The sequence below is a fragment of the Mesorhizobium sp. B2-3-12 genome (assembly GCF_006442205.1).
Taxonomy (GTDB): domain Bacteria; phylum Pseudomonadota; class Alphaproteobacteria; order Rhizobiales; family Rhizobiaceae; genus Mesorhizobium.
Map to the genome: position 1 here is coordinate 224,429 of NZ_VFVR01000002.1, position 55,298 is coordinate 279,726.

At 64.5% G+C, this 55,298-nt stretch carries 58 protein-coding genes and 1 tRNA gene (2 of these 59 running past the window's edge); 27 read left to right on the forward strand and 32 right to left on the reverse strand.

Translation table 11 applies throughout. From position 1 onward, the window contains the following. Together FJ948_RS06335 and FJ948_RS06340 are read right to left on the reverse strand one after the other, a co-directional pair. Positions 1-80, reverse strand: the 5' end (the start) of a protein-coding gene (locus FJ948_RS06335) for a YgcG family protein (protein WP_140702641.1). The gene continues 769 nt to the left of window position 1, outside the view; 80 of the gene's 849 nt are visible here — the first part of the coding sequence; the start codon lies at positions 78-80; the stop codon falls past the left edge of the window. 177 nt (positions 81-257) lie between these two features. Beyond that, entirely contained in the window at positions 258-896 is a 639-nt protein-coding gene (locus FJ948_RS06340) for a LemA family protein (RefSeq protein WP_140702643.1), read from the reverse strand. Between the two features lie 153 nt (positions 897-1,049). On the opposite strand from FJ948_RS06340, the gene FJ948_RS06345 reads away from it, so the two are divergent. From FJ948_RS06345 to FJ948_RS06370, 6 genes are all read left to right on the forward strand, one after another. Then, positions 1,050-1,301, forward strand: coding sequence for a hypothetical protein (locus FJ948_RS06345; RefSeq protein ID WP_140702644.1), 252 nt, complete (start codon positions 1,050-1,052; stop codon positions 1,299-1,301). A gap of 12 nt (positions 1,302-1,313) precedes the next feature. After that, entirely contained in the window at positions 1,314-2,198 is an 885-nt protein-coding gene (pdxY, locus tag FJ948_RS06350; RefSeq protein ID WP_140702646.1) for a pyridoxal kinase PdxY, read from the forward strand. Beyond that, the gene (locus FJ948_RS06355; protein ID WP_140702648.1) at positions 2,195-2,965 is read left to right on the forward strand and encodes a DUF429 domain-containing protein; all 771 of its coding nucleotides are present in this window, start codon (positions 2,195-2,197) and stop codon (positions 2,963-2,965) included. Before pdxY ends, FJ948_RS06355 begins: the two co-directional genes overlap by 4 nt. A 192-nt stretch (positions 2,966-3,157) precedes the next feature. Beyond that, positions 3,158-3,802 (forward strand): carbonic anhydrase, encoded by a 645-nt coding sequence (locus tag FJ948_RS06360; protein WP_140702650.1) that lies wholly within the window; start codon positions 3,158-3,160, stop codon positions 3,800-3,802. Next, on the forward strand, positions 3,799-4,233 hold the full coding sequence (locus tag FJ948_RS06365; RefSeq protein WP_140702652.1) for a nuclear transport factor 2 family protein: 435 nt from the start codon (positions 3,799-3,801) through the stop codon (positions 4,231-4,233). The genes FJ948_RS06360 and FJ948_RS06365 overlap by 4 nt, the downstream gene beginning before the upstream one ends. 90 nt (positions 4,234-4,323) lie before the next feature. Beyond that, entirely contained in the window at positions 4,324-6,378 is a 2,055-nt protein-coding gene (locus FJ948_RS06370) for a M3 family metallopeptidase (RefSeq protein WP_140702654.1), read from the forward strand. Positions 6,379-6,408: 30 nt separating this feature from the next. On the opposite strand, the gene FJ948_RS06375 is transcribed toward FJ948_RS06370, so the two are convergent. The 4 genes from FJ948_RS06375 to FJ948_RS06395 form a co-directional block, all read right to left on the reverse strand. Then, on the reverse strand, positions 6,409-7,890 hold the full coding sequence (locus tag FJ948_RS06375; RefSeq protein ID WP_140702656.1) for a M81 family metallopeptidase: 1,482 nt from the start codon (positions 7,888-7,890) through the stop codon (positions 6,409-6,411). A 72-nt stretch (positions 7,891-7,962) separates the two neighbouring features. After that, positions 7,963-8,787, reverse strand: a complete 825-nt coding sequence (locus FJ948_RS06380) for a carbohydrate ABC transporter permease (RefSeq protein WP_140702657.1) — start codon at positions 8,785-8,787, stop codon at positions 7,963-7,965. Continuing rightward, positions 8,784-9,653 carry a sugar ABC transporter permease gene (locus FJ948_RS06385; RefSeq protein ID WP_140702659.1) on the reverse strand — a complete coding sequence of 290 codons (870 nt, stop codon included), beginning with the start codon at positions 9,651-9,653 and terminating at the stop codon, positions 8,784-8,786. Before FJ948_RS06385 ends, FJ948_RS06380 begins: the two co-directional genes overlap by 4 nt. Positions 9,654-10,074: 421 nt before the next feature. Then, a complete protein-coding gene (locus FJ948_RS06395; RefSeq protein WP_140702660.1) occupies positions 10,075-11,301 on the reverse strand; it encodes a sugar ABC transporter substrate-binding protein in 1,227 nt (408 codons plus the stop codon). Between the two features lie 181 nt (positions 11,302-11,482). Between FJ948_RS06395 and FJ948_RS06400 the strand changes: the two genes are divergently transcribed. The 3 genes from FJ948_RS06400 to FJ948_RS06410 are packed head-to-tail and all read left to right on the forward strand — an operon-like array spanning position 11,483 to position 14,224. Beyond that, positions 11,483-12,253 carry an SDR family oxidoreductase gene (locus tag FJ948_RS06400; protein ID WP_140702662.1) on the forward strand — a complete coding sequence of 257 codons (771 nt, stop codon included), beginning with the start codon at positions 11,483-11,485 and terminating at the stop codon, positions 12,251-12,253. Between the two features lie 2 nt (positions 12,254-12,255). Then, entirely contained in the window at positions 12,256-13,326 is a 1,071-nt protein-coding gene (ugpC, locus tag FJ948_RS06405) for a sn-glycerol-3-phosphate ABC transporter ATP-binding protein UgpC (protein ID WP_140702664.1), read from the forward strand. 16 nt (positions 13,327-13,342) lie between these two features. Further along, the gene (locus FJ948_RS06410; protein WP_127277082.1) at positions 13,343-14,224 is read left to right on the forward strand and encodes a MurR/RpiR family transcriptional regulator; all 882 of its coding nucleotides are present in this window, start codon (positions 13,343-13,345) and stop codon (positions 14,222-14,224) included. Positions 14,225-14,333: 109 nt separating this feature from the next. On the opposite strand, the gene FJ948_RS06415 is transcribed toward FJ948_RS06410, so the two are convergent. After that, on the reverse strand, positions 14,334-14,657 hold the full coding sequence (locus tag FJ948_RS06415) for a DUF167 family protein (RefSeq protein ID WP_140702666.1): 324 nt from the start codon (positions 14,655-14,657) through the stop codon (positions 14,334-14,336). A gap of 7 nt (positions 14,658-14,664) precedes the next feature. Next, positions 14,665-14,958, reverse strand: a complete 294-nt coding sequence (locus tag FJ948_RS06420) for a YggT family protein (RefSeq protein WP_015315112.1) — start codon at positions 14,956-14,958, stop codon at positions 14,665-14,667. 148 nt (positions 14,959-15,106) lie between these two features. Between FJ948_RS06420 and FJ948_RS06425 the strand changes: the two genes are divergently transcribed. From FJ948_RS06425 to FJ948_RS06455, 6 genes are all read left to right on the forward strand, one after another. Beyond that, positions 15,107-15,182 (forward strand) — tRNA-Ala (locus tag FJ948_RS06425). 308 nt (positions 15,183-15,490) lie between these two features. Then, positions 15,491-16,240, forward strand: a complete 750-nt coding sequence (locus FJ948_RS06430; protein WP_140702668.1) for a helix-turn-helix transcriptional regulator — start codon at positions 15,491-15,493, stop codon at positions 16,238-16,240. Between the two features lie 407 nt (positions 16,241-16,647). Beyond that, positions 16,648-17,706, forward strand: coding sequence for a SagB/ThcOx family dehydrogenase (locus tag FJ948_RS06440; protein ID WP_246677463.1), 1,059 nt, complete (start codon positions 16,648-16,650; stop codon positions 17,704-17,706). A 67-nt stretch (positions 17,707-17,773) separates the two neighbouring features. After that, positions 17,774-18,025 carry a hypothetical protein gene (locus FJ948_RS06445; RefSeq protein WP_140702672.1) on the forward strand — a complete coding sequence of 84 codons (252 nt, stop codon included), beginning with the start codon at positions 17,774-17,776 and terminating at the stop codon, positions 18,023-18,025. Positions 18,026-18,104: 79 nt separating this feature from the next. Beyond that, positions 18,105-18,284 carry a hypothetical protein gene (locus FJ948_RS06450; protein WP_181173579.1) on the forward strand — a complete coding sequence of 60 codons (180 nt, stop codon included), beginning with the start codon at positions 18,105-18,107 and terminating at the stop codon, positions 18,282-18,284. A gap of 18 nt (positions 18,285-18,302) precedes the next feature. Next, on the forward strand, positions 18,303-18,614 hold the full coding sequence (locus FJ948_RS06455) for a hypothetical protein (protein WP_246677464.1): 312 nt from the start codon (positions 18,303-18,305) through the stop codon (positions 18,612-18,614). Position 18,615: 1 nt separating this feature from the next. On the opposite strand, the gene FJ948_RS06460 is transcribed toward FJ948_RS06455, so the two are convergent. Genes FJ948_RS06460 through FJ948_RS06475 form a run of 4 tightly spaced genes read right to left on the reverse strand, consistent with a single transcriptional unit; the run spans position 18,616 to position 21,768 of the window. Then, positions 18,616-19,560 (reverse strand): energy transducer TonB, encoded by a 945-nt coding sequence (locus FJ948_RS06460; protein WP_140702677.1) that lies wholly within the window; start codon positions 19,558-19,560, stop codon positions 18,616-18,618. Further along, entirely contained in the window at positions 19,557-20,024 is a 468-nt protein-coding gene (gene exbD, locus FJ948_RS06465; protein ID WP_140702678.1) for a TonB system transport protein ExbD, read from the reverse strand. The genes FJ948_RS06460 and exbD overlap by 4 nt, the downstream gene beginning before the upstream one ends. Positions 20,025-20,036: 12 nt before the next feature. Beyond that, on the reverse strand, positions 20,037-20,939 hold the full coding sequence (gene exbB / locus FJ948_RS06470) for a tonB-system energizer ExbB (protein WP_140702680.1): 903 nt from the start codon (positions 20,937-20,939) through the stop codon (positions 20,037-20,039). A 31-nt stretch (positions 20,940-20,970) separates the two neighbouring features. Next, on the reverse strand, positions 20,971-21,768 hold the full coding sequence (locus tag FJ948_RS06475) for an ATP-binding cassette domain-containing protein (RefSeq protein WP_140702681.1): 798 nt from the start codon (positions 21,766-21,768) through the stop codon (positions 20,971-20,973). A gap of 296 nt (positions 21,769-22,064) precedes the next feature. Between FJ948_RS06475 and FJ948_RS06480 the strand changes: the two genes are divergently transcribed. Further along, entirely contained in the window at positions 22,065-22,751 is a 687-nt protein-coding gene (locus FJ948_RS06480) for an isochorismatase family cysteine hydrolase (RefSeq protein ID WP_140702683.1), read from the forward strand. A 6-nt stretch (positions 22,752-22,757) separates the two neighbouring features. Here FJ948_RS06480 and FJ948_RS06485 read toward each other — a convergent pair whose 3' ends face one another. Then, positions 22,758-23,699 (reverse strand): LLM class flavin-dependent oxidoreductase, encoded by a 942-nt coding sequence (locus tag FJ948_RS06485; RefSeq protein WP_140702685.1) that lies wholly within the window; start codon positions 23,697-23,699, stop codon positions 22,758-22,760. Positions 23,700-23,837: 138 nt separating this feature from the next. Beyond that, positions 23,838-23,993, reverse strand: coding sequence for a hypothetical protein (locus FJ948_RS06490; protein WP_140702687.1), 156 nt, complete (start codon positions 23,991-23,993; stop codon positions 23,838-23,840). 297 nt (positions 23,994-24,290) lie between these two features. On the opposite strand from FJ948_RS06490, the gene FJ948_RS06495 reads away from it, so the two are divergent. Further along, complete coding sequence (locus FJ948_RS06495; protein ID WP_140702689.1) at positions 24,291-25,058, forward strand: SDR family oxidoreductase; 768 nt, start codon at positions 24,291-24,293, stop codon at positions 25,056-25,058. A gap of 227 nt (positions 25,059-25,285) precedes the next feature. On the opposite strand, the gene FJ948_RS06505 is transcribed toward FJ948_RS06495, so the two are convergent. The 8 genes from FJ948_RS06505 to FJ948_RS06545 form a co-directional block, all read right to left on the reverse strand. Further along, positions 25,286-26,230: an ABC transporter permease gene (locus FJ948_RS06505; protein WP_140702691.1), complete on the reverse strand. Its 945-nt coding sequence runs from the start codon at positions 26,228-26,230 to the stop codon at positions 25,286-25,288. Further along, entirely contained in the window at positions 26,227-27,282 is a 1,056-nt protein-coding gene (locus FJ948_RS06510; RefSeq protein WP_140702693.1) for an ABC transporter permease, read from the reverse strand. Before FJ948_RS06510 ends, FJ948_RS06505 begins: the two co-directional genes overlap by 4 nt. Then, positions 27,282-28,772, reverse strand: a complete 1,491-nt coding sequence (locus FJ948_RS06515; RefSeq protein WP_140703881.1) for an ABC transporter ATP-binding protein — start codon at positions 28,770-28,772, stop codon at positions 27,282-27,284. Before FJ948_RS06515 ends, FJ948_RS06510 begins: the two co-directional genes overlap by 1 nt. 262 nt (positions 28,773-29,034) lie before the next feature. After that, positions 29,035-30,066, reverse strand: coding sequence for a BMP family protein (locus tag FJ948_RS06525; RefSeq protein WP_140702694.1), 1,032 nt, complete (start codon positions 30,064-30,066; stop codon positions 29,035-29,037). A gap of 178 nt (positions 30,067-30,244) precedes the next feature. After that, complete coding sequence (locus tag FJ948_RS06530) at positions 30,245-31,543, reverse strand: FAD-binding oxidoreductase (protein ID WP_140702695.1); 1,299 nt, start codon at positions 31,541-31,543, stop codon at positions 30,245-30,247. 2 nt (positions 31,544-31,545) lie between these two features. Continuing rightward, positions 31,546-32,916 carry a glutamine synthetase family protein gene (locus FJ948_RS06535; RefSeq protein WP_140702697.1) on the reverse strand — a complete coding sequence of 457 codons (1,371 nt, stop codon included), beginning with the start codon at positions 32,914-32,916 and terminating at the stop codon, positions 31,546-31,548. A gap of 5 nt (positions 32,917-32,921) precedes the next feature. Beyond that, positions 32,922-34,205, reverse strand: coding sequence for a glycosyltransferase (locus tag FJ948_RS06540; protein WP_140702699.1), 1,284 nt, complete (start codon positions 34,203-34,205; stop codon positions 32,922-32,924). Positions 34,206-34,215: 10 nt separating this feature from the next. Continuing rightward, positions 34,216-35,154 carry a GntR family transcriptional regulator gene (locus tag FJ948_RS06545; protein ID WP_140702701.1) on the reverse strand — a complete coding sequence of 313 codons (939 nt, stop codon included), beginning with the start codon at positions 35,152-35,154 and terminating at the stop codon, positions 34,216-34,218. Positions 35,155-35,385: 231 nt separating this feature from the next. On the opposite strand from FJ948_RS06545, the gene FJ948_RS06550 reads away from it, so the two are divergent. The 9 genes from FJ948_RS06550 to FJ948_RS06595 all read left to right on the forward strand — a co-directional run bounded on the left by FJ948_RS06550 (position 35,386) and on the right by FJ948_RS06595 (position 43,613). After that, the gene (locus FJ948_RS06550; protein WP_140702703.1) at positions 35,386-36,450 is read left to right on the forward strand and encodes a spermidine/putrescine ABC transporter substrate-binding protein; all 1,065 of its coding nucleotides are present in this window, start codon (positions 35,386-35,388) and stop codon (positions 36,448-36,450) included. 329 nt (positions 36,451-36,779) lie between these two features. Further along, positions 36,780-37,622: an ABC transporter permease gene (locus FJ948_RS06555; protein WP_140703883.1), complete on the forward strand. Its 843-nt coding sequence runs from the start codon at positions 36,780-36,782 to the stop codon at positions 37,620-37,622. Next, on the forward strand, positions 37,615-38,409 hold the full coding sequence (locus FJ948_RS06560) for an ABC transporter permease (RefSeq protein WP_140702705.1): 795 nt from the start codon (positions 37,615-37,617) through the stop codon (positions 38,407-38,409). The genes FJ948_RS06555 and FJ948_RS06560 overlap by 8 nt, the downstream gene beginning before the upstream one ends. After that, entirely contained in the window at positions 38,406-39,479 is a 1,074-nt protein-coding gene (locus FJ948_RS06565) for an ABC transporter ATP-binding protein (protein ID WP_140702707.1), read from the forward strand. Before FJ948_RS06560 ends, FJ948_RS06565 begins: the two co-directional genes overlap by 4 nt. Before the next feature lie 12 nt (positions 39,480-39,491). Next, complete coding sequence (locus FJ948_RS06570) at positions 39,492-40,766, forward strand: glycosyltransferase (RefSeq protein WP_140702709.1); 1,275 nt, start codon at positions 39,492-39,494, stop codon at positions 40,764-40,766. Positions 40,767-40,995: 229 nt separating this feature from the next. Continuing rightward, complete coding sequence (locus FJ948_RS06580) at positions 40,996-41,346, forward strand: cupin domain-containing protein (protein WP_140702711.1); 351 nt, start codon at positions 40,996-40,998, stop codon at positions 41,344-41,346. 29 nt (positions 41,347-41,375) lie between these two features. Further along, a complete protein-coding gene (locus FJ948_RS06585) occupies positions 41,376-41,717 on the forward strand; it encodes a cupin domain-containing protein (protein ID WP_140702713.1) in 342 nt (113 codons plus the stop codon). 22 nt (positions 41,718-41,739) lie between these two features. Further along, a complete protein-coding gene (locus tag FJ948_RS06590) occupies positions 41,740-42,084 on the forward strand; it encodes a cupin domain-containing protein (protein WP_140702715.1) in 345 nt (114 codons plus the stop codon). A gap of 20 nt (positions 42,085-42,104) precedes the next feature. Continuing rightward, the gene (locus tag FJ948_RS06595) at positions 42,105-43,613 is read left to right on the forward strand and encodes an aldehyde dehydrogenase family protein (RefSeq protein WP_140702717.1); all 1,509 of its coding nucleotides are present in this window, start codon (positions 42,105-42,107) and stop codon (positions 43,611-43,613) included. Positions 43,614-43,663: 50 nt separating this feature from the next. On the opposite strand, the gene FJ948_RS06600 is transcribed toward FJ948_RS06595, so the two are convergent. From FJ948_RS06600 to FJ948_RS06625, 6 genes are all read right to left on the reverse strand, one after another. Continuing rightward, positions 43,664-44,404, reverse strand: a complete 741-nt coding sequence (locus tag FJ948_RS06600; RefSeq protein WP_140702719.1) for a hypothetical protein — start codon at positions 44,402-44,404, stop codon at positions 43,664-43,666. A 279-nt stretch (positions 44,405-44,683) separates the two neighbouring features. Continuing rightward, on the reverse strand, positions 44,684-45,445 hold the full coding sequence (locus FJ948_RS06605) for a glucose 1-dehydrogenase (protein WP_140702721.1): 762 nt from the start codon (positions 45,443-45,445) through the stop codon (positions 44,684-44,686). A 10-nt stretch (positions 45,446-45,455) separates the two neighbouring features. After that, positions 45,456-46,268 carry an ABC transporter permease gene (locus tag FJ948_RS06610; RefSeq protein ID WP_140702723.1) on the reverse strand — a complete coding sequence of 271 codons (813 nt, stop codon included), beginning with the start codon at positions 46,266-46,268 and terminating at the stop codon, positions 45,456-45,458. Then, the gene (locus FJ948_RS06615) at positions 46,268-47,131 is read right to left on the reverse strand and encodes an ABC transporter permease (protein ID WP_140702725.1); all 864 of its coding nucleotides are present in this window, start codon (positions 47,129-47,131) and stop codon (positions 46,268-46,270) included. Before FJ948_RS06615 ends, FJ948_RS06610 begins: the two co-directional genes overlap by 1 nt. Before the next feature lie 61 nt (positions 47,132-47,192). Beyond that, the gene (locus FJ948_RS06620; protein WP_140702727.1) at positions 47,193-48,356 is read right to left on the reverse strand and encodes a spermidine/putrescine ABC transporter substrate-binding protein; all 1,164 of its coding nucleotides are present in this window, start codon (positions 48,354-48,356) and stop codon (positions 47,193-47,195) included. Beyond that, positions 48,337-49,473, reverse strand: a complete 1,137-nt coding sequence (locus FJ948_RS06625) for an ABC transporter ATP-binding protein (protein WP_140702729.1) — start codon at positions 49,471-49,473, stop codon at positions 48,337-48,339. The genes FJ948_RS06620 and FJ948_RS06625 overlap by 20 nt, the downstream gene beginning before the upstream one ends. A 116-nt stretch (positions 49,474-49,589) precedes the next feature. Between FJ948_RS06625 and FJ948_RS06630 the strand changes: the two genes are divergently transcribed. Next, entirely contained in the window at positions 49,590-50,396 is an 807-nt protein-coding gene (locus tag FJ948_RS06630; RefSeq protein WP_140702730.1) for a LuxR C-terminal-related transcriptional regulator, read from the forward strand. Positions 50,397-50,424: 28 nt separating this feature from the next. Here the strand turns inward: FJ948_RS06630 and FJ948_RS06635 are convergent, their stop codons facing one another. The 4 genes from FJ948_RS06635 to FJ948_RS06650 form a co-directional block, all read right to left on the reverse strand. After that, the gene (locus FJ948_RS06635; protein ID WP_140702732.1) at positions 50,425-52,485 is read right to left on the reverse strand and encodes a 3-hydroxyacyl-CoA dehydrogenase NAD-binding domain-containing protein; all 2,061 of its coding nucleotides are present in this window, start codon (positions 52,483-52,485) and stop codon (positions 50,425-50,427) included. 127 nt (positions 52,486-52,612) lie between these two features. Further along, positions 52,613-53,560 (reverse strand): ABC transporter permease, encoded by a 948-nt coding sequence (locus tag FJ948_RS06640; RefSeq protein ID WP_140702734.1) that lies wholly within the window; start codon positions 53,558-53,560, stop codon positions 52,613-52,615. A gap of 3 nt (positions 53,561-53,563) precedes the next feature. Continuing rightward, positions 53,564-54,544 carry an ABC transporter permease gene (locus FJ948_RS06645; protein WP_140702736.1) on the reverse strand — a complete coding sequence of 327 codons (981 nt, stop codon included), beginning with the start codon at positions 54,542-54,544 and terminating at the stop codon, positions 53,564-53,566. A gap of 1 nt (position 54,545) precedes the next feature. Next, positions 54,546-55,298, reverse strand: the 3' end of a protein-coding gene (locus tag FJ948_RS06650; RefSeq protein ID WP_246677465.1) for a sugar ABC transporter ATP-binding protein. Its footprint extends 765 nt past the window's final position; 753 of the gene's 1,518 nt are visible here — the last part of the coding sequence; its start codon lies off the right edge, out of view — the gene reads right to left on this strand; it ends in the stop codon at positions 54,546-54,548.

Sequence of the window (55,298 nt, forward strand, 5' to 3'; positions counted from 1 at the left end):
AGGATGCCGGCAAGAAGGCCAAGAAAGGTAGCGTAGGCGCGAGGCCCCCCTCTCTGTCCTGCCGGACATCTCCCCCTCAAGGGGGGAGATTGGCGGCTTCGCTGCCGGCTCTCACTTTGAGAGGTTGAAAATTGGCCAAAGCCTGGACAACGGCTGATCTCCCCCCTTGAGGGGGAGATGTCCGGCAGGACAGAGGGGGGTGTTTGCACGCCAGCGGTCCGTCTTGTGGCAAAGAGACGCTCAGCCGATTTCGCGAATTACCCGCCCTGCTTCGTGCCGAAATCGACCTTCGGCGGCTGCATCTTGTCTTCGTCGACGGTGAAATTGGCGAAGGGCTCGTTGCTCCGGAACCAGAATGTCGCCCACAGCACCGACGGGAAGGTCTTCAGCGTCAGATTGTAGTCCTTGACCGCCTGGATGTAGTCGCGGCGGGCAACGGCGATCCGGTTTTCCGTGCCTTCGAGCTGTGCCTGCAGCGCCAGGAAGTTCTGGTTGGCCTTGAGGTCGGGATAGGCCTCCGACACCGCGATCAGCCGCGACAGCGCGCTGGTCAGCCCGGACTGGGCATCCTGGAACTTCTTCAGCGCTTCGGGATCCTTCAGCGTTTCCGGCGTCACCGTGATCTGCGTCGCCTTGGCGCGCGCCTCGACCACCGCGTCGAGCGTGTCCTTTTCATGCGAGGCATAGCCCTTCACCGTCTCGACCAGATTGGGGATGAGGTCGGCCCGGCGCTGATACTGGTTCAGCACCTCGCTCCATGCCGCCTTGGCGTTTTCCTCCGCCGTCGGGATGGTGTTGTAGCCACAGCCGGCAAGCAGCGGCAGCACGATTGCCATCATCAGGAAGGCGGGCAGCGTGCGGAATGTCGACGGTCGGGCAAGGCGCTGGGCAAGCATGATGGGATCCCTCGATAGAAGTTGCATGCGAAGCATTACCACAATCGGCGCGCAAGAAAACGGCAACGGCGCGCCAGGAATACACCGCGCCTCGCAGGGCCCTGTGATTGGCCGCGCGAACGCGATAAGCTCCTGTGAAAACAGGACATCATCATGGCGCAACGCCAGGACAGCGACAGCGAATCGCGCCGTATCCTCGAGCGCGTCGCGCAGGAGACCGATCCGGCCGGCAACTCTTTCGTGGCGCGGACGACGAAAGGCGTGCGCGACCATGTCTCCGCCGTCGATGCCGACCGAACGGATCCGATCGAGGTCTGGGGCACGCGTATTGGCCGGATACTCGGCCTGCTTCTGGCGCTGGGCCTGATGGTCTGGCTCGTGCTTTTCCTCACCCGGGGCAGCTAGGAATCAAAAACAATGAGCGCCGAAAAACCCGACGCGCCGCGCGCGGTCATCGTCATTTCCAGCCATGTCGCCCGTGGCTCCGTCGGCAACCGCGCCGCCGTCTTCGCGCTGGAAACGCTGGGGTTTCCGGTCTGGGCGGTGCCGACAATCATCCTGCCCTGGCATCCCGGCCATGGCCGCGCCACCCGCATCGTGCCGCCGCTCGACCAGTTCAAGGCGCTGATGGCCGATCTGGAGCGCGCGCCGTGGCTCGGTGAAGTGGGCGCGGTGCTCTCCGGTTACCTCGGCGAGGCCGGCCAGGCCGAGGCCGTCGCCTCGCTGGTCGCAGCGGTCAAGGCCAGGACGCCTGACGCCGTCTATATCTGCGATCCGGTGATGGGCGATTCCGGCGGCCTCTACGTGCCCGAGCCCACCGCCGCCGCCATGCGCGACCGGCTGATGCCGATCGCCGACATCGCCACCCCCAACCGCTATGAGCTGGAATGGATGGCGGGCGCGCCGCTGCCCGACCTCAAATCGGTGATCTCGGCCGCACTTCATGCCGGACCGTCGACCATGCTGGTCACCTCGGCACCGTCGATGATTTCAGGCGGCACCGGCAATTTGCTGCTCGACGGCACGCAGGCGCTGCTCGCCGAACACCGCCTGATCGACAAGCCGCCGAACGGCCTTGGCGACCTGACCGCGGCGGTCTACCTGGCGCGCATCCTCTCCGGCCAGCCGGCGATCAAGGCGCTGCAGTCCACCACGGCGGCGGTCTACGAGATCCTGGCGCGCACGGCCAAGCGCGGCGGCGACGAATTGCAGCTCGAAACCGATGCGCAAAGCCTGTCGCACCCGATGGCCATGGTCCAGCTTCGCCACCTGGCGCATCCGGGGCGGGACCGCCGGGCGTGACCCCGGCCAAGGTCGCGCTCGTCGGCGCCGATGGCTGCAAGGCCGGCTGGATTGCCGTGCGACGCAATCCGGGGATCGCTCCGTCGGTCGATGTCTTCCCCACATTCGCTGCCCTGCTGGCAACGATCCCCGATGACGCGATCGTCGCCGTCGACATGCCGATCGGCCTGCCGGAGTTGTCGCAAAAGGGCGGGCGCGGACCGGAAGCGCTGGTCCGGCCGCTGCTCGGCCCGCGCCAGTCCAGCGTCTTTTCGATCCCGTCCCGCGCCGCGCTCTATGCCGAGACCTGCGACTTCACCACGATCGAAGCCTGGTACGCCGCGCATCGCAGTGCAAGCGAGGTGGCCAGGACCACATCCGATCCACCGCGCGGCGTTTCCATCCAGGCCTTCGGCATCTTCTCGAAAATCCGCGAGATCGACACCTTGCTGATCGCGCGGCCCGATTTGCGGCGCCGCGTCTTCGAATCGCATCCGGAAGTCGCCTTCTGTCGCCTGAACGGCGATCAGGCTATGTCGCTGCCGAAGAAGATCAAAGGTGCGGTCAACCCGGCAGGCATGGCGGAGCGCAGGGCACTGCTTTGCCGGCACGGCTATGACATGGATTTCCTCGACCGACCGCCGCCCCGTGGTGCGGCCGCCGACGATTTCCTCGATGCGGCCGCGATGGCGCTGATCGCCGGCCGCATCGCCAGCGGCGAAGCAAAACCGTTTCCCGACCCGCCGCTCGCTGACGGTTTTGGCATACCGGTCGCCATCTGGGCGTGACAATGTCCGAAGGCAACCCGCTACGGCGCATGGCATTTGTGGCCAGCCCCTACAATTCCGCATTGCTCGAAGCGGGCTTTTACCGTTAGAGCCTTCCTCGACCGCAACGCATCGGCCCGAAAGCCGGAATCGGTTTTCGCGTAAGCAAAATAGCAGAGCTGCCGCCTCCAACCGGAAAGGCCTTAGCCGCCCATGCCTCATCTTCCCGAACACCTCCTCGTCGGCTACCGCAATTTCATGAACGGCCGCTACCTCACCGAGAGCGGCCGCTATCGCGAACTCGCCCGCGAAGGCCAGGCGCCCGAAACCATGATCGTCGCCTGTTGCGACTCGCGATCCGCGCCCGAGGCGATCTTCGACGCCGGCCCCGGCGAACTCTTCGTGCTGCGCAATGTCGGCAATCTGGTGCCGCCTTACGAGCCGGACGGCGAGTTCCATTCGACCTCGGCCGCGCTCGAATTCGCCGTGCAGAGCCTCAAGGTCAAGAACATCGTCGTCATGGGTCATGGCCGCTGCGGCGGCATCCGCGCCGCGCTCGATACCAATTCCGCGCCGCTTTCCCCCGGCGACTTCATCGGCAAGTGGATGAGCCTGATCGCGCCGGCCGCCGAAACAGTGTCGGCCAGCACCCTCATGACGGCGACGGAGCGCCAGACGGCACTCGAGCGCATCTCGATCCGCTATTCCATTGCCAATCTGAGAACCTTTCCCTGCGTCTCGATCCTCGAGGGCAAGGGGCGGCTGTCGCTGCACGGAGCCTGGTTCGACATTTCGACCGGCGAACTCTGGGTGATGAACAAGGAGACCGGCGATTTCGAGCGACCGGTGCTGGAATGAGCGGCACGGCGCGCCGGGTGATGAACGTCCGGCCGGTCGTTTTCACCGCCGTCGCACTGCTGATAGCGATCGTTGCCGCCCGCGCCGATGACCGCGCCCTCATCAGCCGCTGGTATTCGGCGCTGCTGGTCGCCGACCGCACAGAACTCGCCGACCTGCTCGCCGACGATGTCCGCATCAAGCTCGACGACCTTGGCGTCGTCCAGAGCAAGCAGGAATTCATCGCTTCGCTCGACGAATGGAAAGGCGCGGTTGCCGGTGCCGCTATCCGGCACCGCATCGAGAAGAGCGAAGGCGGGGTCACCACCGTGATCGCCTGCTACGATTTCCCCAACAATGACATGCTGATGCAGGAAACCTTCGCGGTGAGCGACAACCGCATCACCGCCAGCTCGCAGGCGGCAATCGCTGAAAACTGCGAGGGCTATTGAGGCGGATCGCCCAACTGGCATATTGCGGGCCCGCGGGCCGCGCCCTACATCGGTGACACCCTCCTTCCCGATGCCAGCGAAAGACCCTCCATGCCCTCTACGAAAGCCGTCGACCTCGCCGCCCATCCCTTGACCGCGTGGCAAGGACCGCTCGGCCTGCCCGATTTTGCCCAGATTGGCGACGGTGATTTCTCCCCGGTCTTCGACGCCGCGCTGAAGGCGCATGAAGCAGAGGTCGACGCGATATCAGGCAACGAGGACGCGCCGACCATCGAGAACACGCTTGCCGCGCTGGAACTGGGCGGCGAGGCGCTCGATCACGTCTCGTCGATCTTCTGGTGCCGCGCCGGCGCCTATACCAACGAAACGATCCAGGCGCTGGAGCGCGACATTTCGCCGAAGATGTCGAGGCACTTCTCCGCGATCTCGATGAACGAAAAACTGTTTGCCCGCATCGACGACCTCTACCAGCGCCGCGAGAGCCTGCAGCTCGATCCCGAGACGCTGCGTGTCCTGGAGAAGACCTGGAAGGGTTTCGTCCGTTCCGGCGCCAAGCTCGATGCCGACGGCAAGAAGCGGCTGGCCAAGATCAGTGAAGAGCTGTCGTCGCTCGGCACGACTTTCGGGCAAAACGTGCTGGCCGACGAGCGCGACTGGGCGCTGTTCCTCGACGAGGCGGACCTTGCCGGCCTGCCGGACTTCGTGAAAAGCTCGATGGCCGAGGCCGCCGAGATACGTGGCCAGAAGGGCCGCTACGCCGTCACCCTGTCGCGCTCGATCTACGAGCCGTTCACCACCTTCTCCGAGCGCCGCGACCTGCGTGAGATTGCCTATCGCGCCTTCACCATGCGCGGCCAGAATGGTGGTGCGTCCGACAACACGGCCGTGGTGCGCGATATGCTGAAGCTGCGCGCCGAAAAGGCGAAGCTGCTCGGCTATGCCTCCTTCGCCGCGCTCAAGCTCGACGACACAATGGCCAAGACACCGAAGGCGGTGCATGCGCTGCTCGACCCGGTCTGGGAAAAGGCGCTGGAAAAGGCCGCCGCCGACCAGAAGGAACTGGAGCGGCTTGCGGCGCAAGCCGGCAGCAACGAAAAATTCGCCGCCTGGGACTGGCGCTTCTACCAGGAAAAGCTGCGCGCGGAAAAGTTCGCTTTCGATGAGGCCGAACTGAAACCCTACCTGCAGCTCGACCGCGTCATCGACGCCTGTTTCGACGTGGCCACACGGCTGTTCGGCATCACTTTCGAGGAGAAGCAGGGGATCGCCGCCTGGCACCCGGACGCGCGCGTCTTCGTGGTGAAAAACGCCGATGGCAGCGAGCGTGGTCTGTTCCTGGCCGACTATTTCGCGCGGCCTTCAAAACGCTCCGGCGCCTGGATGAGCGCGCTGAAGTCCGGCTACCGTCTCGGCCATGGCTCCAGGCCGGTGATCTACAACATCATGAACTTCGCCAAGCCGCCGGCGGGCGAACCGGCGCTGCTGTCGGTCGACGAGGCGAAAACCTTGTTCCATGAGTTCGGCCATGCGCTGCACGGCATGCTGACCGACGTCACCTGGCCATCGGTTTCCGGAACCTCGGTCAGCCGCGACTTCGTCGAGTTGCCTTCCCAACTCTACGAGCACTGGCTGACAGTGCCGGCGGTGCTGGAAAAGCACGCGCTGCATGTCAAGACCGGCAAGCCGATGCCCAAGGCGCTGCTCGACAAGATGCTGGCCGCGCGCACTTTCGGCGCCGGCTTCGCGACCGTCGAATTCACCGCCTCGGCGCTGATCGACATGGCCTATCACGCGCGGCCCGATGCGCCGGAAGAGCCACTTCGTTTCGAGGCCGAAACATTGCAAAAGCTCGACATGCCCGATACGATCGCGATGCGCCATCGCACCCCGCATTTCGGTCATGTCTTTGCGGGCGACGGCTATTCGGCCGGCTATTATTCCTACATGTGGTCGGAAGTGCTCGACGCCGACGCTTTCGCCGCCTTCGAGGAAACGGGCGACCCCTTCAACCCGGCGCTGGCCGAACGGCTGCGCAAGAACATCTACGCCGCCGGGGGCTCGAAGGATCCCGAAGAGCTTTACACCGCGTTTCGCGGCAAGATGCCTTCGCCGGACGCGATGATGGTGAAGCGGGGCTTGGTGTGATTAGCCGATCTCCCCCCTCGAGGGGGGAGATTAGCTAGCTTCAACCCAAGGATCCTTCACCCGTGGCCACACCGGCCGCGTCAGCTTCTTGTAATTCGTCGCCGCCGGGTTGCTGGGATACGAACTCGGCGCCGCGACATAGATGATCTCGGCGGCGATCGGCTCGAAGCCGGCATAAAAGTGGTTGGTCGACTTGATCAGCAGAATGTCTTTCGACAGCGGTTCGATGCCGATGTTGGAAAAGACATCCGGCTCGAAGGTCTGCGTGCGATTGGTGTTCAGGATCACATCGACCTCGGTGCCTTCGATCCGCACCACCGCCGACGGTCCCAATGTCACGCGACTCGGCCCGAAACTCTGCCAGCCCTGCCCGACAGCCTTCAGCACGGTGACGCGCGCGTCGATCGGCTCGCCTGCCTGCGGCCCGGCCTTGCCGCCGAAGCGCAGGTCGATGACCGCGCCCTCGCCCGCCGCCTGGCAGAACATCACCGCGATCGGATCCCAGATCGTCGCCACACCGACGTTTGTGATGCCGCGCGTCAGGAGTTCGCGCAGCACGATGGTGCCGTCGCCCGGCACGCCGCCACCGGGATTGTCCCAGATATCGGCGATGACGACCGGCTTGTCGCTGCGTTGCGCGCGCACCGCGAGCGCCTGTTCGATGCCGGCGGCGGCGGAGAGCATGGCCATGGCCGTCGTTTCGCGCATGGCGTAGAGCTCGCGCCCCAGCCGCTCGGCCAGCGCATCGCCCCTGGCCTTGTCATTGTCGGTGACGACAAGGATGCGCGTGCCCATCTCGGGCACGTCGGCGGCCATGAAGCCGTGGATGACCGAGACAGACAGCACGCCGTCCTTGCCGTGCAGCGCCTTGATGCGGTCGACGAAGGAGCGCATCGGCTCGCGGCTGGTCGGCAGCACCTGGATCATGCGGCAATCGAAGGTCGAGATGACAGGCTTGATCTCGCCACGCGCCGCCGCCAGCCCAAGCTCGACGACATGCTCGCCACGCTCGTAGAAATCGGTGTGCGGGAATTCGAGGAAATAGGCCATGACATTGCAGGCCGCCACGCGGCTGGGCGTAAGATGGCTGTGCGGATCGAACTCGCAGGCGATCGTCACGCCAGGCCCGACGATGCCGCGCACGCGCTCCAGCAGATCGCCCTCGCAATCGTCATAGCCTTGCGCCACCATGGCGCCATGCAGGCCCAGCATGACGGCATCGACCGGCAAGGCGGCCTTCAGTTGATCGAGGATTTCGTCGCGCAGCGCCTCATAGGTCTGGCGCTGCACCAGGCCGCCGGGCTCGGCCCAGGTCGCGGTGCCTTCGATCACGGTGAGACCTTCCGCGGCCGCGCGGCGGCGCAGCGCCACGATCGGCGAGGAGCACAGCGTCGGCGTTTCCGGATGCTTGCCCGGCCCGGCATAGAACGCCATCTCGAACGAGGCCCGGTCTGTCGGCACCGGCGAGAAGGTGTTGGTTTCCGTCGCCAGCGAGGCGGTGAAGATGCGCATGAAAGCTCCCTGGACTTCTTTGTTTTTTCGCAATTCCGGGCGGAAACCGCTGCGCCCTTCTTGCCGGAATTGCTATTTGACCGCACCGAGCGCCAACCCGCGCACGAGATAGCGCTGCAGCCAGATGAACAGGATCGCCACCGGCAAGGTCGCCAGCAGCGTCGCCGCCATGACGTGATGCCATTCGATCGTGTAGCGGCCAGCGACCAGAGAGAACACCTGGATCGGCAGCGTATAGCTTTCCTGGCTGCGCAGCATGGTCAGCGCCACGACGAATTCGTTCCAGGCATTGATGAAGGTGAAGATCGCAGTCACCGCGATCGCCGGCAGGCAAAGCGGCAGGAACACTTTTCGCAAGGTCAGCCAGCGCCCGGCGCCCTCCATCCAGGCGGCCTCCTCGAGGTCGCGCGGAATGGTGTCGAAATAGCTCTGCAGCATCCAGACCGTGAAGGCGACGTTGAAGGCCATGTAGATGAAGCCAAGCGCGGTGGTCGATTCGACCAGCCCCCAGGCGGCCATCAGCCGGAAAAGGCCGAGCACCAGCACGATCGGCGAGATCATCTGCGAGATCAGCAGGAACTGGCGGAAGGCGCCGTAGCCGGCAAAGCGAAAGCGCGACATGGCGTAGGCGGCCGGCACGGAGATGAGGATGGCGCCAACGGTGGCGATCACCGAGACGTAGAGCGAATTGGCCAGTGCCTGGCCGAAGCCGGTCGCCACCCACATGTCGGAGAAATTCGACCAACGGAACTCGCTCGGCCACCAGCTGGGCGTCAGCACTTCGGTCCTCGGCTTGACCGCCGTCAGGAACATCACCGCGAAGGGGAAGAGCGTCACCACGATCAAGGGCGACAGCAACAGCCAGGCGACGATGGTACGCTTCAATTTGCTTCTCATGCGCGCTGCTCCCGCATGGCAAGCCGGACATAGATCAGGGTGAAGATCAGCAAAATGGCGAACATCACCAGCGACACCGCGGAAGCCTCGCCGAGTTTGCCGATGCGGAAGGCCAGCTTGTAGAGGTGGGTGACCAGGATGTCGGTTGAATTGGCTGGCCCGCCCTGCGTCATCACCCATATGATCGGGAAGGAATTGAAGACGTAGATGGTGTTGAGCACGATGGCTATGTTGATGAAGGGTTTCAGCAGCGGAAAGGTGATTTCGCGGAACTGCTGCAGCGGCGTTGCCCCCTCCAATGCGGCCGCCTCGTAGAGATCGTCCGGGATGGACGAGAGGCCGCCGAGGAAGATCGTCGTGGTGAACGGCACCGTCACCAATATGCCGATCAGAACCTGCATCGGAAAGGCGGTTTCAGCCTGCGCCAGCCATTGGATGTTGTGGTCGATCAGGCCGAGGCCGAGCAGCGCCGAATTCAGCATGCCGCTTTCGCCGCTCAGCGCCCAGCGCCAGACAACGGCCGTCATGGTCAGCGACACCGCCCAGGGCAGCATGACGATGACGCGGGCAAGACCACGGCCATAGAAGTCGGTATTGAGGATCATCGCCACCGGGATCGAGAGCAGCAGCGCGCCCCCGACCACCAGTACCGTCCACAGCCCCGTGCGCCAGAGGGCCGCGATGAAATCGGGATCGGCGGCGAGCGCGGCGAAATTGGTCAGGCCGCTGAAGTCGCGCAACTGGCCGAAACGGCTGACGTCGTGCGTCGAAATCTGGATCAGGTCCCAGACCGGCCAGAAGATGACCACCGCCGCCAGGAACAGGCTGGGCAAGGTCAGGAGATAGGGCAGGAAGCGATTTTGCATCGGCTTGGGTTTTACCGCTTTGCTTGGCTTGGGTGGCCTTGAATTCCTTACGCACGGTCTGTGCTGCCCCTCACCTGCCTGCCGGCATCCTCTCCCCGTATAGTGACGGGGAGAGGGGCGCTCTCTTCGCCGGTTTCGCCAATCACCGACGTCGCAGGAAAGGCGCCTAGGTTGCGGCCAGCCCTTTCTCCCCGTCCCTATACGGGGAGAAATGCCCGGCAGGGCAATGAGGGGCAGCGCCGACATCGGCGATTTTTGCTTTGTCCGGAGTGATTACCTGTCAGTCTTCGTATTTACGTGGAGAGCACCCGAATACCTGTTTTTAGAAGTGTGGCGCGCCCCGCCTGAGTCGGGGGCGCGCCACGGGCGCAGGGAGATACGCCCTATTTCTTCAGCGCCGCCCTATTTCTTCAGCGCCGCCCTATTTCTTCAGCACCGCATTCGCCTTGGCCGCCGCGTCCTTCAAGCCGGCCTCGGGGTCGCCGCCGAGATAGATCTTCTGCATGGCGTCGGACGTGATCTGGGCGACCTCTTCCCAGCCCGGAATGACCGGCGCGAAGCGGGCATCGGACAACAGCGCGGTAAAGGCGGCGAGATCAGCGTTGTTGACGTAGTAGTCCATCTTGGCCTCTTCCTTGTTCACCGGCAGGAAGCCTTCTCCTTGGGTGAACTTGGCGCGCTGCTCCGTGGTGAACAGGAAGTCCATCAGCTTCCAGGCCTCGTCCTTGTTCTTGGAGTTCTTGAACATGATCATGGAATCGGTGACGCCATAGGTGCCGCGCGCACCGGTCGGCCCGGCCGGAATGGCCGCCACACCGTATTTGAGGCTCGGCGCCTCATCCTTGATCTGGTTGGACAGGAAGGGCGCGGTGATCATCATGCCGACCTTGCCCTGCTTGAACAGGTTCTGCACGTCCTCGCGGTTGTTGGAGGTGACGCCGGGCTCCGTCAGCCCCTCGTCGATCATCGATTTGTAGAGCTTGGCCGCTTCGAGCGCGCCCGGCGTGCCGAGGCCCGACGTACCGTCCTTGTTGAGGATCTCGGTGCCTTGCGACCACATCGCGTAGTAATAATAGACGTCGGTCTCGATCTCCTTGCCCTGCAGGCCGAAGCCGAAGGCACCCTGCGCCTTGATCTTGCGTGCATCCTCCTGCAGCTCGGTCCAGGTTGCCGGCGGCTTGGCGATGCCGGCCTTCTCGAACAGCTCCTTGTTGTAATACATGGCGCGCGCCGAAGCGGCGATCGGCAGACCATAGGTCTTGCCGCCCATGATCGAGGGCGACAGGAAGGTGTCTATGAAGCGGCCCTTGAAGTCGGGCGTGATGTAGCCGTCGAGCGGCTCGGCGACATCTTGCTGGACGAAGTCGATCAGCCAGCGCGTGCCGATGATGGAGAGATCCGCATTGGTGCCGGCGGTGATGTCGGTGGTCAGCTTCTGCAACAGCACATCCCACGGCACCACCTCGAACTTGACGGTGATGCCGGGATTCTTCGCCTCGAACTCCTTCTTGACCTGTTCGAAATACGGGCCGGTCTTGGCGCTGTATTCGGCGACGGTAACCCGCACTTCGCCGGCCTGCGCCTGCGCGGCGAAGGCCAGCATGCCCATTCCGGCCATCAGGCCGGCAGTCCATTTCGCAAGGTTCATCCGATCTCTCCCATTTGGTCCGCGCTTTTGCGCTCCCTGTGCCGGTGCTGACACAAGATTTATGTGACTTTCCTACATTATCCATGAAGTTGCCGCATGCAAGCGGATTATTATGTTGCTTAATTACATTCCATTCTCTAGCCTGCCGGCATCTGCCTGACCTGCGGGAGGAGCACGCGCCGTGGTTTCGAGAGCCGAATTCGAAGGCCGGACCGTTCTTGTCACCGGCGCCGGCGGCGGCCTTGGCTCGGCGATCGTCGCACTGCTGGCCGGCAGGGGAGCGCGGGTCGTCGGCTGCGACCAGTCCGAAGCGGCGCTGGCGAGCCCGCACCTTGCCTCGCGCCATGTCTTCGATCTTCTCGACCGGGCTTCGGTCGAAGCCGCCATCGCCGCCGTGCTCGAAAAGGACGGCGTCCCCGACATTCTGATCAACAATGCCGGCTGGACGCGCGCCGAGACGCTCGACGCGCTGACGGCGGACAGGATCGAGCATGAGCTCGACCTCAACCTGACCGGTGTGATGATTTTCGCCGATCCCATTGCCAAGGCGATGGCCGCGCGCGGTTCGGGCAGCGTCGTCTTCATTTCGTCCGTCAACGCCATCGCGCATTTCGGCAACCCCGCCTATGCCGCCGCCAAGGCCGGCATCAACGCCTATGCCAAATCGATCGCTGTCGAGCTCGGCCGCAGCGGCGTGCGCGCCAATGTCGTCTGCCCCGGATCGATCCGCACCGCCGCCTGGGACCATCGCCTCGCCAAGAATCCCGACGTCATCGGCAAGCTGCAGCGGCTCTATCCGCTCGGCCGCATCGTCAACGCCTCGGAAGTGGCGGAAGCGGTCGCCTTCCTTGCCTCCGACCGGGCCTCGGGCGTAACAGGCGTGGTGATGCCCGTGGATGCGGGATTGACCGCCGGCTGCCTGCCGTTCATCGACGACATATTGGGAGCGTGACCATGACCGACGTCGAGTTCCGCAACCTGTCGAAATCCTTCGGCCAGCACAAGATCCTCGAGGAGATCAGCCTCGACATCAAAAGCGGCGAATTCGTCGTGCTGGTCGGCCCGTCCGGCTGCGGCAAGTCGACCTTGCTGCGCATGCTTGCGGGCCTGGAGACCATCAGTTCCGGCGATCTGCTGATCGGCGGCGTGCGCGCCAACGACCTGCCGCCGCAGCAGCGCAACATCGCCATGGTGTTCCAGTCCTATGCCCTGTTCCCGCATCTGAGCGCCGCCGACAATATCGGCTTCGGCCCCAAGATCCGGGGAGAGAGCCGCACCGCCATCGACCAGAAGGTCAAGAAGGCATCCGGCGTCCTCAACCTGTTCTCCTACCTCGACCGCTACCCCCGCCAGCTCTCGGGCGGCCAGCGCCAGCGCGTCGCCATGGGCCGCGCCATCGTGCGCGAACCCTCCGTGTTCCTGTTCGATGAGCCGCTCAGCAATCTCGACGCGCAATTGCGCGTGCAGATGCGCACCGAGATCAAGGCGCTGCACCAGCGGCTCAAATCGACCATCGTCTACGTGACCCACGATCAGATCGAGGCCATGACCATGGCCGACCGCATCGTCGTGATGGATCGCGGCAGGATCCAGCAGGTCGGGGCGCCACTGGAGCTCTATGACCGGCCGGCCAACAAGTTCGTCGCCGGCTTCCTCGGCTCGCCGTCGATGAGCTTTGTTTCCGGGGCGCTCAAGACGACGCCCGAGAGAACCTGGTTCGAGTCGGCCGGCGGCGGACGGTTGGCACTCGCCGGCAAACCGCTGCCGGCGGGCAGTGCCGTGGAGGCCGGCATCCGGCCCGAGCATTTCATCGTCGGCGAGGCCACTGATGCCATGGCGCTCAAGGTCGATGTCGTCGAGCCGACCGGTTCCGAGACCCATGTCTACGGCGCCATTGGCGCCGACACGGTGCGCGCCGTATTCCGTGACAGGGTGCCGGTCCGGCCGGGCGACCTGCTGCCGGTCTCGGTCGCCCCCGGCAACATCCATCTGTTCGACAAGGCAACGGGCCTGCCGCTGGGATGACGATGGAAACTCGGACATGAAGACGCCGGCCGACATCATCACGCGGCTGCAACTGATGTCGCAGGACGGCACCAAGTCGGATCGTCGGCTGGCAAGTCTCGTTCTGTCCGATCTCGACTTCGCCTCCAAGGCGGCAATCTCGGAAATTGCAGCGCGCGTCGGCGTCAGTGAGCCGACGGTCACCCGTTTCTGCCGCAACCTCGGCTGCGAGGGGCTGCGCGACTTCAAGTTCTACCTGGCACAGGCCATTGCCATCGGCGGCCAGTATCTGTCGCCGGAACCGCTGAGCCGCGACGCCCGCGAACAGCGCATTGCGTCGGCCATCACCGAGGCCGCGATCGCCTCCATCCAGCGCGTTAGCGAAAACCTCGACATGACGACGCTGGTCGACGTCGCCGCGCGCCTTGCGGCATCGGGCAATGTCCTGTGCATCGGTTCGGGTGGCATCTCCTCGATGATGGCGACCGAGATGCAGAATCGGCTGTTCAGGCTCGGCCTGCCGGTTCTGGCGCAGATCGATGGCCAGTTGCAGCGCATGTACGCCGCCGTTGCCACGCCGGACACCACCGTGGTCGCCTTCTCGGTCTCCGGCTATGCGCGCTCGGTCATCGAGGCGGTGCAGGTCGCTCAGCAATATGGCGCCGCCACGGTGGCCGTCACCGCGCCCGATTCCGCGCTGGCCAAGGTCGCCGACACGGTCATCCATCTCCAGCCGCTGGAGGACGGCAACATCTACAAGCCGACATCGTCGCGCTACGCGCTGCTGGCGATCGTCGACATGATCGTGACGTCGGTCGCCGAGACGCGCGGCCCCAAGGTGCTGGAGAATTTGCGCCGCATCAAGCAGAGCGTCAACACGCTCAAGGTTGACGATCCCCGCCTGCCGTTAGGGGATTGATTACAGCGTCTTTCTCCCCGTCGCTATACGGGAAGAAATGCCCGGCAGGGCAATGAGGGGCGGCACCGACCTACGACAATCGATCGAAGCACTCTCAACCGATTGTCAGCTACGTGCTTCGGCTGTCGCAGAGCGCTTCGACGCTTCTTGCCAGCACCGCCGGTTCGCCTGAAATGCGCAGCGTCTTGAGCCGGGCGGTGCCGTCGGCAGCGACCGAAACGGCCGATGCCGGCACGCCCAGCGCCTTGGCGACCAACTTCTCCAGCGCTTGATTGGCCGCGCCGTTTTCCGGCACGGCGCGGACCCGCGCCTTCAGGTGGCTTCGTCCGTTCGCCGATGTTTCGACACCTTCGAGCCGGTCCACGGAAGACTTCGGCGTCAGCCGGACGAACAGATCGACGCCGTTCTCGCGAATGCGCAACGGCGCGCTCATCCGATCGTCAGGCCAGCAGCAGCGGCGCCACCGTGGTGAGGATGAACTGCCTGAGGAAGAACAGGATCAAAAGCAGGATGATCGGCGAGATGTCGATGCCGCCAAGGTCGGGCATGAAGCGGCGGATCGGCCGCAGCGCCGGCTCGGTCAGCCGGTAGAGCATGTTGCCGATGCTGCCGACGAACTGGTTGCGCGAGTTGACGACGTTGAAGGCATAGAGCCAGGAAAAGATCGCCGAGGCGATGATGACCCACCAATAGAGGTCGAGCGCCATGACGATGGTTTGAATGAGGGCGAGCATGCCGGTCTCCAATTGTTGCCGACATGTAGCCATTGCACGCCGAACCGGCAAGAGCAGGCTTCCGCACACGGCCGGCGGTCGGGTTTTTCGGCAAAACGCCGCCTTGACAGGAAACCGTGCCGCCCGATAAATGCGCCATCCGCTGGACGGGGCTGTAGCTCAGCTGGGAGAGCGCGTCGTTCGCAATGACGAGGTCAGGAGTTCGATCCTCCTCAGCTCCACCAGCGGAATAATCGATAGTCCGCTTCCCATGCGGTAGGGTCCAAGCCTCATCCGATGAGGCGCGCGGCGTCGATGCTCCCAAAAATGGCCAGATGCGATTTCGCGTTTCCCCAGGCGAAATGGCTGTCAATTGGACTTATGGCGGGACCGTCGTCGAGTCGGCGCTATTTTTTTTGGAAATCACGCCATTAGACTGGCGTTCTCAAATCAGTTTTTTCTGTGTGTTGTGACAAGGCGTTTCGGCGGGGGCGACCGAAGGCGCTATAGGGTTTCGAGTCGAAATGAAGAGTTCGCCTGCGAAAGCAAAGCCGTGTCCATTCGGGAGAATCTCGCTGCAAATCTCAGACGGCTCTGCAAGGACCATGCTTCCGTCAGCGCGGTATGCCGCGAGCTGGGTATCAACCGCACGCAGTTCGAGCGCTACCTGCAGGGACAGACCGTTCCCAACAAGGCCACCGCCAAGCTGATCTGTGATTATTTCCGCGTCGACGAAGCCGAACTGTACCGGGACCCCGGTACGCCCGAGCCCACGGCTACCGGCCTGCCGCCGATTTCCGAAAGCCTGTTTGCCCAGATGATCCGCCCGCCCGCCCCGTCGATCGCGGGCGGCACCTATTTCACCTATTTTTCGATCCCCGGCCGATCCGACCTGCTGGTGCGGGCGATCACCTTTGTCCGGCGCGAAGCCGAACTGGTCACATTCCGCAGGGTCACGGGATGGTCGGAGCGTCGCGGCTCGACATGGGCGCGGGCACGCGGCAATCACTATGGCGTGGCGATCTCGCGTCTCAACTGGATCTATTTCAGCGGCGTCAACCGCCGCCAGACCGGCGAGCCGTCGCTGATCTCGGTGCAATGGGCGCCGATCTCCGAACCGGTGCTGACAGGCAAGGCGATGCTTCTGACCGAAGCCGGGCCGGCCTTCGTATCGGTCATCATGCGGCAGGATATGTCCAACATGCGGCCCCGGCATGCGATCCGCATGGCACATGTCGTCAGGCTCGATGATCCCGGCATTGACCAACTCGTCGTCAGCCTGGCACGGGACGGGATGGCCTAGCCGCCCCGTTACGCTAAATAAGAACAAGATATCCCGAAAAAGCGTATGTTAGCGATTGCCTACTCCATATCTGAGTAAAATCGATTTTTTAGACTTTGGATCGAAGAAAGATATTTTAGCTCATATTTGATTTACTACAATTTTAACAACTCATTAACTCTTCCGACCTTACCTTTCTTCTCGCGGATCCCGTTTGGGATCTCTCAAAAGATCCCATTGGGGGGTCGGGAAAGGGACGAAAATGGCCAAGAAAGTCAACAATGCCCCGAAGCTGACGGTTGCCGCGGGCACGCAGACCGTCTTCTTCTCGCAGGGCATGCACTACAACAAGCGCTGAAGTCGTCGGCGCCGACGGGCATTCGCCTGTCGGCGCTCCGCATCCCCGAACGGCATTCAGCATCATGAAAATGCGCTCTTCAAAAACGCTCGTTTTCTACCCCGGGACCAACAAGGTCACGGCATGCAATTTCCTGACCAGAAGCGTCTTCGACTGCAGCCCCGAAGTGGTCGGCCTTCTCGCTTCCTGGGATGATTGGGCTTCCACGGCGCAGATCGCGCGCGCCCACGGCTGGTCGAAGGCGGACCTGAACGCCGTCGTTCCGCAACTGCTCGATTTTTCCGCCCTCGTCACCGCCGGCTCGCCGCTGGCCGAACAGGAAACGCGGTTCTCCGGGCAGTGGGGATGGAGCCTGCCGACCGCGCTGATGCATTTCTGCGTCCAGGACAGCGAGTTCATGACCATCGAACAGGCCGAGGCGCGGCAGATCGACCGTGCCGGCCATGTCGCCCAGCCGGACCTCCTGCTCAAGAATGCGCCGGGCGCCATCCGGCTGCCGGACGCACTGGCCGACAACGACCTTCTGACCCTGATGGCCCGGCGCCGCACCAACCGCACCGCGGCCGCGCCCACCATCACCGCGCGGCAGCTTTCCGATTGCCTGTTCGCGGGCATGGGCATCACCGGCGAGACCAGCAACTGCGTTGGCGCCCTGCCGCTCGGCATGACCCCTTCGGGCGGTGCGCGAAACCCCTACGAAGCCTATGTGGTCGCGACCGGCGTCGAAGATCTGGAACCCGGCGTCTACCACTATTCCGCCGCCGGTCATGACCTCGGCAGGATCTCGGCCAACCATGTGCCGAAAATTTCGGAACTGGTCGGCGGACAGGAATGGGCCGACGCCATGCCGTGCCTCATTCTGCTTTGCGCCCGGCTCGACCGCACTATGTGGAAATATGAGGATGCCAACGCCTACCGCGTCGTGCTGATCGAGGCGGGCCATATCGGCCAGAACATGATGCTGGCGGCAACCAGTCATGGCCTGTCGGCCTGCCCCACGGCAGCGCTGAGCCATTCGGCGATCAAGCGCCTCCTGGGCCTCGACCGCCTCACCGACGCGCCCATCTATGCCTTGACCCTCTCAACACCGGAAACCGACCCGCATCCGGCGGGCAGGTCGATCAATTAGCCGTCTCACCATGTCCAGAGTAGCCCTTACGCGTTCCCAAGGTTTCATCCGACGACAGGAGAAGCACATGCCAAATCAGACCTTACGGCAGTCAGAGATCGATAGCCTTCAATACATCGCGTCGATGACCAACGAGCTGGTGCAGATGGCCGAAGCAAGCCGTTTTCCCATGATCTCCTATCTCCTGGGCATGGCCTATGCCGAGGCCTTCGATGTCCTGCGCGGCGCACGGCCGGCGAGGCACGCGCAACTCAGCGGCAACCCGATGCATCCCAAGGCGCACGCGAAAGACAACCACGCTCAGCCAAGGACGGCGTAGCGCGATGCAAATATCCGGCTGGTGCGGGACGGCCCACACGCGGCCGAACCGGTGGGAGACGCTCTGTGCGCTGCAAAGCTTGCTGCCGCTGCTGAGAAAGGCCGCCGCCGACCTCGGCAGCGCCGAGATGATCTATTGGTTCGAACTGGCCGATGCCGAAATTGCCAGCATCATCAGGGGCCGGCCATCCGATGCGGCCGCGATGCCCGCCTTGATCGCCCGCAGCCCGCAAGGCGGTCATCCTTACGCAGAAAATTGAGGGGACCAGCAAATGAACATGATCGCCATCATCAGGAGCGCCGACGCCAGCGAAAGCGTCTTTGCCCGGCTGAACGGCTTGATCGCCGGCCGCCCGGCCTCGCCGCGGGCCGCGCGCGTCGAGGCCCGGCAGCTGATTGCCATGGCGATGGCCGATACCTGGCAGGCCGACAGCCTCTGGGGCGCGGCGGATGCCTTTCACGCCCATTTCGACTTCATGATGCAGAGCATCGAGATCAACGGCGCCGACGGCCCCAACCTCGGAACCCTGCGGACGAAATGCCGCTTCTACCTGGAGCAGGTCGAGGCGCTGTGCCAGTCGATGAGCTGAGTTAATCTCGCAAACTGAATACGAACGGCGCCGTGCGGCTGACGCGCGAGCCGAGTTCCGGCGGCGGCGCCGGCACGGTGGCACCCTGCAGCACCGCGAGCGCGGCGCGGTCGAGTTCGGCGTCACCGGAAGAACGGACGATCCGGGCCGACAGCACCCGGCCGGATGGGTCCATGGTGAAAGTCACGTTCACATTGCCCTGCGCGCGCCGCGATTTCGCGGCACTCGGGTAGCGCTTGTGGCGATTGATCCACCCTGTCAGCCGCGACTCCCATTTGGCCGGACTGACTCCCGAAAACCCGGCCCCCGATCTCGGCGCCGCCGCCCTGGCGGCGGGCCTGGCCTCGGCGCTCGCGGCACTTGCCGTCTTCGGTGGTTCGGCCTTTTCCTTCTTCGGCCCTGGTTTGCGCTTGTCGGCGGGCTTCTTGACCTTGGCTTCTGCCGGTTTCTTTTCCTTGCGCGTCTCGGCCGGCTTAGCCCTCGGCAGCGGAACGACAACCTCCGGGGCGACGGTCTCGACGATGTCGGGGACGACCTTCTCCAGCGGCGGCTGGTCGACCGGTTCGGCCTTCGTCATCTCCACCGGCTCGTCCGGCGGCACCGTCCGCGGCTCGGCAACAGGCTCCGCTTGCTCGACCACCTTGTCGGGCTCGGCCTCGGCGATCGTCTCCGTCTCCTCGACCGGCTCGGCCTGGTCGGGAACGACCGCGTCGGCCATCGCGGCCTGTTCGGGCACCGCCGGCGTCACCATCATCGGCGCCATCTCGATCACCGGGGCCGGCGGCGGCCCGCCATCCGGCGGATCGACCGGGCTGAGATTCTGCACGGCATAAGCGACCGCAACATGTGCCCCGAGCATCAGCACGGCCGCACATGCCCACAGGCCAAGGTCGCGCCAGCCGAAGCGCGACAGCACCGCCGTGGGCGAGCCGGCCGGTCGTGTCATGGGATGGCCGTTCCGCCGGGCGCCGGTGCGGCGGCATCACCGGCGGGCACGGCCTCCAGTCCGACCAGGGCGACCTTCAGATAGCCGGCGGCGCGCAGCAGGTTCATCGCTTCCATCAGGTCGCCATAGGCGACCGCCTTGTCGGCACGCAGGAAGATCCGCGTCTGCTTGTCGCCCTTGGTGCGGCTGTCGAGCGTGGCGGCAAAGGCCGGGCGCGGCACGGGATCATTGCCGATCGCCAGCGTGAGATCATCCTTCAACGTCAGGAACAGTGGAGTTTCGGGGCGCGGCGCCGGCGTCGCGGTCGAGCCGGGCAGATCGACATTGACATCCACCGTCGCCAGCGGCGCGGCGACCATGAAGATGATCAACAGCACCAGGATGACATCGATGAACGGCGTGACGTTGATCTCGTGGCTCTCCTCGAGATCGTCATCCATGATCTGGCGGATTCGGCTGCCCATCGTCCTGCTCCGCTATTGCGCCGCCATCGCGGTCGCGGGTGCGACCGTGCGGAAATCGAGGTCGCGGCTGACCAGCCGTTCGACGCCCGCCGAGGCGTCGGCCAGTATCTGCCGGTAGCCGGCTATCGAGCGGGCAAAGACGTTGTAGATGACGACGGCGGGGATTGCCGCCACCAGGCCCATCGCGGTGGCAAGCAAAGCCTCGGCGATGCCTGGCGCGACCACGGCAAGATTGGTGGTCTGCGCCTGTGAAATGCCGATGAAGGCGTTCATGATGCCCCAGACGGTACCGAACAGACCGACGAAAGGCGCCGTGGAACCGATCGTCGCCAGCAGGCCGGTGCCGCGCGACATGCGCCGCGACGCGGCGGCCTCGATGCGCGACAGGCGCGAGGTGACCCGCTCCTTCAGCCCGTCGCCGCCGACATGGTCGAGCGCGCCGGCCGAAAGCGCGGTCTCTTCCTCCGCCGCCCGCACCAGAAGCGCGCCGGCACCCCCGCTGCGGTCGAGTGCGCGGCTCGCCTGCCGCAACGTCGCTGCGTCGCCGATCGCCCGGACGGCACGGCGGACGCGCAGCTTGCCGCCGAAAATCTCCAGCGATTTGGCCAGCCATATCGTCCAGGTGACGAGCGATGCGAAGGCCAGCCCGATCATCACGGCCTTCACGATGATGTCGGCGGCCATGAACATGCCCCATGGCGACAAATCGTGCGGCAGGTTCAGCTCCATCGTCCCCGAGGGTGCCGCGGGCGCAGGGGTGGCGGGTACCGCTGGAGCAGCTTGTGCCGCTGCGGCGGGTGCGGCAGGCGTCGCGATTGCTGGAACCGCGCCAGCCGGCTGCTCCTGGGCCGTCGCGCCGGTCGTCGTCAGGATCACCGATGCGACCAACGCCGCCAACAAACCATGTCTCGACACGAACTTCTTCCTTGTTCTCACAGCGAAGTCCTCACTGCACATACCCGACGGGCTGGCCGGTGACGGGATGCGCGAACACACCCATCTCCACGCCGAAAATGCCCTTGAGCACATCGCTCCGCATGATTTCGCCCGGTGTGCCGCGGGTCAGCAGCTTGCCATCCTTCAGCGCGATCAGCTCGTCGCAATAGCGCGCCGCCATGGTGGGATCGTGCAGCACCACGACGACGCAGAGGTCGCGCTTGCGGCTGAGATCCCTGACCAGGCCCAGCACCTCGACCTGATGGGCGATGTCGAGCGCCGAGATCGGCTCGTCGAGCAGCATGACGCCGGCATTCTGCGCCACCAGCATGGCGAGCCAGGCACGCTGGCGCTCGCCGCCGGACAATTCGTCGACCAGCCGGTCCGCGAAACCTTCCATGTCGGTCAGCACCAGCGCCTCCTCGACATGGCGCCTGTCCTCGGCGCCGAAACGGCCAAGCGCGCCGTGCCAGGGGTAGCGCCCGAGCGTCGCCAGTTCGCGCACGGTGAGGCCCGTCGCCGCCGGCGTCGTCTGCGGCAGATAGGCAAGGGCCCGCGCCAGCTCGCGCGCGCCCCATTGAGGCAGCGGCCGTCTGGCGAAGGTGATCGCGCCGGAGCTTGCCGGCTGCTGGCGCGCCAGAAGCTTGATCAGCGTCGACTTGCCCGAACCATTATGGCCGATCAACCCGTAGACGCGCGCCCGTCGCAATTCGAGCGAGACCGGTCCGAGCAGCGTCCGCTCGCCAACGGCAAAACGCACGGCATCGATGTCGAAAGCGGTCTGGGTACCGGCTACGGCCACGGTCATGGCATTTCTCCAGTGCGGCCGCCGCATTCCAATCCTGGCTACGGCAGGCAGGCGCCCGGTTGACCTATAAAACATGAACTTACTAGTCAACATTGAAGGTGACTGCAATACGCAACAAATCGTGGGAGTGTGCCGGTCAAAACCCTCAAGTGCCACGACGCCGGTGGCATTGTTGCCGATTGCGGGCTGTCATTCACTCGATCCGCGCCGGCAATATCCACCGCGCGATGCCGGATATCCGGTGTCGCGGCATCGATGTGAACTCGCTAGAGTAATCTGGCGGCAAGGAGATCCGGATGATCAAGGCAACGCCCTTCGACTACCCCTATGACGGCAGGCTGGTGGCCGAAAACACCGCGTTGATCGTCATCGACCTGCAACAGGATTTCCTGTCGACATCGGGCTATTTCGCCAGGAAAGGGTATGACCCCTCGCCGCTGCGAGCGATCCTGCCGGCGGTGAGCCGCCTGATATCAGCCGCGCGTAAAGCCGGCGTCGCCGTCATCCACACCAGGCAGGGATACCGCGCCGACATGGCCGACATGACGCCTTATGAGAAATGGCGCCGCGAGCGTGCTGGTCTCGACGGCACCGACATCCTGTTGCGCTCGGGCGCGGGGTTCCAGATCGTTCCCGAGATCGATGTCGCCCCGCATGACATCATCGTCGACAAAACCTGCAACAGCGCCTTCACCTATACGGATTTCGAGCATGTGCTGCGTGCGCAAGGCATCACGCATCTGATGTTTTCCGGATGCACGACCGATGTCTGCGTCCACACCACGCTGCGCGAGGCCTGTGATCGCAACTTTCAGTGCCTGACCATCTCGGACGCTTGCGCCAGCGGTGACCAAAGGGCGCATGAAGCGGCGTTGCACATGGTGACGGTCGAGGACGGCGTCTTCGGTGTGCTGGCCGATTCGGACGCCGTTATCGATGGCCTGTCCCGGCTTGCGGTCAGACAGGTAGCAACAGAGGATTGACGGGCCTCAGCCCGCTACTCGCGTCTCTAACCCCGCGCCAGGCGCATAGGCTGCGTGGTGGAATTCGCTGGCCTCCCGGCGCGCCAGGGAGTTGCGCAGCAACGCGATCGTTTCCCGGCCAGCGGTCGCGATCTCGCGTGGCGTGTCGACGCCGACGATCATGAATTCATCGATGCCGAGCGCCGCATAGGCAAGCAGTGACAGCGCGACCTGGGCCGGTGGCCCGGAGAGGTCGACCGTCTTGTGGCCGGCGGCGGAAACACCTTGGTGGATCCTGACCGGAAGCGCGAAGCGCAGTTTGCCGGCGCGGCCATGTTCGGCCGCGGCGCTACGCGCCCGCTCCATCAATTGCCTGATATCGTAGATCGGACCCGGCGCCAGTTCGAAGACATCGGCATGCCGGCCCGCCACCTTCAGCGCCGTTCCCGATTGCCCGCCCATGCGGATCACCAGGTCGGCGCCATGCGGACCCTTGCGCTCGATATAACCGCCCTTGATGCTGTAGAACGCGCCTTCGTGGTCGAAAGGCCGGTCGTTCGACCACAGCCGCTTCAACAGCACCAGATATTCGTCGATGCGCTGCCAGACGACGCCATGTTCGACCGGCCGTGTCTCGGCATCGTCGTCGTTCAGCGGCTCGCTGATCATCCTGAGCGCCAGCCGGCCGCCGCTCCCCCTGTCGATGGACGCCAACTGGCGGGCAGCCACCGTCGGTTCGATCACGCCGGCCCAATGGGTGAGCACCACTTCCAGCGAAGCGGTGCGGTTGAGCACCTGGGCGGCAAGATCCATATTGGTCAGCAGCCCAGCCGAATCGTCGACGACGATCTTCTGGAAACCGCCGTCCTCGATCAGCCCTAGCTTGGTCGCGGTCTCCGCGAAGTCATAGAAAAAGGGGACCGTCGCGTCGGCGGTCTTGCCGGGAACATGCGTGAATTCGATCGGCATTGTCATCTCCTCCATCACTGGAATCACTGATGCTGTGAAATGCGAATCCTCGGCCACGCGAAAGCGCTCCGGGATCCGGTTCATTCAACTCCGATTGCCTGAAAGCCGTGGGGCGACGGCCCCTGCCGATCCGGCGCCTTAGGGAATAAGGCCCAGCACGACCGCTCCGGTGAACACGAACGCAAGAGCAAAGACGAGATAGGCGAAAGCGCCGGCATAGGCCGGACGAAAGCTCTGGGCGTTGGCCACCCTCTGGCCGCTGCCGTCTGTCTGAGCGTTCTGAATATAGGACATATCGACCTCCGTCTCACCGGTTAATCTATAAAACTTGTAGACTTTGTCGATTGCTATTTTTGCGTCTTTGGCAGAAATATTTTCTCGTCAGTAGGAAGAAATTGGTGCAAAATTGCTGTGAACGCGGATTTAGGCCATCGGGAGAGAGGGTGCCACGGCAGCGCTCCATGCGCCTTGAATGGACCTATGCGCTTGTCATCACGCACCTATTTCCTGCATTGGCCACGCGAGCAGGGAGGGATAGCATCGTCACCAGCGACAACATGACATGATCCAGAAGGACGGTGGGGGCGGGAAATGGGCACAAGACTGGCCGGTAAGATTGCCATCATTTCGGGCGGCGCGACCGGAATGGGCGGCGCGGCTTCGGAACTATTCGCCGCCGAAGGCGCCAAGGTGGCGATCATCGACCGCAACGGTGAAGCAGCCGCCGCAACCGCGGCGGCGATCCGGGCGCGCGGCCATGTCGCCGAGCACTTTGTCGCCGACGTGTCTGATGAAGCGCAGGTCGAAGCGGCGGTGAAAGGGGCGTCCGAAAAGCTCGGGCCCGTCACCGTGCTGTTCAACCATGCCGGCACCATCGTAATAAAGCCGTTCCTGGAGACGACGCTCAAGGAATGGGACTGGCTGCACGCCGTCAATGTGCGCTCGATGTTCCTGATGACGCGCGCCGTGCTGCCCGGCATGATCGCGGCGGGCGGTGGCTCGATCGTCTGCACCTCGTCGATCTCGGCGGTGGCGGCGACGCCCAACGAAGTGCTCTACGACACCACCAAGGGCGCCTGCCACATGTTCGCCCGCGCCATCGCCGTGGAATTCCGCGACCGCAATATCCGCTGCAACGCGGTTTGCCCCGGCTTTATCAGGACCCCGCACGGTCTGCGCGAAGTCGCCGACCTCGGCAAGCTCGGCGTCGATGTGTCCGATGCCGCGCTGGCCGCGCAGCAGGGACGGATCGGCGAGCCCGACGAGGTGGCGAAGGCAGCGCTTTACCTGGCCAGCGACGAGTCGAGTTTCGTCAACGGCACGCATCTGTTCGTCGACAATGGTTTTACGGCGATGTGAGGCGACAGCTCGGCGCCCTTCCTCTACCCCGTCGATCGGGGGAGAGGTGTCGAGCGAAGCTCGACGGAGTGGGGGTCGACCCCTTGGCGCAAGGCAAGGCGATACTTGCGCCTTGTCCCCTTTTCACTGTCCGTTGGCGACGGTTGGTCAGGTGGTTCCCCCACTCCGTCTCGGCTTCGCCGAGCCACCTCTCCCCCCTCCGGAGGGAGAGGAAAGGTCGCCAGGTCCTACCGCTCTTCTCGTCGAAACGGCTTTAGCAGCGCCGACGGCGCCACCGCGTTGCGCGACATCACCGCCATGGCGACGATGGTGAAGATGAAAGGCAGCATCAGGAACGCCTCGTAGGGGATATGCCCCAGCCCGCTCGCCTGCATGCGCAGCTGGAGCGCGTCGACGAAGGCGAACAGCAGCGCGGCCCCCGCCGAGCGCCACGGGTCCCAGCGGCCGAACACCACCAGCGCGATCGCCACCCAGCCGCGTCCGGACACGACGCCGAAGGTGAAGGCGTTGAACTGCGCCATCGACAGGAAGGCTCCGGCGAGCCCCATCAAGGCACCACCGAGGATGACCGCCTGGAAGCGCGTGGCAATGACGCTGACGCCGGCGGAATCGGCGGCACGCGGGTTCTCTCCGACCATGCGCACCGACAGGCCCCAGGGCGTGCGATAGAGCACAAAGGCTGCGAGCGGGATGGCCAGGATCGCCATGTAGACCAGCGCGAACTGGTTGAACACCGCCGGCCCGAGCACGGGAATGTCGGAGAGAACCGGGATCGGCAGTGTCTGAAAGCCCTTGATGCTCGGCGGCACCGATTGCTGGCCGAAGATCAGCCGGTAGAGGAAATAGGCAAGCCCCGAACTGAACAGCGTCACGCCGATGCCGCAGACATGCTGGCTCAAGCCCAGCGCCACCGTGAACAGCGCATGCAGCGCGCCCATAAGCATGCCGGTCAGCACCGCCACCAGCACGCCCAGCCACAGGCTGCCGCTGAGACTGGTGGCGGTGAAGCCGGTCATGGCGCACAGCAGCATGATGCCTTCGATGCCGAGATTGAGCACGCCGGCCCGTTCGGAGAACATTTCGCCCAGCGTGGCAAAGGCCAACGGTGTGGCGATGCGGATGATGGCGGCGAGGAACCCGACCTGAAAGATCTGCTCGAACACCGCGTTCATTGGACGGCTCCGACGCGGCGAATGCGATAGGCGGTGAACAGCAGCGCGACCAGCATGGCGAGCAGCGCCGTGCCCTGGATGACATCGCTGAGGAAGGCCGGCACGCCGGTCGCGCGCGACATCGCCTCGGCGCCGGTCATCACGGCGGCCAGGAAGATCGCCGCCGGCACGACGCCAAGCGGATTGAGCCGCGCCAACATGGCAACGACAATGCCGGAATAGCCGTAGCCCGGCGAAATATCGCTCATCACCTGGAAGTGCACGCCGCCGACCTCTCCGACGCCGGCCAGCCCCGCCAGCGCGCCCGACAGCAGCGCCGTCGAAAGCAGCACGCGCTGGACGTGGATGCCGCCATAGCGGGCCGCTTCCGGGTTCTCGCCGGTGACGCGGATGCGGAAGCCGAGCGTGGTGCGCACGATCAGGAACCAGATCAACGGTGCGGCGACCAGTGCCGCGATGACGCCGAGATGCAGCCGCGTGCCTTCGATCAGCACCGGGAAATTGGCCGAATCCTCGATCGGCGGCGAGATCGGATAGCCGCTGAAGCTGTCCTTCCACGGCCCCTCGATGAGCGCCATCAGCGCGTAATAGATGACCGAATTGAGCAGCAGCGAACTGACGACATCATCGACCTTGAATTTTACACGCAGCGTCGCCGGAACCAGCGCGACGGCGGCACCCGCGGCGGCACCGGCCAGTGCCATCAAGAGCATGGCGAGCGGTCCCGGCATCGGGATGGCGCCGACAAAACAACTGGCGACGGCACCGGCCAGCAATTGGCCCTCCGCGCCGATGTTCCAGAATTTGGCGCGGAAGGCGACGGCGACCGCCAGCCCGGTGAAGATCATCGGTGCGGCGCGCACCAGCGTTTCGGTGATGGCATAGCTGTCGCCGAGCGAGGCGGCGAACATCACGCCGTAGGATTCGAACACACCAGCCCCGGCCAGCGCGATCAGGCCGCTGCACAACACCAGAGTCGCCGCGATGGCGAGCAGTGGCAAAGCGAGGTTGAACCAAGCGGGTGTGGAGGTACGCGCTTCCAGGCGAAACATCAGCCGCGGCCCTCCACGCCGGTCATCAGCAGGCCGAGCCGCGCGACGGTCGCATCGGCGCTGTCCAGCGTACCGGCGATGTGGCCCTCATACATCACCGCGATGCGGTCGCAGAGCACCAGCAGTTCTTCCAGATCCTCGCCGATGACGATGATGCCGCAGCCCTTGGCGCGCATGTCGAGGAATTTCTCGTGGATGAAGCGGGCCGCGCCAATGTCGAGACCGCGCGTCGGCTGCGAGACGATCAGAACCTTTGGGTCGAAGGCAAGCTCGCGCGCCAGCAGCGCCTTCTGCAGGTTGCCGCCCGACAGCGCGCCGGCCCGCGTCATCGGCCCGGGACATCTGATATCGTAGGCCTTGATCTGTTCTTCGGCGAAGGCGCGGATCGCATCCGGCTTGAGCAGGCCCCTGGCGGAGAAGGCTGCCGTGCCGATGCGTGGCAGCACCATGGAATCGGCGAGCGGCAAATTGGTGACCAGACCTGTCGTCATGCGGTCTTCCGGGATGCGGCCAAGGCCAAGCGCCTGCACCTCGCGCGGCGAGAACCGCGATACGTTCTGGCCGGCGATGGTCATCCTTCCGGCATCCGGCGCGCGCACGCCGGAGATGACCTCCGCCAGCGCCCGCTGGCCATTGCCGGAGACGCCGGCAATGCCGAGAATTTCGCCGGCCCGCACGACAAGGGATATGTGGCGCAGCGTCGTACCCGAATGTTTCGAGGTCGAAATGCCGTCGAGGGCGAGCACTGCTTCGCCCGGCGTCGATGGCCCGCGCGCCGGCGGCACGATCTCGTGGCCGCACATCAGCTCGGCCATCGCGGCCGACGTCGTGTTGGCCGGATCGTCTACCCGCCCGGCGACGCGGCCATGCCGCAGCACGGTGCAGCGATGCGTCAGCGCCCGCACCTCATTGAGCTTGTGCGAGATGAAGATGATGCCGAGCCCCTGCGCCGCCATCGACCGCAAGGCCGAAAACAGCCCATCGACCTCGCTCGGCGCCAGCACCGCGGTCGGCTCGTCGAGGATCAGCAGCCTGGCGCCGCGAAACAGCGCCTTGACGATTTCGAGCCGCTGCTGCTCGCCGACCGACAGCGCCGAGACCGGCAGGCTGGGATCGAGCGTCAACCCATGCTGGCGGCTGATTTCGGCCAGCCGCGCCAAGCCGCCGGCGCGATCGATCCGCCCCGATTTGCCGGGAATGCCGATGAGCAGGTTTTCCAGCACGGTCAGCCGAGCTGCCAGATGAAAATGCTGGTGCACCATGCCGATGCCGGCGGCCAGCGCGTCGGCCGAGCTGGAGATCCGCGCCGGCTGGCCCTGGATCAGGATCTCGCCGGCATCAGGCGCATAGGCGCCGAACAGCACGTTCATCAGCGTCGTCTTGCCAGCGCCGTTTTCGCCCAGCAGCCCGAGGATTTCGCCCGGCGCCACGCTGAGGTCCACAGCCTCGTTTGCCTTGACGGCGCCGAAGCTCTTGGTGATGCCGCGCATTTCGATGAGTGGGGCGGGCGTCGGCAAGGATACTCCTGATCGGTCTGCGATTTAGCTTTGCTTGACAGGGATGCGCCGCACCCCCCTCTGGCCTGCCGGCCATCTCCCCCTCAAGGGGGGAGATCGGCAGCTTTGTCGGCGACGCCGCTTATTCACGGTGAAAATTGGCGAAAGCCGAGGTGACATTCGATCTCCCCCTTGAGGGGGAGATGTCCGGCAGGACAGAGGGGGGCGCCTAGCACCAACCCCTAAAGACCGGAACTCAATCCGAAACTGGCGTGTTCTCGTCGACATCCACGCGGAAATTGCCTTCGAGAATCTCGGCCTTCTTCTTCTCGACCAGATCCTTCACGTCCGCCGGCAGCGTCTTGTCGAACTTGTGGAAGGGGGCGAGATAGGAGCCGCCCTTGGCCATGCGCGAGAAATCGCCGTAATCCTGCGCCGTGTAGACGCCGGCCTTGACCAGCTTGATCGCCTGTTCGACCGTCGGGTACATGTCCCAGACCGGCCCGGTGATCACCGTATCGGGGCCGAGGCTCGACTGGTCGGACATGTTGGAAATGGCAAGGATCTTCTTCTCCACCGCCGCCTCGATGACGCCGAAGCGCTCGGCGTAGATGACGTCGACGCCGGCATCGATCTGCGCCACCGCGGCTTCCTTGGCTTTTGGCGGATCGAAGAACGAACCGATGAAAGCGACCTTCTTCTTGACGTTCGGGTTGACCTCCTTGGCGCCGGCGAAGAAGGCGTTGACCAGCCGGTTCACTTCCGGAATGCCCATCGCCGCCACCGCGCCGACCGTGCCCGACTTCGACATCTTGCCGGCGATCATTCCCGAGAGATAAGCGGGCTCGTGAATCCAGTTGTCGAAGACGCCGAAATTGGGTTCGGCCGGCCCGGCGCCGGAGCCGAACAGCCAGGCCGTCTTGGGAAACTGCTTGGCGGTGCGGCGCGATTCACGCTCGGCGGCGAAGGCATCGCCCAGCACTAGTTGGTACCCGCCCTGCGCATATTCGCGCATGACGCGGCTGAAATCGGCGGTCTGCACCTTCTCCGACCATTTGTATTCGATGCCGAGTTCCTTCTCGGCCTTCTGCAGGGCGACGTGGATCTGGTTGTCCCACGGCTCCTCGATAGGCGTCGCGAAGATCGCCGCCACTTTCAGCTTCTTGTCCTTGGCGAAGGCCGCACCTGGCAGCATCGCCGCGGCCAGGCCTAGTGCGCCCAACTCCAGCACGTTGCGTCGCGAAAACCCTTCGCGTGTCGAATAGGATTTGTACTTCCGGTCTTCCATTGCATGCCCCTCTGTTTGACAGCCGTGTCGAGCCGGCTGTTCCAAAAATCAGACGGGGAACTATGGAACGGGTCCGGACTTTTGTCCACATGGTCAAATTTGGCGGCGCGTAAGCCGCCGCGATTGTCAAAGCGCGACGACCCGCCGGCCAATCGCTTCAGCTCCCCGCGACGCACCCTCAATGCCTGATGCGATCCCGCATCGCGTACCACAGCATCCCCAGCACATAGAGCGGCCCACGCAACGCCGTGCCACCGGGGAACGGCATCGGCGTCAATGTCGAGAACAGGTCGAGCCGCGAGGCATCGCCGGTGATGGCCTCCGCGAGCAGCTTGCCCGACAGCGTCGACAGGATGACGCCCTTGCCGGAATAGCCATGCGCGAAATAGACCTCGTCATAGTGCCCGACATGCGGCAGCCGCGACGTCGTCACCGACACCAGCCCACCCCAGGCGTGGTCGATGCGGCAACCCTTGAGCTGCGGGAAGGTGGCTTCCATATGCGGCCGCACGAAGCCGGCAATGTCGGCCGGCGGCGACGGCGTGTAGCGCTCGCCGCCACCGAACAGCAGCCGTCCATCCGCCGACATGCGGTAATAATTGACCACGAAGCGTGTGTCCGACACCGCGACATTGGCCGGAATGACATTGCGTTTGCCCTCCAGCGGTTCGGTGGCGACGATGTAGTTGCCGACCGGCATGATGCGGCTGTTGACGCGCGGCTCCAGCCCATTGAGCAGCGCATCGCCCGCCAGCACGACATGTCTGGCCCGCACCGAACCCTTTGCCGTGGAGACCCGGGTCGAAGGCTCGCGCTCCAGCCTCACCGCCACTGAATTCTCATGGATGACGACGCCGGCGGCCACGGCCGCGCGGGCAAGCCCGAGCGTATAGTTCAACGGATGCATGTGGCCGCCGAGCGGCTCATACATCGCCCCATGGTAAGGCGTGTCGACCTTGCTGCGGGCGTCCGCCGCCGACAGGATCTCGACGTCACGGAACTTCATCACGCTGTCGAGGCACTTTGCTTCGTCTTCCAGATCTTTGAGGTCGGAGCCATTGACGGCGCCGACCAGGTGGCCGGTCAGCCTCACATCGCAATCGATGGCGTGGCGTTCGATGATGTCAAGCACCAGCCCGCGCGCCTCGAAGGCGAGGTCGAACAGCACCTTTGCCCGTTCGGGACCGTAGAGCTTGACCAGGCCCTTGGCGCCCTTGCGCAGGCCGGGGATCATCTGGCCGCCATTGCGCCCCGACGCGCCCCAGCCGATCTTGCCGCCTTCGAGCAGCACCACCTTCAGGCCGCGCTCGGCGGCATGAAGGGCGGCCGACAGGCCCGTGCAACCACCGCCGACGACAACCAGATCGGCGTCGACATCGCCGACCAGCGCCGGATGGTCCGGCGCCGGATTGGCGGTGGCGACATAATAGGATTTGCCGATGTCGAGACCGGAATTGAAACCCGTTGAAGATGCCATGGTCACACCTTCAGCAGCAGATGGTCGCGTTCCCAGCTCGTCACCACGCTCTGGAACAGGTCGAGCTCGACGCTTTTGACGCGCAGATAGGTCTGGAAGAAGTCCTCGCCGAGCAGTTTCCGCACCGGATCACAAGCCTCGAAACGATCCAGCGCCTCCTCCATGGTCTTCGGCAGCGTGCTCTTGATCCTGTAGGCATTGCCCGTGGCTTCCGCCGAACGCGACAGCCTCTGCTCGACACCGAGATAGCCGGCGAGCAGCGAGCCGGCGATCGTCAGATAGGGGTTGGAATCCGCACCCGGCAGCCGGTTCTCCACCCGTCGTGCGGCACGCCCACCGGCCGGCACGCGCAGGCCGCAGGAGCGGTTGTCGTGCGACCATTCGATATTGGCCGGCGCGCTGTGGTTCGGCCGGATCCGGCGGTACGAATTCACGTTGGGCGCAAACAGCGGCATGATCTCCGGCACGTATTTCTGCAGGCCGCCGATGAAATGGCCGAACATTTCCGTGTCGGCATCGTCAGAGCTGGCAAACAGCGCATTGCCGGCCTCGTCGACGACAGACATGTGCAGATGCATCGAACTGCCCGCCTGCGCCGCGATCGGCTTGGCCATGAAGGTGGCGTGCATGCCGCATTGCTGAGCGGCCTGGCGTGTCAGCCGCTTGAACAGCAGCACCTGGTCGGCCAGCGGCAGTGCGTCGCCATGCAGGAGATTGATCTCCAGCTGTCCGGTGCCCGATTCATGGATCAACGTATCGAGCGGCAGCCCGGCGGCGGCCGCATAGTCATAGACGCGTCGGATCACCGGCTCGAATTCCTCGAGCGCGGCCATGTCATAGGGATGCTGCACAGTTTCCGCGCGGCCATTGCCGCCAACCGGCGCGGTCAGCGGTCTGTCCGGATCGGGGTTGGGTGCGGTGAGATAGAATTCCAGCTCCGGCGCCACCACGGCGCGCCAGCCACGCTGACGATAGAGATCTAGCACGGCGCGCAGCACATGGCGCGGCGAGGCCATCCACGGCCTTCCGTCCATGTGGAAGGCATCCGCGAAGACATAGGCCTTCCCAGCGCCCGCGCCCGGCGCCAGACTGAGCGTCGAAACGTCAGGCACCATGCGCATGTCCGGGTCCGAATAGGCAAAACCCTCGTCGATCGAGCCGGAATAGCGGCCGTCGACGCTGACCAGGAAAGCGCTGCTCGGCAGATAGAGAGCGCGGTCTTCCAGAGCCTTGAGGAATTTGGCCGTCGGCAGCGCCTTGCCGCGTAGCACGCCGTTCATGTCGGGCACCAGGCACTCGACTTCGTTGACGCCGTGCCGAGCCAGCCAGGCCTTGGGATCGTTGGCAGCGGTATTCGTGTTTTTGTCAGGCATTTCGTTCAAGTCCGTATCAGAGAGAGTATGGCTTGCGCGGCCATTTCCGTTCCGGGTTGCAGCGCCATTCGGGCTGCATTGTCCCTCAGGCGGGCGCGCATGGCGTCATCGGCCAGCAAGCCGAGAATGGCTCTCTCCAATACTCCTTCTGTCCAGCCGTCACGGCCGATATGGTCGCCGACGCCGGCCTCTCCGGCGCGTTGCGCGTTGTCGTGTCCGTCCCAGCAATAGGGCATGATCAGCGACGGCACGCCGAAGCGCAGCGCCTCGCAAAAACTGTTGTTGCCGCCATGGTGGATGAACAGGTCCGACTTCGCGACCACCGAGGGCTGCGGAAACCAGGCATCGAGATAGACATTGTCCGGCACCGCGCGATAGGCGTCGCGCAGGCCGCCGACATTGACGATGAAGCGGGCCGGCAGCCGGTCAAACACGGCAAGCATGCGCTCGATCAGGCCGACATCCATGGCGCCGAGACTGCCGAAACTGACATAGACCAGCGGCCCGCCATTGCGTGGAAAGACCGGCACCTCGAACGGCCCTTCCGACCGCACGCAGCCTTCGAGATAGACGAAGCGATCCGGGTCGAGCGGTTCCGCGCGCTCGCGCTTCACGATCGACGGCGTCAACAGCAGATTGAGATCGGGCGAGGCTTCGAGGAACAAGCCCTTGGGCAATGGCGCTAGGCCGGCATCCACGCGAAAACGGTTGAAGCGATCATGCGCCGGGGCCGAGGCCGCGATGTACCGGCTCTCGAACGCCGCGCGTTGCGGATCGTCAGCGCCGAGGCCGGAGAGATAGGGCGGAACCGCCGCGTCCGGCAGCTCCGTCTCGGCGCAGGAGACGACGCGCACCCACGGACAGCCGGCACTCGCGATCGCCGGGAACATGATGACGTTGTCGAGCACCACGGCGTCGGGCTTCAGCCGCGCCAGCAATTGGCGCAGCGGCGCCTCGGCATTGACGGCGGTGTCGACGATCGCCTGCCAGGTCGGCGCGACATAGGTTTCGAGCTGGTCGATCGGGCTCAGCCGGAAATGCGGCAGGTGCCGGCGCACGAAGGCCTGCCAGTAGCTCTGGCGTTCGCTGTCGCTCAGCGGCTCGTCGGTCGGCAACTGGTATTCCTGGAAACCATAGTCGGCAAAGACGCCGGAAAAGCCGGCATGGCAGATGAACACCGGCCGCGCGCCCCGGGCACGCAAAGCCTGTGCGATCCCGACGCAATTCAACGCCGCCCCGAAACTGGCTTCGGGAAACAGCGCGATGGTCGGGCTCGCTCGACGCGTCAATTAATCCTCTTCATTCCGGCCGGCTGATCATGCCGAACAGCGCGGGAGCGCCACGGCTAGCCGCTTGCGGCCGCTGGCTGCGGGACAGCCGCAAATGGATGCGCAGCAGATCGGCAGCCACCTCATACTGCCGGCTTTCCAGATGGTCGAGTATGTTCAGGTGCTCGCGCAGCGATTGCTTCAGCCGGAACACATTGACCCCGGCATAGATGCCCGGCAGCCGTCGTAGCCTGAGATGATCGGCCAGCGCGTCGGCGACGAAGCGGTTGGCGCTGCCCTCGGCGATCATGCCGTGGAAATCGATGTCGAGCCGCTGGAATTCGCGTGTGTCGAAAGTGGCGTCGGGCAGCGCCGACAGCGCCTCCATGCCCTGGCGCAGCACCGCGGCGCGCGCGCCATCCAGCCTGAAGCCCGGCGTCAGGATCGCCGCCGGCTCCAGCAAAAGCCGGAACTCGTAGCTCTCACCTTGCGCCTCCGGATCGTCGGGCGCGCGGCGGAACAGCCAGGACTGCCCAGGCGCACGGTCGACCAGGTTCTCTTCCGTCAGTCTATTAAGAGATTTTAGTACCGTCTTTCTCTCGGCACTGTAGCGTCGCATCAATCCGGCGACGGTCACCGTCTGGTCCAGACGCCGGGCCGACCGGTCGCGCAGGATGGCTTCGGCAAGCTCGTCTTCCTCGGCGGCGGGCAATTCGGCTGATATCGCCGGCTGCGCGGCGAGGTCGATCGCCATGACATAACCGGTATCGGCCTCCCAGCGGACGACGCCCTGCTCCGCGAGCAGGCTGAGCGCCGCCCGCACCGGCGTTCGAGATACATTGCACAATGAGGCTATCTGCTGCTCGGGCAGGCGCGTGCCGGGCGCGAACCCACGCTGCCGCGCCACATCCAGGATGCGCTGCGCCAGATCGAGATGGTTGGTGCGAGGTCGGCGGGCTGCGGCTTGCATGACTTGTCTCGGGAACGACGTTGCCGGCATGGTTTGACCGATCGGCCCCGTGGACGCAATCGGCCAGATTCCTCGGCCGGTTGACAAATTATGGATTGACGTACTTTTTTCTGCAATAGTACTGTAAGCGCAATCGGCGACAAAAAGACCGAGGGAACAGGACCGAAGCTGCGGCGCATGTCGCGCGGGGTCCAGCACGAATTCGACGATCAACCGGAATGGGAGACTGCCATGACCGCTACCAGCCTGCGGCGCCGTGCGCTGAGAATGCCTTCGATCGCCCTCGGGCTTGCCATGGCGCTATCCGCGCCGGCGATGGCCGCCGACCTCGTCATTTCCAATTGGGACGGCTACATGGCGCCCGATGCCATGGCGTCTTTCAAGACGGCCACGGGCGTTTCCGGCGAAGTCGTGGTGCACGCCACCAATGAAGAGATCATGGGCAAGCTGATTGCCGCCGGCGGCAAGGGCTATGACGTGGTCTTCGTCTCCTCGCCCTTCGCCGAGGTGCTGAACAAGCTCGGCCTGACCGAGCCGATGGACCACGCTAAGATACCCAACCTCGCCAACCTCTATCCGGAAGCGACCAAGCTGCCACACGATGTCGGCAACACTTTCTCCGTGCCCTACACCTGGGGCACGACCGGCCTCTGCTATCGCTCGGATCTGGTGAAAACCGCGCCAACGACCTGGAGCGACCTGCTCGCTCCATCCGACGAACTAAAGGGCAAGACCACCATGCTGGCGACCGATCGCTGGCTGCTTGCCGCCGGCCAGCTCGACAAGGGTTTTTCGGTCAATGAGACCGACCCGGCCAAGATGGCCGAGGTCAAGGACCTCTTGATCTCGGCCAAGAAGACCCTGCTCGCCTATGACGACACCACCTTCTATTCCAAGCTGGTTTCGGGCGAAGCGTTGATGGTGCAGGCCTGGGACGGCTGGTGCAATTATGGCATCGCCGACAAGCCGGAGATCAAATACGTCATCCCGAAGGAAGGTTCGGACCTTTGGGTCGACACGATGGTGGTGATGAAGGCCTCCGAACATAAGGACGCCGCCTTCCAGTTCATCAACTTCATGCTCGACGCCAAGAACCACGCCTGGGCGGCGCAAAACATCGACTACAAGGTGCCGAACAAGCCGGCCATGGAAAGCCTGCCGGCCGACTTCCTCGCCAAATTCCCCAACATGGCGATGCCGGTGGCCGATCTCGTCAAGTTCGAGCAGCTGCGCGACGTCGGCGAAGCCCAGCGCGACTATTCCAAGATCGTCAGCGAGATCAAGGCCGCGCAGTAAGATCGATTGCTGGAATCACGCTTGCGTTCCTTCACGCCCCCCTTTGACCTGCCGAGCCCGGCCTTGGGCTGTGGCTTCGGGCGTTCGTCGCTCATAGCCTTTCGCCAATCTCCAGCGCAGCGCCCCCTCATCCGGCCGCTGCGCGGCCACCTTCTCCCCGGCGGGGAGAAGAGGCTGGAGCCAGCTCTGGCGCGCTCCTCTCCCCTTGGGGAGAGGTCGGATTGCCCCGAATTGCCCTTCGCAATTCGGTTGGCAATCCGGGTGAGGGGGAACTCGCCTGCTGCTAGCGAGGGCGCGGCGTGACGCGGCCCTCCCGCTCCTCCCTCCTGATGGCTCCGGCGCTGGTCTGGTTGACCGCGCTGATGGTTGTGCCGTGCGCGCTGGTGCTGGCGCTCGCCTTCTTCCGGCGCGGCATCTATGGCGGCATCGACTACACTTTCACGCTGGAGAATTTCGGGCTGGTCTTCGACCCGCTCTATGCCGGCATCTTCCTGAACTCGGCGCGCATCGCCGGCACCGCAACGCTGATCGCGGTGGTGGTCGGCTATGCCGCCGCCTATGCCATCACGGCGGCCCCACGCCGCTGGCAACCGGTGTTCCTGTTCTTCGCCGTGCTGCCGTTCTGGTCCAACTATCTGATCCGCACCTATGCCTGGATCGTACTGCTCAACCGCGAAGGGCTGGTCACTCAGCTCCTGCGCTGGGTGGGCTACACCGGCGAGCCGCCATCGATGCTCTACACCGAGGGCGCGGTCATCGCCGGCCTGGTCTACAACTACCTGCCCTTTGTCATCCTCGCCTGCTACGCGCCGCTGTCGCGCCTCAACCCGGAACTGGCCGAAGCCTCGCGCGATCTCGGCGCTTCGGCGATGACGACGTTTCGCCGTGTCATCCTGCCGCTGACCGTGCCTGGCATCGCGGCCGGCGCCGTCTTCGTCTTCGTGCTGTCGATCGGCAACTTCGTCACCCCGGCGCTGCTCGGCGGCGGCCGTTTCCAGATGATCGGCAATCTCGTCTACGACCAGTTCCTGACCGCCAATGACTGGCCCTTCGGTGCGGCCCTGGCGATGGCGCTGATCGCCATCATGCTGCTGGTGTTGATGGCGCAAGCGCTCGCCGCCAATCGCGCGTCCGGCCGTACCGCGGAAGCCCAGGGCAACGCGAATGGCTGAATGCTCACCAGCCACACGGCGCATGCTTTGGCTCGTGTTGAGTCTCGTCTTCGCCTTCCTCTACATCCCGATCGCCGTGCTGGTGGCACTCTCCTTCAACGAAGGCGGGCTGCCGACGGCGTGGTCCGGTTTTTCGCTGAAATGGTACGCCTCGCTGGCCGGCAATTCCGCCATCCTGTCGGCCGCGCTCAACACGCTGATCGTGGCGCTGGTCTCGACAGCCATCGCTACCTTGCTCGGCACGCTGCTGGCCATCGGCGTCGAGATGCGCCGGCACTATGGCAAGGGACTGGAAGCGCTGATCTTTGCCCCGATGATCATCCCCGACATCGTGCTGGCGATTGCGCTCTTGTCGTTCTTTTCCATGATCAACCTGACCATGGGCCTGCACACCATCATCCTCGCCCATGTCGTCTTCAACCTCGCCTTCGTCTGCTCGGTGGTGCGTGCCCGGCTGAAGAGTTTCGACTGGTCGATCGTCGAGGCTTCCACCGATCTCGGCGCCTCCGCCATCACCACCTTCCGGCGGATCACCTTGCCGGTGATCGCGCCGGCCGTGATTGCCGGCGCACTGCTCGCCTTCACGCTCTCGGTCGACGAGTTCATCATCGCCTTCTTCACCGCCGGCGCCGGCCGCGCCTCGACGACCCTGCCGATGCAGATCTACGCCATGATCCGCTTCGGCATCACACCCGAGATCAACGCCTTGGCCACCATCGTCATGGCGGTCTCGATCACCGCGCTGACCCTGTCGCAGCGGCTCAACCGGGGGATAGCGGGCCAATGAGCGAAACGCGCACGCTGCTGGCCATCGATGACGTGTCGAAGAATTTCGGCCGCGTCACCGCCGTCGACGGCATCTCGCTGGATATCCGCGAGAACGAGTTCTTCGCGCTGCTCGGCCCGTCGGGTTGCGGCAAAACCACGCTCTTGCGCATGCTGGCCGGCTTCGAGACGCCGAGCGATGGGCGCATCCTGCTCGACGGCAAGGACATCGCCAGGACGCCGCCCAACAAGCGGCCCGTCAATCTGATGTTCCAGTCCTACGCGCTGTTCCCGCATATGAGCGTTCGGGCAAATGTCTCCTACGGGCTGGAAATGGAGCGCTTGCCGGCTAAAGAAATCCGCGCGCGCGTCGACGCCATCCTGGCCACCACAGAACTGATGCCCTTCGCCGACCGCAAGCCCGAGCAGCTGTCGGGCGGCCAGAAGCAGCGCGTGGCGCTGGCCCGCGCGCTGGTCAAGCGGCCCCGGCTGCTGCTGCTCGACGAGCCGCTCGGCGCACTCGACAAGAAGCTGCGCGGCGCCATGCAGCTGGAATTGAAGCGCCTGCAGCACGAGGTCGGCATCACCTTCGTCATCGTCACCCACGACCAGGAAGAATCGCTTGTGATGGCCGACCGCATGGCGGTGCTGAAGGACGGCAAGCTGCTGCAATGCGACACGCCGCACGCGGTCTACGAACATCCCGCCGACCGCTTCGTCGCCGACTTCATCGGCGTGATGAACTTTGTGCCGGGCACAATATCAGCCGACGGCGTAATCGCGGCCAACGGCACGAGCATTGCCGGCAAGGTTCCTGCCATGCTCACACCAGGTGCATCGGCAGTGGCCTCCGTGCGGCCCGAACGCATCCGGCTGTTCCCGTCGTCGGAAACCGCCAACCGCACCACCGGCACGGTCGAGGCACTGGCCTATCAGGGGCTCGATCTGCAGCTGCACGTCCGCACGCCGCTGGCGCCAGAGCCGTTCCTGGTGCGCGTCACCGCGGATGCCGCCGACCGCCGGCCGGTCTCGTCGGGCGACCAGATCGAACTCGGCTGGGACGCCGCCGATGTCAGAATTTTCAAGGAATAGAGGAGAAGCCCGATGGCGCAGAAGACGTTCGCCTTTTTCCCGGAAGCCGCCTACGGCCCGGCGCTCAATTCCGTCGGCATCGCGCAAGCGGTCGAGGCGCGCGGCCACAAGGCGGTGTTCCTGTCCGACCCGGGCTTTGTCGAGGTCTACAGGGGCTACGGCTTCGAGGCGCATCCGGTGAACCTCTCCGAACCGATGCCGCCGGAACAGATGGCGAAATTCTGGGAGGACTTCATCAACGGCCACATCCCCAACTTCCGCAAGTCGCCCTACGACCAGGTCGACAATTACGTCAAGGATTGCTGGACGGCGATCGTCGACAGCGCCAAATGGGCGCAGAAGGACCTGCCGCGCGTGCTCGCCTCCATCAAGCCTGACGTGATCTGCGTCGACAACGTCATCCTGTTTCCCGCGATCAAGCAGTTCGGCAAGCCTTGGGTGCGCGTCATCTCCTGCTCGGAAAACGAGATCGAGGACGAGGACATCCCGCCGCACCTCTCAGGCTGCGGCGAGAACGACCATGCCGGCCACCAGCGCTACCGCGACCATTTCAACGCGGTGATCAAGCCGATCCATGACGACTTCAACGCCTTCCTGACCGCCAACAATGAGGCGCCCTATCCGATCGGCCAGTTCTTCGAGGCCTCACCCTATCTGAACCTGCTTCTCTATCCCGAAGCGGCGAAATTCAAGCGCCACCATCCGCTCGATCCGGCAAAATTCCAGTATCTCGAAGGCTGCGTGCGGCAGGAAAAACCCTACGCCGTGCCGACCTTCGCTGAGAATAATGACGGCCCGTTGCTCTACGTCTCGTTCGGCAGCCTGGGCGCCGGCGATGTCGACCTGTTGAAGCGGATCATCGCCACGCTCGGCAAGACGCGCTATCGCGCGCTGGTCAATGTCGGCGGCTACAAGGACCAGTACACCGACGTCCCCGGCAACGTCATCGGCGACAGCTGGTTCCCGCAGCCTTCGGTGATCCCGCAGGTCGATGCCGTGATCCACCATGGCGGCAACAACTCGTTCACCGAATGCCTCTATTTCGGCAAGCCGGCCATCATCATGCCCTATGTTTGGGACGGCCACGACAACGCCACGCGCGTCCAGGAAACCGGCCACGGCTTCGGCATGCCGCGTTACGATTGGACCGATGCGGAACTGGTCGCCAGGGTCGAAGCCTGCCTGACCGATCCGGCGATGAAGGCGAAGCTGGCGAAGACCTCGGCACAGATGCAGGCGCAGAACGGGCCTGAGAAGGCCGCGGGCTTGTTGGAAGCGCTGCTGTGATCGAGATGTCGAGCCCAGGCACCCCCCTCTGGCCTGCCGGCCATCTCCCCCGCAAGGAGGGAGATCGGCGGTTTCGCCGCTGGCTCTCACTCTGCGATCTTGGTGATTGGCGAAAGCCGAGACATCATCTGATCTCCCCCCTTGAGGGGGAGATGTCCGGCAGGACAGAGGGGGGCCTCGTAGAGTGGCAACGCATCAATGCTCGGCGTCATAACTGCGGAGCATGCCCATGACCTCCTCCGCCCCGCACCTCCACCAGGCGTCCACCCGCACCGACCTCGTCGACTGGGGCGCCCAGCCCGATTCGCTGGAAGGCACCTCGCACTCCACCGGCAAGCTCGTGCACAAGGGCCCCAACAATCAGCCGGAGTCAGGCATCTGGGTGTGTACGCCGGGCCGCTGGCGGCTCTCTATCCCGCGCGACGAACTCTGCCACTTCGTGTCCGGCCGCGCGACCTACCGCTCCGATGTCGGCGAGGTGATAGAAGTTACGGCCGGAACCGTGGTCATGTTCCCTGCCGGCTGGACGGGCGAATGCACGGTTCATGAGACCATGCGCAACGTCTACATGCTGGCCTGAGCAAGAAATCAGCCGCATAGGAGCACGACATGCCGACACCGCACTGGCCTGATGCCGCAAGCGTGGAACTGGAGGATTGGGGCGCGGGCGCCAACACGCTCGCCGGCGCGCCGCGGGCCTCAGGCAAGATCCTCTCAAGCAATCCGGACGGATCGAGCGAATGCGGCCTGTGGTCCTGCACGCCGGGCACCCGCAAGGTCAGCTTTGCCACTGACGAATTCTGTCATTTCCTGTCGGGACGCGGCAGCTATGTCAGGGACGACGGCGAAGACATTCCGGTCGAGGCCGGCACGCTCGTCTTCTTCCCCGCCGGCTGGACAGGCATCTCCATCATCACGCAAACGCTGACCAAGGCCTTCATGTGCCGGTGAGCATTTTACCAGGGAAATCCATATGACCACGCCGATCATGCAATCGCCGCCTGCCATCACGGACCTCGTCGACTGGGGTGTCATCCCGACGATGATCGAGGGGCAATCCCACACCTCGGGCAAGCTGCTCCACAAAGGCCCGGAAGGCCGTTCCGAATGCGGCCTATGGGTCTGCACCCCGGGCAAATGGCACTGCCACGTCACCCGGGACGAGTTCTGCCACTTCCTGGAGGGGCGTTGCACCTATGTCCATGAATCCGGCGAGGTCATCGAGATCGCGCCGGACACGGCGGCCTTCTTTCCGCAGGACTGGAAAGGCGTCTGCACCGTCCATGAGACGATCAAGAAGATCTACATGATCCGCTGAGCGGGCCAGAGAGGATGTCCATGCAGTTCGCCCCCGACCGGCCGACTTTCTTCGTCAATCCGGACTACCGGCCGATGACTGGTGCGGCGAAACCGGTGATCGATCCGGCCACGCTGGAGACGGTCGGCGCCATTGCTTTAACCAGCGACGGCGAGATCGACGCCGCCCTCACCGCCGCGACCAAGGCGCAGCTTGCCTGGAAAAAGCTCGACGCCAAGAGCCGGGCAAAGCATCTGCACGCCGTCGCCAACGCCATCGAGGCGGCGGATTTCACGCGCTGCGCCGAACTGATGGTGCGCGAGATGGGCAAGCCCTATCCCGAAGCCATCGGCGAGATCGCCAATTGCGCGCCGATCTTCCGCTACTATGCCGAGATGGCGCGCGACGATGCCGGCAAGGTCGCCGGCACGACACAGGCCGGCTCGTTCCAGTATGCGCGCTATGAGCCCTACGGCGTCTCCGTCCACATCATGCCCTACAACTTCCCGATCCTGCTGATGTGCTGGACCGTTGCCGCCTCGCTCGCCGCCGGCAACGCCTGCGTCATCAAGCCGGCGGAAGCGACGACGCTGTCGACGCTGGAGTACATGACCGTCTTCCGCGCGCTGCCGGAAGGCCTGGTCTCCTGCCTGCCGGGCGGCGCGGCCACGGCGCAGGCACTAATCACTTCGGATCGCACCCATGCGGTTGCGTTCACCGGCTCGGTCGCCGCCGGCAAGGCGGTCGCGGTGGCCTGCGCCGAGCGCATGAAGCCCAGTGTCATCGAGGCCGGCGGCAGCGATCCGCTGATCATCAGCCAACATGCGCCGCTCGACGTGGCGGCGGCCGGCAGCGTCACCGCCGCCTTCCATCTCACTGGGCAGGTCTGCACTTCGGCCGAGCGCTTTTTCGTCGTCGATGCCGTGCACGACCACTTTGTCGAGCTGTTTGCGCAGAAGACCCGCGCGCTGCGCATCGGCAAGGGCATGGACAAGACCGAGATCGGACCGCTGGTCAGCGAAGCGGCAAGAGCCAAGGTGATGCGGCTGGTCGATGACGCGATCCGCAACGGCGCCACCGCTGTCACTGGCGGGCGCATTCCGCCGGCGCACAACACCGGCTGGTTCTACGAACCGACCATTCTGACCGGCGTCACCCCGGATATGGCGATCGTGCGTGAGGAGTGTTTCGGCCCAGTCGCCGCGATCTGCCGGGTGAAGGATTTCGACGAGGCGATCCGGCTTGCCAATGACAGCCCGTTCGGCCTCGGCGCCTCGGTCTTCACCACGGATCTGGCCGAAGCCCATGAGGCGGCCGAACGGCTTGAGGCCGGCATGGTCTGGGTCAACAACCCGTTGATCGACAATGACGCCTTGCCCTTCGGCGGCTGGAAGGCTTCCGGTCTAGGCCGCGAACTCGGGCGCCAGGGGCTCGATGCCTTCCGCCGCTCCAAGATGGTGATCATCGACCACAGACCGGCAATCCAGGACTGGTGGTACCCCTATCCCGACAGCTGGTTTCGCGAAACCGGCGGCCGCAAACACGTATGAAGTAGGGCGCGCGGCACAGCCGCGCGCCCATATGCTTATGCCTCGATCCGTTAGGGCGTCGTTCCCGCCTGAAGCTTGGCCGCCGCCTGATCGATCTTGCCGGCGAGCACGCCTTGGGCCCACGCCGTGACCTCGGCGTCGACGGGCTTGTTGGCCATGTCCGTCAGCGCTGCATCGAGCGACGCCGGGTCGGTCCCGACCGCGGCTGCATCGACCACTTTCTGCTGGGCAGCGACCTGCTCCGTCAAATCCGATATCTGTCCGGGCAAGGCCGCCTGATCCTCGGGCGACATGGCGGCTATCTCCTCCGGGGTCAGCGATGTCAACGCGGCCAGCTGCGCATTCAGAGCATCCAGCTGGGTCTGCGCATTCTTGGCCTTTGCGGACTGCGTCACGAATGCCTGAATGGCGGCGAACTTCTTGCTCTTGGAGTTCATATAGGCGTTGATATTGCGCTGCAGCGAGTTCAGCCGGCCGAGTTTGGCGTGGATGTTCTTCTCCTTCGGCGAGACGTTTGTCGTCGTATCGGCCGTGGTGCTGGCTGTCGTGTCCGTGTCCGTCTTGGCTACCTGTCCCGGGGCCGAGGCGGACTTGCCATGCGAAGCACCGCTTTTGCCGTTACTATTGCTGTTGCCGCCGGCGTTACCGTGACCATTGCCGTTGCCGCCATTGCCGCCGCCGCTATTGCCACCGCCATTCCCGTGCCCGTTGCCGCCGGCTCCGGCAAGCGCCGGAGACGCCAGAAGCGCCAATGCGGCAATCGCCGCGAAAAGAGTTTTTCGATTAGTCATGGGTAACCTCCTCTGGGAATCGCCGCCCTATGCCCAGCCGCTAGGTCAAGTTCGTATGAGAAGTCGCTAATTGTGCGCAGTAAACTTTAGATAAATGCCGTCTCAATGCGCGAGCAGGGCAAGCAGAACGCGCAGCAACAGTTTGATATTGAACGCAAATCGCCACTCTTGAACTGTCGTGCTACTGAAGTCCCATGCCGGCCGGACCATGGTCCTAGGACGAATTCCAGGGAAAATGCGCGGGTGGTTTTTCGTCGCCTATTGCGCGGAAAGTAACAGTCAGCCGATACTTTCGCCGCCATCGATCACCAGCGCCTGCCCGGTCATGAAGGATGAGCGATCCGAGACCAGGAACAGGATCGCCTCGGCGATCTCTTCGGCCACGGCCCAGCGCCCCATCGGGATCTTGGTGCGGACATAGGTTTCGATTGCATCGCGTCCGCCCATCTGGGCGATGAACGGCTCGTTGAAGGGCGTGTCGACCCAGCCGGGGCAGAGCGCGTTGACGCGCACATTGTGCCGGGCATAGTCGAGCGACATCTGCCTGGTCATCGCCACCACGGCATGTTTCGACGTCGCATAGGCGATCATCTCGCGGTCATAGAAGACACCCGAATTCGAAGCCGTGTTGAGGATGACGCCGCCGCCTTGCGCGATCATCGACGGCATGACGATCCTCGCCGCCAGGAATTGTGCCCGCACATTGACCCGCCACGACGCATCCATGCCATCGGTCTCGACCTCGGTCAGCGTGCCGCCGACCTGGATGCCGGCATGATTGTGCAGGATGTCGATGCGCCCATGCTTGTCGAGCGTACGGCCAAGGAGTTGGTCGACCGCATTGTCGTCGCGGACGTCGGTCGCGATCGCCTCGGCCCGACCTCCGACAGCGCGGATGTCCGATGCCGCGGCTTCGCCGGCGGCCTGATCCCTGTCTGCAATGACGACGACCGCGCCTTCCCTGGCCATGATCATGGCGCCGGCGCGCCCGATGCCGGAGCCGGCGCCTGTCACCACGGCGATGCGGTCTTTGAGGATCATGGAGCGGCTTTCAGTTTGACGGCTTGCGCTGGCGCAATTGCCATTGGGCAAGCACCACGAGCAGCACGGAAGCGACGAGCACGATGGTCGCGATGGCGTTGATCTCCGGCGTCACCCCGCGCCGGATCGAGGCAAAGACATAGATCGGCAGCGTCGTCTGCGCGCCAGCGACGAAGAAGGCGATGATGAAATCGTCGAAGGAGAAGGTGAAGGCGAGCAGGAAGCCGGCGACCACGGCGGGCATGATCTGCGGGAGCACGATCGAGCGGAAGGTCGTCAGCGGCGTGGCGTAGAGATCGCTTGAGGCTTCGACCAGATTGCGGTCGAGGCTGCCGAGCCGCGTGCCGACGATCATCGTCACCAGCGCCATCGAGAACAAGCCGTGCGCGGCGATGATCGAGCCGTAGCCGAGCGACAAGCGCGGCGGCTGATCGTTGGGCCAGATCGAGGCGAGGAACGGGTTGACGACGGCGAACAGCTGGACCAGCGCGACCAGCGTCGAGATGCCTATGACGACGCCGGGAACAACGATAGCCGCTCCCAGCAATCCGTCGAAAACGGCGCGCGTGCGTGCGCCGACACGCGCCAGGCCAAGCGCTGCCGCGGTGCCGAAAACCGCCGCCAGCAGGGCGCTGGTGGTGGCGATGAACAGGCTGTTCTTCAGCGCCTCGACCAGGAACGGGTTGGACAGGGCCTTGCCGTACCACTGCACCGAGAAACCGGTGAACTCGCTGGCATGGTGGCCGGCGTTGAAGGAAAACAGCACGACCAGCACGATCGGCAGGTAGAGGAACGCAAAGACGGCAATGACGAAGGCGCGCATCAGATGAGGTCCACCCGGCGAGCGCCCGCAACCCGGTTCGAAATACGATTGGCAACGACCAGCACCACCACCGAAACCAGCACCAGCGTGATCGCGATGGCCGATCCGAACGGCCAGTTGCGCGACTGCAGAAACAGGTCGACCAGCGCGTTGCCGATGAAGAACACCTTGCCGCCGCCAAGCAGCGTCGGGATCAGATATTCGCCAAGCAGCAGGATCATCACCAGCGAGAAGCCGGTCATCACCCCCGGTAGCGACAGCTTCAGGGTCACGCCCAGGAAGGTGGAGAGCGGCTTTGCGCCGAGATCGGCGGAGGCTTCCAGCAGCCTGCGGTCGAGCCGCTCGAGGCTGACATAGATCGGCAGGATCATGAGCGGCAGATAGCCGTAGACGATGCCGAGCAGGACGGCGCCCGGCGTATTGATCAGCCTGACATCCTCGATGCCGACAAAGGCGAGCAGCGCCGGTATGCCGCGACCGCCCAGAATGTACATCCAGGCATAGGTCCGCATCAGCAGGCTGGTCCAGAACGGAATGACGACCAGCGCGAGCAGGATTAGCCGCCAGCGCGGCGGCGCTTTCAGGGCAAGGTAATAGGCGACAGGATAGGCAACGAGCAGGCAGGCGAGCGCGCCGACCGGCGCCAGCACCATCGTGTTCCAGAACGCCGTCGCCCGTGCCGGAAGGTTGGCATATTGCGCCAGCGTGAAGGCCGCCTGGTAGCCGCCCTCGGGCGCCCGCTCGCCGACGCTGAACACGGCGATGGCGACGAACGGCAGCACCAGGAACACCACCAGCCATGCCGTCGCCGGCGCGAGCAGCAAGGCGGTCAGGATATTATGCCGAAATCTGTTGCCGTGCATTGAAACCGCCCCGGTACCGGCGGACATGGCCCGCCGGTCGATTGTCCCTGTGAGGCCGGTCTCAGGCCGACTTGAAGCGCGCCATCAGTTCGGCACGGCCCGGATCGGTCAGCGTTGCCGCTGCGCCGAATTCCAGCGGCGTCAGCAGGTCCGCCGCCGGATAGAGGATCGGATTGTCCAGCACCTCCTTCGGCAGCAGCTTGTTGACGCGCGCATCGGTGGAGGGCGCTCCGTTGGCGAGATGCTCCTTCACCGCGACCTGCGGGTTCATCAGATAGTTGAGCAGCGCATAACCGGCGGGCTTGTTCGGTGCGTCCTTCGGGATGGCGTAGAAATCGGTCCAGATCTCGCCACCTTCCTTGCCAAGCACATAGGCGATCTCGGGAACGTCGCGATGGAGCTGCGCGCCGTCATTGGTCCAGCACATGGTCATCCAGGCGTCGCCCGCGCGCATGCCAGGCTGGTAGTCGGACGAGACGGCGAACAGATGCGGCTTGACCTTGAGCAACAATTCTTCCGCCTTGGCCAGTTCGTCCTGTTTCAGCGAATTGAACGAATAGCCGTAATATTTCAGCGCGTTGCCGATGGTGGTCAGCTGGTAGTCGTGCACCATGGTCCGTCCATCGCCCTCGGCCATGGCGGTATCCCAGAACTCCTTCCAGCTCGTCATCGGCTTGGCGAGTTTCTTGGTGTTGACGGCAAAGCCTGTCGTGCCCCAATTCTTTGGCACGGCGTAAATGGTGCCGTCGATGGTACCCTCGGACGTGAAGCGCGGGTCTTCCTGCGTGCCATCGAAATTTGGCAGCTTCGCCATCTCCAGCGGCTCGATGATGCCGAGCTTCTTATAAGTCGAGATCGTATAATTGGTCGGCACGAACAGGCTCCAGCCCGAGGCACCGGCCTGCAGCTTGGCCAGCATCTCCTCATTGGAGCCGAACACGTTGACCTCGACGGCGACGCCGGTGTCCTTCTTGAAGTTCTCGAAGGTCTGCGGGTCGTGATAATTCGGCCAGGTGGCGATCGACATGCGGTCGCCGAGGTTTTCAGCGGCATAGGCCGGCGTCGGCATGATGCCGATCTCGCGCGCCATCACCGCCGTTGCGATGCCAAGGCCGGTGAGGCCAAGGAAATCGCGGCGGCCGATCGAGCCGCGCTTCAAACGCATCAGCTGGTCGACGAAATTCTCGGGGCTTATCGGCAGTCCGTCACGATATGATTTCGACATGTTTGTTTACCCTCTGGTTGGTCCCGTTGTTTTTGGTTTCGGGAAACGCCAGCGGCGTCCCCGTGGCAAAGCCGATGGCGACGGGTTCACCCGGCTTGAAGAGATTGCCTTGGCCGACCACATGGTCGGCCTTGGCGAGCAATGTTCCGATACCCTGGACCTCGATCGCGTACTCCGCCGTCGAGCCCAGGAAAATCCGGTTGCGGACGACACCCTTGAGCGGGCCGCTGTCGGGAGCCCCGAGGCTGAGCGATTCAGGACGCAGGCTGACCGAGACGGTCTCGCCCTGTTGCAGGGCGGTGCGTTTGCGCGCGGCGATGACGGTGCCGTCCGCCAGCGCAACGTCCACCAGGTCGCCGGCATGCCCGGCCACCTTGCCGGCAAGCAGATTGGTCTTGCCGACGAAATCGGCGACGAACAGGTCGGCCGGCTCGTCATAGATTTCGCTCGGCTGGCCGAGCTGGACGATGCGCCCGCCATTCATGACGCAGACGAAATCGCTCATCGACAGCGCTTCTTCCTGGTCATGCGTGACCAGCACGAAGGTGATGCCGATTTCGCGCTGCAGGTTCTGCAGCTCGATCTGCATGTCGGTGCGCAACTTCTTGTCGAGCGCCGCCAGCGGCTCGTCGAGCAGCAGCACCGCCGGCTTGTTGACCAGCGCGCGCGCCAGCGCGACACGCTGCTGCTGGCCGCCGGACAATTCGTGGATCTTGCGGCCGCCATAGCCAGCGAGCCGCACCATTTCGAGCGCTTCGCCAGCGCGCTGACCGATCTCGCGCGACGACAGCCGTGGCCTTGCCTGGCGCAGCCCATAGGAAACATTGGCTGCGACGTCGAGATGCGGAAACAGCGCATATTGCTGGAACACCATGTTGACCGGCCGCCGGTAGGGCGGCGTGCCGGCCATGTCCTGGCCACGGATCAACACCTGGCCTTCGCTCGGCTGTTCGAAGCCGCCGATCATGCGCAGGCAGGTCGTCTTGCCGCAGCCGGACGGCCCGAGCAAGGCGACGAAGGCGGAGGGAGGTACCGCCAGATCGATGCCGCTGACCGCGGTCACCGCGCCGTAGCGCTTGGTGACGCCTCGAAACTCGATGTCGGGCACTGCGGTCAAAGGCTGCGGGCTCCAGTGACTGATCGATTTTGAGAACGCTACCAGAGCCAATGGCGGCTAGTATATACCTCAACGGTGGTATATCTGATCTATTTTCTCGTTCAGAGGGGTATCAATTGTCCCGCAGCGACGAATACCGAAAGCTGGCAGGAGTCGTCGCGGCGACGCGGGAGACCGGCGGCGACCTCTTCGGCCAGGCGATGGTCGATTGGCTGCGCGAGCATGTCGGGTTCGACCACTGCGTGATCTTCGGCTATCGCGGCGCCTCACGGCCGCCGCTGCTGTTCGAGACCTTCTCGCCGGCCGAAAGCCATGTTTTCGTCGCCCTCTATCAGGAGGGACCCTATCTGCTCGATCCGTTCCACCATGCGGCTGTCGAGCGCAAGGAGGGGTTCTGGCGCATGCGCGAGCTCGCGCCCGACCGTTTTTATGCCAGCGAGTATTTTCGCTCCTATTACAGCCAGACCAGGCTGGCCGAGGAAGTCGGCTTCTTCGTGCCGCTGGCGGGCAAGGACGCGCTGGTGCTGTCGCTGATGCGGCTCAGCGCATCGGGCCCGTTCGGCACGGCGGACGCCAGGCTGCTGCGCGACATGGCGCCGGCGGTGATCGAGTTCGCCAAGCTACGCTGGCCTGCCCTTCCGGCCGACGAACCGGCCGAGGCGAAGCACGATGAGACGATAGCCGCCGTCAACGAGTTCGACCGCGCCCATATCTGGAAGAGCCTGTCGCTGACGCCGCGCGAAAAGCATGTCGTCGACCTGGTGCTCCAGGGCCATTCGACGGAATCGATCGCGAGGGCCATGCGAATCGTGCCGGGAACGGTGAAGGTCCATCGCCGCAACATCTACCGCAAGCTCAAGATCAAGTCGCAGGCCGGTCTCTTCGCCCGCTTCGTCGAGATCATCGACGCACGGATTCGCTGATTCACGCAGGCCGCTGACCAACCTCGGATCAGGCTTCCCAGGAACCGGTCTCGGCCATCCGCTTCAGCAAGGGCGCCGGCTTGAAAACATCCTTGCCGGTCCGCTCGTGCCAATGCTCGAGCCGCTCGACGATCTTCCCCGCGCCTTCGAGGCCGGCCCAGAACATCGGGCCTCCCTTGCCGATGGGAAAGCCATAGCCATTGACCCACACGACATCTATGTCGGACGCACGGGCCGCGATCCCTTCCTGCAGGATCTTCGCCCCCTCATTGACCAGGGGATAGAGCGTACGTTCGATGATCTCGTCCGCGCCGATGGCACGCGGCACGATGCCTTTCTCTGCGGCCTTGTCGCGGATCAGCGCCTCGACCTCGGGATCGGGAACGCCTGACCGGGCACCAGCCTCGTAGAGATAGAAGCCACGGCCGGTCTTCTGGCCGAAACGCCCCTGTTCGCACAGCGTGTCGGCGATCACGGCCGCCAGCCCGCGCGCCTTGCGGTTGCGCCAGCCGATATCGAGGCCGGCCAGGTCGCCCATCTGGAACGGCCCCATCGGCCAGCCGAAATCGGTGAAGGCCTTGTCGATCTGGCTGGGCGTCGCGCCTTCCAGCAGCAGCGCCTCGGATTCCGACCCACGCGCCGCCAGCATGCGGTTGCCAACGAAGCCGTGGCAGACGCCGACAACGACGGCCACCTTGCCGATGCGCCGCGCGAGGTCGACCACGGTCGCCAGCGCATCCGGTGCGGTTTTTTCGGCGCGCACGATCTCCAGCAGCTTCATGACGTTGGCCGGCGAGAAGAAATGCAGGCCGAGCACATCCTGCGGCCGCGACGTCGAGGCGGCGATCTCGTCGATGTCGAGATAGGAGGTGTTGGTGGCAAGGATGGCGCCCGGCCTGGCCACCGCGTCGAGCTTGCCGAAGATTTCTTTCTTGACCGCCATGTCCTCGAACGCCGCCTCGACGATCAGGTCGCAATCGGCGAGATCGGCATGGTCGATCGAGCCCTTGAACTGGGCGAGTCGCTGCAGCTTGGCCTCTTCGCTCAAGGACCCCCGCGAAACCGAGACGGCATAATTCTTCTCGATCGTCGCCAGCCCGCGCTGTAGCGCCTCCTGACTGGTTTCCAGCAAGGTGACGGGATAGCCGCCATTGGCGAAAGCCATGGCGATGCCGCCGCCCATCGTGCCGGCGCCGATCACGCCGACGCGACCGATCCTGCGCTTGGGCGTGTCCTTGCCGGGCAGCTTTGCCGCCTCGCGTTCGGCGAAAAACAGATGCCGTTGCGCGCGAGACTGGTCGCTGGCGACGAGTTTCACGAACAGTGCCCGCTCCGCCGCCAGTGCCTCGTCGAAGGGCAGCGTGAGGGCATTGCGCACCGCCTGCGCACAGGCGATTGGCGCCTCGAGGCCCCGCGCCTTCCGGGCAAGGCCCTGGGCTTCCGCATCGAAGGCCCCGAGATCGGTGTCCTTCAGCTCCTCATCGCGATCGCGCACCGGGGTGAAGGGGCCGCCCTTGCGGGCCATTTCCCCGGCAAAATTCACGGCGTGGATGGTCAGATCGCCCTCGAAGACGGCGTCGACCAGGCCGGCGCCATGTGCCTCATCGGCGCCGATCGGAGTGCCGGAAACGATCATTCTCACCGCCTTTAAAGCGCCCACGAGGCGCGGCAGCCGCACCGTGCCGCCGCCGCCGGGCAGCAGGCCGAGCTTCACCTCGGGCAGGCCAAGCCTGGCGCTTCGATCGGCAACGCGGAAATGGCAGCCGAGCGCCAGCTCCAGCCCGCCGCCGAGCGCGGTGCCGTGGATGGCGGCGACGGTCGGCTTGGCGATGGTTTCGAGCATGGCGACGACGGCGCGCAGGTCGGGCTGCCGCACCGGCTTGCCGAACTCGGTGATGTCGGCGCCGGCAACGAAGGTCCGGCCGGCGCAAGCAATAACGATCGCCGCGACCGATGCGTCGTCGCGCAGCGCGACCAGCGCCTGCGTCAGCGGCCCGCGGACGTGGAAACTCAGCGCATTGACCGGCGGATTGTCGATGGTGACGACGGCGACGCCGTCCTCGTTCACGACACTGACAGAATTGGACAAGCGGAGCCTCCCGAGACCGGCTGAGATCGCGAAAGGGTTTACTAGGCCATGCGGCGAATGGGAACCCGATGTTGAGCTGGTCCAATGGTTGGCCCGACAGGCTACGGTCGTGCCGTAGACGTTGCAGTCAGCGCACCGCCTTCTCGCCACCCGCCGCCGTGATCACGCCAACGATGATCAGCCCTGTCAGCAGCAACCGCACCCCGGCACTGACGCCGAATGTGTTGAGCATGGTGAGCAGCAGCACCAGGAACAGCGCCGCGCCCCAGACGCCGGGCACATTGGCCTTGCCGCCAGCCACCGATGTGCCGCCGATGACGACGACCGCGATCGAGGCCAGCAGATATTCATTGCCGATGTCGACATTGGCGCCGCGGAAATAGCCGGCGAGCAGCGCGCCGTCGAGGCCGCCAAGCGCGCCCGACAGCGTGTAGGTGAGGAAGCGGATGCGCCCGACATTGACACCGGCGAGCCAGGCGGCGCGGATGTTCTGGCCGATCGCCAGCACTGAACGGCCATAGATCATGCGCTGCAAGGCGATGGCCGCGCCGACGGTGAACAGCACGGTGAGGATCGCCAGCACCGGAATGCCCAGCACCTGCCAGTTGGTGAAATCGGCGAAGCCCGGCGGCGGCTTGATCTGCAGCCCGCGGCCATAGCTGATGTCGACCGACTGGATGATGAAGCTCGCCGACAGCGTCGCGATGATCGGCGGAATGCGCAGGGCCCAGATCAGCAGATAGTTGATGGCGCCGATCGCGGCGCCACAGGCGAGCGCCGCCAGCAAGCCTATCACGATCATGGAATCGCTGCCGCCCATCACCTTCATGGCAACCGCGCTGGCCAAGCCGATATTGGCCGGCAGCGACAGGTCGACATTGCCGGGTCCGAGCGTGATGACGAACATCTGGCCGACGCCAACGATGACGGTGAACACGGCAAGCGACAATGCGGCCGTCACCATGCCGCCGGCGCCATAGCCGCCGGTGAAAGCGATCGTCGCCAGCCACACCAGCAAGGCGCCGACGAACGACCAGATCCAGGGTCTTGCGAGCAGCGTTTTCAGCGAGGCCATCGCTCACCTTTCCCTGCGGCTGATCAGCACCCGCGCCGCCAGCACGATGATCAGGATGGCGCCGTTCGCCGCCACCTGCCAGTCGGGTGGAATGTGCATGAAGGTGAGCAGCGGCGAAGCAGCCAGCGCCAGAGTCAGCGCCCCGATGACGGCGCCGATCGGCGACACCCTGCCGCCGACGAACTCGCCGCCGCCGAGGATGACGCCGGCAATCGCGAGCAGCGTGTAGCCATTGCCGATATTGGCATCGGCCGATGTGGTGATGCCGATCAGCGCCATGCCCGACAGCACGCCGAACAGTCCGGCCAGCGCAAACAGCACGATCTTGGTCTTGAGCAGCGACCAGCCGGCGCGCCGCAATGCCGCCGGATTGCCGCCGGAACCGCGCAGGATCACGCCGTAAGAGGTGCGCATCAGGCCGAAATGCACGACCGCCGCGATCAGCAGCGCGGCGATGATCGGGAACGGGATGAAGAGCGGCTTGAAGGACATGATCGCCAGCAGCCAGTCCGGCGCCTTGCCGCCGGGCTTTGGCAGGACGAGGATGGCTAGCCCCTGCCAGACGAAACTCATGCCGAGCGTCACCACGATGGACGGCAGGTTGCGCAGATGGATCAGCGCGCCAAGCAGCGCATAGATACCGATCGACCCGGCAAGGATGGCGACGCCAACGAGCGGCGCATCCTTCAGCCAGGTCGCGGTGACGCAGCCGACAAAGCCGACAAAGGTGCCGATCGAGAGATCGAGCTCGTTGCCGGATATGACGAACATCTGCGCGATCGTCGCCAGCGCGATCGGGATCGCCAGGTTCAGCATCAGGCTGAAGCCGAAATAGCTGATGGCGCGCGGATTGAGCCAGGCGATGGCAAGCAACACCAGTGCCAGCGACAGCGCCGGCAGCAGGCCGCGCAACAGCCGCGCCCGCGCCGCCGCATTGCGCGCCGCCGATCCCTTGAAGCCAGTGTCGATTGGCGTCGCGCTCATCTCAGGCCGCGTCGCCGAAGGAGGACTGGATGATCTTCTCCTCGGTCAGTTCGTCGCGCGTCAGATTGGCGACGATGCGGCCGTTCTTGAAGACATGGATGTGGTCGCAATTGTCGAGTTCTTCGGTTTCGGTGGTGTACCAGAGGAAGGTACGGCCCTTGGCTGCTTCCTCGCGCACGAGGTCGTAGACCTCCAGCTTGGTGCCGATGTCGACGCCGCGCATCGGGTCGTCCATCAGCACGATCTGGGCATCGGAGCCGAGCGCCCTGGCGAACAACGCCTTCTGCTGGTTGCCGCCCGACAGGGAGAAGATGTTGTTGTTCATGTCGGGTGTGCGGATGCCGATTTTCTTCTGCCAGAACGCGGCGAGTTCGGCCTCGCGCTGGGGTGAAATCAACAGCCCGTTGCGCAAGCGCGCCAGCGAGCGGATGCCGATGTTTTCGGCAATCGACCATTGCGGGAAAATGCCGTCCGACTGGCGGTCGCCCGCCACCAGCGCCACCGGCGCCGTGACCTCGATACCGGCCTTGGCGCGTGCGGCGGCATCGAAGATCCGCAGCAGCAAGTCGGTCTGCCCGTGACCGGCCAGCCCGGCAAGGCCGATGATCTCGCCCGCGCAAGCGACTAGCTCCTTGCCGTCAGTCTGCCCGGCGGGCCGCGCCCGGACGCGCAGCGGGCGCGCCTCAGGTTTCGCGGCGGCAGCGGCGGCAACCTTCTGGCGCGCCTCGGCCCCGCCCATCACCGTCACCAGCCG

Bases quoted from the DNA above. Each gene is read 5' to 3' on its own strand.
- FJ948_RS06515 (WP_140703881.1), bottom strand. From the start codon at position 28,772: ATGCGCGGCATCACCAAGAGCTTCGGCGCCGTCAAGGCAAACGAGGCT.
- FJ948_RS06525 (WP_140702694.1), bottom strand. From the start codon at position 30,066: ATGGAAGACCGGAAGTACAAATCCTATTCGACACGCGAAGGGTTTTCG.
- FJ948_RS06395 (WP_140702660.1), bottom strand. From the start codon at position 11,301: ATGAACCTTGCGAAATGGACTGCCGGCCTGATGGCCGGAATGGGCATG.
- FJ948_RS06545 (WP_140702701.1), bottom strand. From the start codon at position 35,154: ATGCAAGCCGCAGCCCGCCGACCTCGCACCAACCATCTCGATCTGGCG.
- FJ948_RS06420 (WP_015315112.1), bottom strand. From the start codon at position 14,958: ATGCTCGCCCTCATTCAAACCATCGTCATGGCGCTCGACCTCTATTGG.
- FJ948_RS06490 (WP_140702687.1), bottom strand. From the start codon at position 23,993: ATGTCCTATATTCAGAACGCTCAGACAGACGGCAGCGGCCAGAGGGTG.
- FJ948_RS06510 (WP_140702693.1), bottom strand. From the start codon at position 27,282: ATGTTTCGCCTGGAAGCGCGTACCTCCACACCCGCTTGGTTCAACCTC.
- FJ948_RS06385 (WP_140702659.1), bottom strand. From the start codon at position 9,653: ATGCAAAATCGCTTCCTGCCCTATCTCCTGACCTTGCCCAGCCTGTTC.
- FJ948_RS06370 (WP_140702654.1), top strand. From the start codon at position 4,324: ATGCCCTCTACGAAAGCCGTCGACCTCGCCGCCCATCCCTTGACCGCG.
- FJ948_RS06555 (WP_140703883.1), top strand. From the start codon at position 36,780: ATGGCTCCGGCGCTGGTCTGGTTGACCGCGCTGATGGTTGTGCCGTGC.
- FJ948_RS06485 (WP_140702685.1), bottom strand. From the start codon at position 23,699: ATGCCGATCGAATTCACGCATGTTCCCGGCAAGACCGCCGACGCGACG.
- pdxY (WP_140702646.1), top strand. From the start codon at position 1,314: ATGAGCGCCGAAAAACCCGACGCGCCGCGCGCGGTCATCGTCATTTCC.
- FJ948_RS06565 (WP_140702707.1), top strand. From the start codon at position 38,406: ATGAGCGAAACGCGCACGCTGCTGGCCATCGATGACGTGTCGAAGAAT.
- FJ948_RS06340 (WP_140702643.1), bottom strand. From the start codon at position 896: ATGCTTGCCCAGCGCCTTGCCCGACCGTCGACATTCCGCACGCTGCCC.
- FJ948_RS06440 (WP_246677463.1), top strand. From the start codon at position 16,648: ATGCGCTCTTCAAAAACGCTCGTTTTCTACCCCGGGACCAACAAGGTC.
- FJ948_RS06560 (WP_140702705.1), top strand. From the start codon at position 37,615: ATGGCTGAATGCTCACCAGCCACACGGCGCATGCTTTGGCTCGTGTTG.
- FJ948_RS06615 (WP_140702725.1), bottom strand. From the start codon at position 47,131: ATGCACGGCAACAGATTTCGGCATAATATCCTGACCGCCTTGCTGCTC.
- FJ948_RS06570 (WP_140702709.1), top strand. From the start codon at position 39,492: ATGGCGCAGAAGACGTTCGCCTTTTTCCCGGAAGCCGCCTACGGCCCG.
- ugpC (WP_140702664.1), top strand. From the start codon at position 12,256: ATGACCGACGTCGAGTTCCGCAACCTGTCGAAATCCTTCGGCCAGCAC.
- FJ948_RS06505 (WP_140702691.1), bottom strand. From the start codon at position 26,230: ATGAACGCGGTGTTCGAGCAGATCTTTCAGGTCGGGTTCCTCGCCGCC.
- FJ948_RS06445 (WP_140702672.1), top strand. From the start codon at position 17,774: ATGCCAAATCAGACCTTACGGCAGTCAGAGATCGATAGCCTTCAATAC.
- FJ948_RS06380 (WP_140702657.1), bottom strand. From the start codon at position 8,787: ATGAGAAGCAAATTGAAGCGTACCATCGTCGCCTGGCTGTTGCTGTCG.
- FJ948_RS06600 (WP_140702719.1), bottom strand. From the start codon at position 44,404: ATGACTAATCGAAAAACTCTTTTCGCGGCGATTGCCGCATTGGCGCTT.
- FJ948_RS06455 (WP_246677464.1), top strand. From the start codon at position 18,303: ATGATCGCCATCATCAGGAGCGCCGACGCCAGCGAAAGCGTCTTTGCC.
- FJ948_RS06360 (WP_140702650.1), top strand. From the start codon at position 3,158: ATGCCTCATCTTCCCGAACACCTCCTCGTCGGCTACCGCAATTTCATG.
- FJ948_RS06590 (WP_140702715.1), top strand. From the start codon at position 41,740: ATGACCACGCCGATCATGCAATCGCCGCCTGCCATCACGGACCTCGTC.
- FJ948_RS06605 (WP_140702721.1), bottom strand. From the start codon at position 45,445: ATGATCCTCAAAGACCGCATCGCCGTGGTGACAGGCGCCGGCTCCGGC.
- FJ948_RS06535 (WP_140702697.1), bottom strand. From the start codon at position 32,916: ATGCCTGACAAAAACACGAATACCGCTGCCAACGATCCCAAGGCCTGG.
- FJ948_RS06580 (WP_140702711.1), top strand. From the start codon at position 40,996: ATGACCTCCTCCGCCCCGCACCTCCACCAGGCGTCCACCCGCACCGAC.
- FJ948_RS06640 (WP_140702734.1), bottom strand. From the start codon at position 53,560: ATGGCCTCGCTGAAAACGCTGCTCGCAAGACCCTGGATCTGGTCGTTC.
- FJ948_RS06475 (WP_140702681.1), bottom strand. From the start codon at position 21,768: ATGACCGTGGCCGTAGCCGGTACCCAGACCGCTTTCGACATCGATGCC.
- exbD (WP_140702678.1), bottom strand. From the start codon at position 20,024: ATGGGCAGCCGAATCCGCCAGATCATGGATGACGATCTCGAGGAGAGC.
- FJ948_RS06595 (WP_140702717.1), top strand. From the start codon at position 42,105: ATGCAGTTCGCCCCCGACCGGCCGACTTTCTTCGTCAATCCGGACTAC.
- FJ948_RS06585 (WP_140702713.1), top strand. From the start codon at position 41,376: ATGCCGACACCGCACTGGCCTGATGCCGCAAGCGTGGAACTGGAGGAT.
- FJ948_RS06645 (WP_140702736.1), bottom strand. From the start codon at position 54,544: ATGAGCGCGACGCCAATCGACACTGGCTTCAAGGGATCGGCGGCGCGC.
- FJ948_RS06495 (WP_140702689.1), top strand. From the start codon at position 24,291: ATGGGCACAAGACTGGCCGGTAAGATTGCCATCATTTCGGGCGGCGCG.
- FJ948_RS06410 (WP_127277082.1), top strand. From the start codon at position 13,343: ATGAAGACGCCGGCCGACATCATCACGCGGCTGCAACTGATGTCGCAG.
- FJ948_RS06530 (WP_140702695.1), bottom strand. From the start codon at position 31,543: ATGGCATCTTCAACGGGTTTCAATTCCGGTCTCGACATCGGCAAATCC.
- FJ948_RS06415 (WP_140702666.1), bottom strand. From the start codon at position 14,657: ATGAGCGCGCCGTTGCGCATTCGCGAGAACGGCGTCGATCTGTTCGTC.
- FJ948_RS06610 (WP_140702723.1), bottom strand. From the start codon at position 46,268: ATGCGCGCCTTCGTCATTGCCGTCTTTGCGTTCCTCTACCTGCCGATC.
- FJ948_RS06480 (WP_140702683.1), top strand. From the start codon at position 22,065: ATGATCAAGGCAACGCCCTTCGACTACCCCTATGACGGCAGGCTGGTG.
- FJ948_RS06365 (WP_140702652.1), top strand. From the start codon at position 3,799: ATGAGCGGCACGGCGCGCCGGGTGATGAACGTCCGGCCGGTCGTTTTC.
- FJ948_RS06550 (WP_140702703.1), top strand. From the start codon at position 35,386: ATGACCGCTACCAGCCTGCGGCGCCGTGCGCTGAGAATGCCTTCGATC.
- FJ948_RS06375 (WP_140702656.1), bottom strand. From the start codon at position 7,890: ATGCGCATCTTCACCGCCTCGCTGGCGACGGAAACCAACACCTTCTCG.
- FJ948_RS06345 (WP_140702644.1), top strand. From the start codon at position 1,050: ATGGCGCAACGCCAGGACAGCGACAGCGAATCGCGCCGTATCCTCGAG.
- FJ948_RS06460 (WP_140702677.1), bottom strand. From the start codon at position 19,560: ATGACACGACCGGCCGGCTCGCCCACGGCGGTGCTGTCGCGCTTCGGC.
- FJ948_RS06620 (WP_140702727.1), bottom strand. From the start codon at position 48,356: ATGTCGAAATCATATCGTGACGGACTGCCGATAAGCCCCGAGAATTTC.